Annotated in this window: 64 protein-coding genes (2 of these 64 cut by a window edge); 28 read left to right on the plus strand and 36 right to left on the minus strand. The window is 35.3% G+C overall.

The features are described from left to right. From ACZ47B_RS03490 to pta, 4 genes are all read right to left on the minus strand, one after another. Window positions 1-1870: the 5' portion of a transglutaminase TgpA family protein gene (locus ACZ47B_RS03490; protein WP_464895296.1), read on the minus strand. The gene continues 71 nt to the left of window position 1, outside the view; only the first 1870 of its 1941 coding nucleotides appear in the window; it begins with the start codon at window positions 1868-1870; the stop codon falls past the left edge of the window. A 3-nt stretch (window positions 1871-1873) separates the two neighbouring features. Next, on the minus strand, window positions 1874-2719 hold the full coding sequence (locus ACZ47B_RS03495; RefSeq protein ID WP_464895297.1) for a DUF58 domain-containing protein: 846 nt from the start codon (window positions 2717-2719) through the stop codon (window positions 1874-1876). A 10-nt stretch (window positions 2720-2729) separates the two neighbouring features. Further along, entirely contained in the window at window positions 2730-3632 is a 903-nt protein-coding gene (locus ACZ47B_RS03500) for an AAA family ATPase (protein WP_464895298.1), read from the minus strand. Window positions 3633-3747: 115 nt separating this feature from the next. Beyond that, the gene (pta, locus tag ACZ47B_RS03505; protein WP_464895299.1) at window positions 3748-5850 is read right to left on the minus strand and encodes a phosphate acetyltransferase; all 2103 of its coding nucleotides are present in this window, start codon (window positions 5848-5850) and stop codon (window positions 3748-3750) included. Window positions 5851-6345: 495 nt separating this feature from the next. Between pta and ACZ47B_RS03510 the strand changes: the two genes are divergently transcribed. From ACZ47B_RS03510 to ACZ47B_RS03570, 13 genes are read left to right on the plus strand one after another with little or no spacing between them, the layout of a single operon-like run. Continuing rightward, complete coding sequence (locus ACZ47B_RS03510; RefSeq protein ID WP_464895300.1) at window positions 6346-6594, plus strand: MrpF/PhaF family protein; 249 nt, start codon at window positions 6346-6348, stop codon at window positions 6592-6594. Then, on the plus strand, window positions 6594-6950 hold the full coding sequence (mnhG, locus tag ACZ47B_RS03515) for a monovalent cation/H(+) antiporter subunit G (RefSeq protein ID WP_464895301.1): 357 nt from the start codon (window positions 6594-6596) through the stop codon (window positions 6948-6950). The genes ACZ47B_RS03510 and mnhG overlap by 1 nt, the downstream gene beginning before the upstream one ends. Beyond that, window positions 6947-7195 carry a Na(+)/H(+) antiporter subunit B gene (locus ACZ47B_RS03520; protein WP_464895302.1) on the plus strand — a complete coding sequence of 83 codons (249 nt, stop codon included), beginning with the start codon at window positions 6947-6949 and terminating at the stop codon, window positions 7193-7195. Before mnhG ends, ACZ47B_RS03520 begins: the two co-directional genes overlap by 4 nt. After that, window positions 7192-7932: an MnhB domain-containing protein gene (locus ACZ47B_RS03525; protein ID WP_464895303.1), complete on the plus strand. Its 741-nt coding sequence runs from the start codon at window positions 7192-7194 to the stop codon at window positions 7930-7932. Before ACZ47B_RS03520 ends, ACZ47B_RS03525 begins: the two co-directional genes overlap by 4 nt. Beyond that, the gene (locus ACZ47B_RS03530; RefSeq protein WP_464895304.1) at window positions 7925-8302 is read left to right on the plus strand and encodes a sodium:proton antiporter; all 378 of its coding nucleotides are present in this window, start codon (window positions 7925-7927) and stop codon (window positions 8300-8302) included. The genes ACZ47B_RS03525 and ACZ47B_RS03530 overlap by 8 nt, the downstream gene beginning before the upstream one ends. A 1-nt stretch (window position 8303) precedes the next feature. Further along, window positions 8304-9770 carry a complex I subunit 5 family protein gene (locus ACZ47B_RS03535; protein ID WP_464895305.1) on the plus strand — a complete coding sequence of 489 codons (1467 nt, stop codon included), beginning with the start codon at window positions 8304-8306 and terminating at the stop codon, window positions 9768-9770. Further along, the gene (locus tag ACZ47B_RS03540; RefSeq protein WP_464895306.1) at window positions 9767-11539 is read left to right on the plus strand and encodes a proton-conducting transporter transmembrane domain-containing protein; all 1773 of its coding nucleotides are present in this window, start codon (window positions 9767-9769) and stop codon (window positions 11537-11539) included. The genes ACZ47B_RS03535 and ACZ47B_RS03540 overlap by 4 nt, the downstream gene beginning before the upstream one ends. Continuing rightward, window positions 11539-12429 (plus strand): respiratory chain complex I subunit 1 family protein, encoded by an 891-nt coding sequence (locus ACZ47B_RS03545; RefSeq protein ID WP_464895307.1) that lies wholly within the window; start codon window positions 11539-11541, stop codon window positions 12427-12429. The genes ACZ47B_RS03540 and ACZ47B_RS03545 overlap by 1 nt, the downstream gene beginning before the upstream one ends. 13 nt (window positions 12430-12442) lie before the next feature. After that, window positions 12443-13066 (plus strand): NADH-quinone oxidoreductase subunit B, encoded by a 624-nt coding sequence (locus tag ACZ47B_RS03550; RefSeq protein ID WP_464895308.1) that lies wholly within the window; start codon window positions 12443-12445, stop codon window positions 13064-13066. Beyond that, the gene (locus ACZ47B_RS03555; RefSeq protein WP_464895309.1) at window positions 13063-13683 is read left to right on the plus strand and encodes an NADH-quinone oxidoreductase subunit C; all 621 of its coding nucleotides are present in this window, start codon (window positions 13063-13065) and stop codon (window positions 13681-13683) included. Before ACZ47B_RS03550 ends, ACZ47B_RS03555 begins: the two co-directional genes overlap by 4 nt. Next, a complete protein-coding gene (locus ACZ47B_RS03560; RefSeq protein WP_464895310.1) occupies window positions 13676-14785 on the plus strand; it encodes an NADH-quinone oxidoreductase subunit D in 1110 nt (369 codons plus the stop codon). Before ACZ47B_RS03555 ends, ACZ47B_RS03560 begins: the two co-directional genes overlap by 8 nt. Before the next feature lie 9 nt (window positions 14786-14794). After that, on the plus strand, window positions 14795-15190 hold the full coding sequence (locus ACZ47B_RS03565; RefSeq protein WP_464895311.1) for a hypothetical protein: 396 nt from the start codon (window positions 14795-14797) through the stop codon (window positions 15188-15190). Then, window positions 15187-15657 carry a Na+/H+ antiporter subunit E gene (locus ACZ47B_RS03570; protein WP_464895312.1) on the plus strand — a complete coding sequence of 157 codons (471 nt, stop codon included), beginning with the start codon at window positions 15187-15189 and terminating at the stop codon, window positions 15655-15657. The genes ACZ47B_RS03565 and ACZ47B_RS03570 overlap by 4 nt, the downstream gene beginning before the upstream one ends. Here the strand turns inward: ACZ47B_RS03570 and ACZ47B_RS03575 are convergent. From ACZ47B_RS03575 to ACZ47B_RS03605, 7 genes are all read right to left on the minus strand, one after another. Beyond that, the gene (locus ACZ47B_RS03575) at window positions 15652-17172 is read right to left on the minus strand and encodes a B12-binding domain-containing radical SAM protein (protein ID WP_464895313.1); all 1521 of its coding nucleotides are present in this window, start codon (window positions 17170-17172) and stop codon (window positions 15652-15654) included. The two genes, ACZ47B_RS03570 and ACZ47B_RS03575, sit on opposite strands and share 6 nt — an antisense overlap. Window positions 17173-17175: 3 nt before the next feature. Then, the gene (locus ACZ47B_RS03580) at window positions 17176-18621 is read right to left on the minus strand and encodes a Mur ligase family protein (RefSeq protein WP_464895314.1); all 1446 of its coding nucleotides are present in this window, start codon (window positions 18619-18621) and stop codon (window positions 17176-17178) included. Further along, window positions 18622-19344: an alpha/beta fold hydrolase gene (locus tag ACZ47B_RS03585; RefSeq protein WP_464895315.1), complete on the minus strand. Its 723-nt coding sequence runs from the start codon at window positions 19342-19344 to the stop codon at window positions 18622-18624. 3 nt (window positions 19345-19347) lie between these two features. Then, complete coding sequence (locus ACZ47B_RS03590; protein WP_464895316.1) at window positions 19348-19566, minus strand: prevent-host-death protein; 219 nt, start codon at window positions 19564-19566, stop codon at window positions 19348-19350. Between the two features lie 71 nt (window positions 19567-19637). Then, window positions 19638-20672, minus strand: coding sequence for a D-alanine--D-alanine ligase (locus ACZ47B_RS03595; protein ID WP_464895317.1), 1035 nt, complete (start codon window positions 20670-20672; stop codon window positions 19638-19640). Between the two features lie 10 nt (window positions 20673-20682). Next, window positions 20683-21237 carry a Holliday junction branch migration protein RuvA gene (gene ruvA, locus ACZ47B_RS03600; RefSeq protein ID WP_464895318.1) on the minus strand — a complete coding sequence of 185 codons (555 nt, stop codon included), beginning with the start codon at window positions 21235-21237 and terminating at the stop codon, window positions 20683-20685. After that, a complete protein-coding gene (locus ACZ47B_RS03605) occupies window positions 21234-23168 on the minus strand; it encodes a flagellar assembly protein A (RefSeq protein WP_464895319.1) in 1935 nt (644 codons plus the stop codon). Before ACZ47B_RS03605 ends, ruvA begins: the two co-directional genes overlap by 4 nt. 95 nt (window positions 23169-23263) lie before the next feature. Here ACZ47B_RS03605 and murJ point away from each other — a divergent pair, with 95 nt between their 5' ends. From murJ to ACZ47B_RS03625, 4 genes are read left to right on the plus strand one after another with little or no spacing between them, the layout of a single operon-like run. Continuing rightward, window positions 23264-24667 carry a murein biosynthesis integral membrane protein MurJ gene (gene murJ / locus ACZ47B_RS03610; RefSeq protein ID WP_464895320.1) on the plus strand — a complete coding sequence of 468 codons (1404 nt, stop codon included), beginning with the start codon at window positions 23264-23266 and terminating at the stop codon, window positions 24665-24667. Beyond that, a complete protein-coding gene (gene cysS, locus ACZ47B_RS03615; RefSeq protein WP_464895321.1) occupies window positions 24654-26042 on the plus strand; it encodes a cysteine--tRNA ligase in 1389 nt (462 codons plus the stop codon). The genes murJ and cysS overlap by 14 nt, the downstream gene beginning before the upstream one ends. Next, window positions 26030-26368 carry a c-type cytochrome gene (locus tag ACZ47B_RS03620; protein WP_464895322.1) on the plus strand — a complete coding sequence of 113 codons (339 nt, stop codon included), beginning with the start codon at window positions 26030-26032 and terminating at the stop codon, window positions 26366-26368. Before cysS ends, ACZ47B_RS03620 begins: the two co-directional genes overlap by 13 nt. Continuing rightward, the gene (locus ACZ47B_RS03625; protein ID WP_464895323.1) at window positions 26334-27389 is read left to right on the plus strand and encodes a threonine aldolase family protein; all 1056 of its coding nucleotides are present in this window, start codon (window positions 26334-26336) and stop codon (window positions 27387-27389) included. The genes ACZ47B_RS03620 and ACZ47B_RS03625 overlap by 35 nt, the downstream gene beginning before the upstream one ends. Before the next feature lie 22 nt (window positions 27390-27411). On the opposite strand, the gene ACZ47B_RS03630 is transcribed toward ACZ47B_RS03625, so the two are convergent. Further along, window positions 27412-27693: a hypothetical protein gene (locus ACZ47B_RS03630; protein WP_464895324.1), complete on the minus strand. Its 282-nt coding sequence runs from the start codon at window positions 27691-27693 to the stop codon at window positions 27412-27414. Between the two features lie 94 nt (window positions 27694-27787). Here ACZ47B_RS03630 and ACZ47B_RS03635 point away from each other — a divergent pair, with 94 nt between their 5' ends. The 7 genes from ACZ47B_RS03635 to ACZ47B_RS03665 are packed head-to-tail and all read left to right on the plus strand — an operon-like array spanning window position 27788 to window position 34124. Next, window positions 27788-28861, plus strand: a complete 1074-nt coding sequence (locus ACZ47B_RS03635; RefSeq protein WP_464895325.1) for a quinone-dependent dihydroorotate dehydrogenase — start codon at window positions 27788-27790, stop codon at window positions 28859-28861. A gap of 44 nt (window positions 28862-28905) precedes the next feature. Beyond that, a complete protein-coding gene (locus ACZ47B_RS03640) occupies window positions 28906-30162 on the plus strand; it encodes a M16 family metallopeptidase (RefSeq protein WP_464895695.1) in 1257 nt (418 codons plus the stop codon). Further along, window positions 30159-31049 carry a 4-hydroxy-tetrahydrodipicolinate synthase gene (gene dapA, locus ACZ47B_RS03645; protein WP_464895326.1) on the plus strand — a complete coding sequence of 297 codons (891 nt, stop codon included), beginning with the start codon at window positions 30159-30161 and terminating at the stop codon, window positions 31047-31049. The genes ACZ47B_RS03640 and dapA overlap by 4 nt, the downstream gene beginning before the upstream one ends. A gap of 18 nt (window positions 31050-31067) precedes the next feature. Then, window positions 31068-31835 carry an enoyl-ACP reductase gene (locus ACZ47B_RS03650; RefSeq protein ID WP_464895696.1) on the plus strand — a complete coding sequence of 256 codons (768 nt, stop codon included), beginning with the start codon at window positions 31068-31070 and terminating at the stop codon, window positions 31833-31835. Beyond that, on the plus strand, window positions 31835-32371 hold the full coding sequence (pgsA, locus tag ACZ47B_RS03655; RefSeq protein WP_464895327.1) for a CDP-diacylglycerol--glycerol-3-phosphate 3-phosphatidyltransferase: 537 nt from the start codon (window positions 31835-31837) through the stop codon (window positions 32369-32371). Before ACZ47B_RS03650 ends, pgsA begins: the two co-directional genes overlap by 1 nt. After that, window positions 32371-33423 carry an RIP metalloprotease RseP gene (gene rseP, locus ACZ47B_RS03660; RefSeq protein ID WP_464895328.1) on the plus strand — a complete coding sequence of 351 codons (1053 nt, stop codon included), beginning with the start codon at window positions 32371-32373 and terminating at the stop codon, window positions 33421-33423. Before pgsA ends, rseP begins: the two co-directional genes overlap by 1 nt. A 32-nt stretch (window positions 33424-33455) precedes the next feature. Then, window positions 33456-34124: a YggS family pyridoxal phosphate-dependent enzyme gene (locus ACZ47B_RS03665; protein WP_464895329.1), complete on the plus strand. Its 669-nt coding sequence runs from the start codon at window positions 33456-33458 to the stop codon at window positions 34122-34124. Here ACZ47B_RS03665 and ACZ47B_RS03670 read toward each other — a convergent pair whose 3' ends face one another. The 15 genes from ACZ47B_RS03670 to ACZ47B_RS03740 form a co-directional block, all read right to left on the minus strand. Next, window positions 34125-35012, minus strand: coding sequence for an NAD(P)H-dependent glycerol-3-phosphate dehydrogenase (locus ACZ47B_RS03670; RefSeq protein ID WP_464895330.1), 888 nt, complete (start codon window positions 35010-35012; stop codon window positions 34125-34127). A 5-nt stretch (window positions 35013-35017) separates the two neighbouring features. After that, the gene (locus tag ACZ47B_RS03675) at window positions 35018-35734 is read right to left on the minus strand and encodes a potassium channel family protein (RefSeq protein ID WP_464895331.1); all 717 of its coding nucleotides are present in this window, start codon (window positions 35732-35734) and stop codon (window positions 35018-35020) included. Then, a complete protein-coding gene (locus tag ACZ47B_RS03680; protein WP_464895332.1) occupies window positions 35715-37295 on the minus strand; it encodes an ion transporter in 1581 nt (526 codons plus the stop codon). The genes ACZ47B_RS03675 and ACZ47B_RS03680 overlap by 20 nt, the downstream gene beginning before the upstream one ends. Further along, on the minus strand, window positions 37292-38716 hold the full coding sequence (gene gatB / locus ACZ47B_RS03685; protein ID WP_464895333.1) for an Asp-tRNA(Asn)/Glu-tRNA(Gln) amidotransferase subunit GatB: 1425 nt from the start codon (window positions 38714-38716) through the stop codon (window positions 37292-37294). Before gatB ends, ACZ47B_RS03680 begins: the two co-directional genes overlap by 4 nt. Before the next feature lie 110 nt (window positions 38717-38826). Further along, the gene (locus ACZ47B_RS03690) at window positions 38827-39003 is read right to left on the minus strand and encodes a hypothetical protein (protein ID WP_464895334.1); all 177 of its coding nucleotides are present in this window, start codon (window positions 39001-39003) and stop codon (window positions 38827-38829) included. A gap of 93 nt (window positions 39004-39096) precedes the next feature. Next, window positions 39097-39783, minus strand: coding sequence for a F0F1 ATP synthase subunit A (locus ACZ47B_RS03695; protein WP_464895335.1), 687 nt, complete (start codon window positions 39781-39783; stop codon window positions 39097-39099). Window positions 39784-39854: 71 nt separating this feature from the next. Beyond that, window positions 39855-40598, minus strand: a complete 744-nt coding sequence (locus ACZ47B_RS03700; protein ID WP_464895336.1) for a TIGR02757 family protein — start codon at window positions 40596-40598, stop codon at window positions 39855-39857. Beyond that, a complete protein-coding gene (locus tag ACZ47B_RS03705) occupies window positions 40591-41400 on the minus strand; it encodes an ABC transporter permease (protein WP_464895337.1) in 810 nt (269 codons plus the stop codon). Before ACZ47B_RS03705 ends, ACZ47B_RS03700 begins: the two co-directional genes overlap by 8 nt. A gap of 27 nt (window positions 41401-41427) precedes the next feature. Beyond that, window positions 41428-43263 carry a flagellar hook-associated protein FlgK gene (flgK, locus tag ACZ47B_RS03710; protein ID WP_464895338.1) on the minus strand — a complete coding sequence of 612 codons (1836 nt, stop codon included), beginning with the start codon at window positions 43261-43263 and terminating at the stop codon, window positions 41428-41430. Beyond that, window positions 43263-43691 carry a hypothetical protein gene (locus ACZ47B_RS03715; RefSeq protein ID WP_464895339.1) on the minus strand — a complete coding sequence of 143 codons (429 nt, stop codon included), beginning with the start codon at window positions 43689-43691 and terminating at the stop codon, window positions 43263-43265. The genes flgK and ACZ47B_RS03715 overlap by 1 nt, the downstream gene beginning before the upstream one ends. A gap of 29 nt (window positions 43692-43720) precedes the next feature. Further along, entirely contained in the window at window positions 43721-43924 is a 204-nt protein-coding gene (locus tag ACZ47B_RS03720; RefSeq protein WP_464895340.1) for a flagellar biosynthesis anti-sigma factor FlgM, read from the minus strand. 317 nt (window positions 43925-44241) lie between these two features. Beyond that, window positions 44242-44532, minus strand: coding sequence for a rod-binding protein (locus tag ACZ47B_RS03725; RefSeq protein WP_464895341.1), 291 nt, complete (start codon window positions 44530-44532; stop codon window positions 44242-44244). 73 nt (window positions 44533-44605) lie between these two features. Next, entirely contained in the window at window positions 44606-45655 is a 1050-nt protein-coding gene (locus ACZ47B_RS03730; RefSeq protein ID WP_464895342.1) for a flagellar basal body P-ring protein FlgI, read from the minus strand. Window positions 45656-45697: 42 nt separating this feature from the next. Continuing rightward, a complete protein-coding gene (gene rsmD, locus ACZ47B_RS03735) occupies window positions 45698-46276 on the minus strand; it encodes a 16S rRNA (guanine(966)-N(2))-methyltransferase RsmD (RefSeq protein ID WP_464895343.1) in 579 nt (192 codons plus the stop codon). Next, window positions 46266-46628: a hypothetical protein gene (locus ACZ47B_RS03740; protein ID WP_464895344.1), complete on the minus strand. Its 363-nt coding sequence runs from the start codon at window positions 46626-46628 to the stop codon at window positions 46266-46268. Before ACZ47B_RS03740 ends, rsmD begins: the two co-directional genes overlap by 11 nt. A gap of 105 nt (window positions 46629-46733) precedes the next feature. Between ACZ47B_RS03740 and ACZ47B_RS03745 the strand changes: the two genes are divergently transcribed. From ACZ47B_RS03745 to ACZ47B_RS03760, 4 genes are read left to right on the plus strand one after another with little or no spacing between them, the layout of a single operon-like run. Further along, window positions 46734-47114, plus strand: a complete 381-nt coding sequence (locus ACZ47B_RS03745; RefSeq protein WP_464895345.1) for a FlaG family protein — start codon at window positions 46734-46736, stop codon at window positions 47112-47114. A gap of 3 nt (window positions 47115-47117) precedes the next feature. After that, window positions 47118-48494, plus strand: coding sequence for a flagellar filament capping protein FliD (gene fliD, locus ACZ47B_RS03750; RefSeq protein ID WP_464895346.1), 1377 nt, complete (start codon window positions 47118-47120; stop codon window positions 48492-48494). 13 nt (window positions 48495-48507) lie between these two features. Next, window positions 48508-48888 carry a flagellar export chaperone FliS gene (gene fliS, locus ACZ47B_RS03755; protein WP_464895347.1) on the plus strand — a complete coding sequence of 127 codons (381 nt, stop codon included), beginning with the start codon at window positions 48508-48510 and terminating at the stop codon, window positions 48886-48888. Beyond that, the gene (locus ACZ47B_RS03760) at window positions 48866-49090 is read left to right on the plus strand and encodes a hypothetical protein (protein ID WP_464895348.1); all 225 of its coding nucleotides are present in this window, start codon (window positions 48866-48868) and stop codon (window positions 49088-49090) included. The genes fliS and ACZ47B_RS03760 overlap by 23 nt, the downstream gene beginning before the upstream one ends. Before the next feature lie 7 nt (window positions 49091-49097). Here ACZ47B_RS03760 and ACZ47B_RS03765 read toward each other — a convergent pair whose 3' ends face one another. The 9 genes in view from ACZ47B_RS03765 to ACZ47B_RS03805 are tightly spaced (at most 24 nt apart) and all read right to left on the minus strand, a layout consistent with a single transcriptional unit that may run on beyond the window. Continuing rightward, entirely contained in the window at window positions 49098-50912 is a 1815-nt protein-coding gene (locus ACZ47B_RS03765) for a menaquinone biosynthesis decarboxylase (RefSeq protein ID WP_464895349.1), read from the minus strand. A 24-nt stretch (window positions 50913-50936) separates the two neighbouring features. Next, on the minus strand, window positions 50937-51896 hold the full coding sequence (gene hemC / locus ACZ47B_RS03770) for a hydroxymethylbilane synthase (protein WP_464895350.1): 960 nt from the start codon (window positions 51894-51896) through the stop codon (window positions 50937-50939). Next, window positions 51893-52759, minus strand: a complete 867-nt coding sequence (locus ACZ47B_RS03775; protein ID WP_464895351.1) for a DsbA family protein — start codon at window positions 52757-52759, stop codon at window positions 51893-51895. The genes hemC and ACZ47B_RS03775 overlap by 4 nt, the downstream gene beginning before the upstream one ends. Further along, window positions 52719-53114, minus strand: a complete 396-nt coding sequence (locus tag ACZ47B_RS03780; RefSeq protein WP_464895352.1) for an FxsA family protein — start codon at window positions 53112-53114, stop codon at window positions 52719-52721. The genes ACZ47B_RS03775 and ACZ47B_RS03780 overlap by 41 nt, the downstream gene beginning before the upstream one ends. Beyond that, on the minus strand, window positions 53115-54818 hold the full coding sequence (locus ACZ47B_RS03785; protein ID WP_464895353.1) for a proline--tRNA ligase: 1704 nt from the start codon (window positions 54816-54818) through the stop codon (window positions 53115-53117). Further along, on the minus strand, window positions 54815-56152 hold the full coding sequence (gene hemA, locus ACZ47B_RS03790; protein ID WP_464895354.1) for a glutamyl-tRNA reductase: 1338 nt from the start codon (window positions 56150-56152) through the stop codon (window positions 54815-54817). The genes ACZ47B_RS03785 and hemA overlap by 4 nt, the downstream gene beginning before the upstream one ends. Window positions 56153-56163: 11 nt before the next feature. Then, complete coding sequence (locus ACZ47B_RS03795; protein ID WP_464895355.1) at window positions 56164-57063, minus strand: polyprenyl synthetase family protein; 900 nt, start codon at window positions 57061-57063, stop codon at window positions 56164-56166. Beyond that, on the minus strand, window positions 57053-57496 hold the full coding sequence (locus ACZ47B_RS03800; RefSeq protein ID WP_464895356.1) for a hypothetical protein: 444 nt from the start codon (window positions 57494-57496) through the stop codon (window positions 57053-57055). Before ACZ47B_RS03800 ends, ACZ47B_RS03795 begins: the two co-directional genes overlap by 11 nt. After that, window positions 57489-57671 carry the 3' portion of a DUF2018 family protein gene (locus tag ACZ47B_RS03805; RefSeq protein WP_464895357.1) on the minus strand. It continues 96 nt past the right edge of the window, so the window shows 183 of its 279 coding nt (coding positions 97-279); its start codon lies off the right edge, out of view; the stop codon is at window positions 57489-57491. The genes ACZ47B_RS03800 and ACZ47B_RS03805 overlap by 8 nt, the downstream gene beginning before the upstream one ends.

The following is a 57671-nucleotide window of genomic DNA, read 5'->3' on the forward strand; positions in this document are numbered from 1 at the left end:
TTAGCTTGATATAAATATCCGTGATATCTTTCAATTTGGCTGATCCAGGCATATCGCCTGCACTTTTTAAAAAAGTCAACGCTCCCTCATGATGCTCTTTTTTATAACCTTTTTTTTCCAGCTTTCTTAAAAGCTTTCTATACTCCTTTAGCACCCTATCCTCTTCTTTGGCAGAGAAAAAATACCTGTACGAAAGATAACTCATCATAGCCAATCCCACAAAAACAATAAGGAAATAAAATAGTACCGACCTGTTTCTTTCAATGGCATTTATAACCCTCAACTGTTTAAAATAATCGTAATTTAAAATCCAGTTATCTATAGTGTATTTTACATACATCATATATAGATATATTTTTTTACCTATGGTGAGATTTTGCTTTGTTCGTGTACTTGAAGTCGCTCTTATATGCTCGGCTTCATTTGCGGTATTCTTGACAAATGCATAAACTGTGGGATCGACCCTGACCCACCCTCTCTTTTTCAAGTAAACTTCATTCCATGTATGGGCATTTTTTTCTCTTATCAGTATATAGTTATTGACTCTCTCTTTGTAATCGGCCTTGTATCCGCTGACCAATCTTGTCGGAAGCCCGGCGTCTCTGGCAAGTATGGCAAAAGCTGTTGCAAAATGAACGCAGTAGCCCTCTTTTTCTTTAAAAAGTATCTCATCCACTTTATCTTTTGAAGTTAATTTTTTAGGTTTTAGAATATAGGTAAAATTCGATTTTTTGAAAAATTCTATGATATACTGTAGTATCTCTTCATCATTTTTTGATTTGGATAGTATACTTTTTGCCAAAGACCTTGTTTTGGGGTTTAGATATGCACTTGATACAAGAGAGTAACTTCTTGTTATCTTATCGAGTGTCAAGATCTTATATCTGGTCGCGGAGGTCATGACATAATGCTTTATCCCGTTTATCGGCTTATATGTTTTTAAAATGAAATCCTCATCTATATAGGCATCGTCCGGATATGAGTTTTTTGGTATACTTACAGGCATATCCATACTGAATAACACTTTTTCTTGTGTTGGATAAAGAGTAACGTCATAAGTGACAAAAGAGTTTTTATCAACCAATAGCCTAGGAGCGGGAACTGTTTTTCTTAAAATAGACCAATGCCTGTTTCCGTCATAATTATACAGTACGGCACCCCTGAAATAAAGCATATCCTCTTTTGGCAATTTGTCTATAAAGTTGACTTCCATAACCAGAGTATCGGAGTTTAAAAGCTCTTCTCCCTCTCCAAGATCTACGGTATCACCAAAACCGCTTACTTTTACGGTCTGCCCTTTGAAACCAAAATCCTGCTTTTGAAATGAAATTCTGGGAAATACCAAAAACAACACCACAACAAACGGTATGGAAGTCACAAAGATAAAAAATGTATATCTTACGGATTGCTTTATACTTAGTGATGTATTTGCCACCATGATGACATTAATCGCCGCAAACAAGACCAGTACGGTATAGATGAGATAGTATATATTGTTATAATAAAACAGCGAAGTTATCAACAATAAAACCGGACTTATTTTTATGAGCGTACTTTTGTAGTTACTTATAAGCTGCAAGGATATAACAAATATAAGCAAAGATGTAACAATATCTATAAAAATTTTCGCTCTAACGAGACTTGATACATTTATATATCTTATGTATTCAAAAAGTCCGAAAACGATACCTGTGGTTATAAAAAAAGTTAAAACGACGGTTCTACTCAAGTATGTAAAACGGTACAGATACACCACAAACAAGAAGATATACAGATTTAGCAAGAAAGGTAGATGAAACATATGGGGTATCAAAGTCAATGCCAAAAGTATATAGATGACTTTCTTTTCTTCAAGTATATTTACCAGCATATTTTATCCATAAAGTGCCAATGCGGTTAAAATCTGATTTAAAGAGTATTTTTTCGAGTCAAATACCAAACCGCCGGGTAGTTTTATTTCAAAATCATAACCTTTCTTTTTGGCTTCAACTGCCCAAAGCGTTAACTGGGAAAGTCTTTTTTCCATATCCCCATTTATCGCATTGTAGTCAAAAATGTAGCTTTTTTTCTTATGTGAGCGATAATACTCCTTGCTCATCAACGATCCTTTTGCCAAACTTTTCCAGTGTATTCTAGAAAACGAATCATTTTGAGAGTATGTTCTTACACCTTTAAAATCCTCTCTTTCACCAAAAATCCCCATACTCGAATCAAAAAAACTCTCAAGCCCAATACCTCTTTTTTCCGGAAATATGATGATCTCTTTGTCAAGGTCCAGATCACAGTAATATTGATCAAATATATACAAAGGAAAAGCGGAGGTTATGTGCAGTATGGGTATCTTGGCTTTGCCTCTTTTGTTGTATATTTTTTTCAAAATTATCTCTTTACTACTGTTTGCGGGAAGAGATATAACTATCTCATTGTTGATCTTTATATCATATTTATCAAAATTCTCCCTGTTTTGTACTCTTATATGGATGTTGGCACTCTCCTTGGCGTATCTGTTATCACTGCTTATATAAAAAAATTCCAAATTTTTTAGGTTTTTTTTAAGCAAAAAGTAATTGTTCGTAATGATACCCAATATGAAAAATACAAATATATAGACTATGTTATTATTGTGCATATATGCTTGAAGCAAAAAGACGGCAACAAAGATAAAAAATATAAAATTTTCTTTGAAAGGTATGCTGACTTTTAACTTTTCAACTCTCACACTTTCAAGCCTAATCTATACTTATGCTATGGATTATCTCTTTTGCCAGATCGTCTGGAGTCAGATTTTCATCTACTTTTTTCAATCTATGGGCTACAACATACGGCAGTACGGTTTGCACATCCTCAGGTAAAACATAATCCCTGCCTTCTATAAGTGCCCATGCTTTTGACATTTTTGCAAGAACTATGACTCCTCTTGTGGATATTCCCACATGAAATATTTTGCTTCTGGTAAAAGAAACTATATCTTGTACGTATGATACCACTGCATCTGAGAGCAGGACATCATCGACTTGTTCCTGCAAAGAAAGGATATCTTCCAACTCCAAAGATTTTATACTATGGATATCCTTTTTGTTTTCACCTCTTATGATCGCTTCTTCAGCGTTCTTATCGGGATATCCTATATTCATGGATATGAAAAATCTATCTTTTTGAGAAGAAGGAAGATCAAAAACCCCTATCTCTTCAAGAGGATTTTGTGTCGCTATAACAAAAAAAGGCTCCGGGAGACTTCTAGTAACTCCGTCGATGGAAACTTGATGCTCTTCCATGGCTTCTAGTAAAGCACTTTGGGTTTTAGGGGTTGAGCGGTTTATCTCGTCAGCCAAGATGAACTGTGAAAATATAGATCCCTTTTTAAAAGAAAAAGATAATGTTTTTTGGTCGAAAACATTTACCCCAAGTATATCGGAAGGAAGAAGATCACTGGTGAATTGTATCCTGCTGTATTCGAGATCTAGGACTTTTGCCAGTGTTTTAGCCAAAGTGGTTTTACCGACTCCGGGGATATCTTCTATGAGTATATGCCCTTTTGCCATAAAAGTCGCCAACGCGAGCTTGATCTGCAACTCTTTGCCAAATATGACTTTTCCAGTCTCTTTTAAAACTTCATCAACTGTTTTTTTCATTACTGCTTCACCTATAACGTTTTAAAAATACCCTCTATATACTATACAAAGTTTTTTCTTAACCTTGTATTTCTATTGTAACATAAGATAAGGTATTAAGAAACAGCAATGAGTTTTATTCTTCTTCACCCGCCTGTATGGCTGTTATAGCAACTGTATTTACTATATCCTCCACCAAACAGCCTCTGCTTAAGTCGTTAACCGGCTTTTTAAGACCCTGCAAAACAGGACCTACGGCTACTGCATTCGAACTTCTTTGCACCGCTTTGTATGTATTGTTACCGGTATTTAGATCCGGGAAGATAAAAACGGTAGCTCTGCCTGCGACTTTGGAGTTGGGTAATTTTTTCTTCGCTACTTTTTCATCTATGGCGGCATCGTACTGTATAGGACCCTCCACTAAAAGATCAGGTCTTAACTCTTTAACAAGTTGTGTCGCTTTTGCTACCTTTTCCACATCCTCGCCGCTACCTGAACTTCCTGTTGAGTATGAAAGCATTGCAACTATAGGCTCGATACCGAAAAGTTTGGCTGTATCTGCTGAAGATATAGCTATCTGGGCCAACTGTTCGGCGTTTGGATCACGATTGACCGCACAATCACCGTAAACCAGTACCTTAGTGTCCAAACACATGAAAAATACACTTGAAACTATGGAGATGCCAGGTTTTGTTTTTACAATCTGTAAGGCAGGTCTGATCGTATCTGCTGTGGTATTGTTGGCTCCACTTACCATACCGTCGGCATCACCCATATATATCATCATTGTAGCGAAGTAATTTTTGTTGTTCATTATATCGAGTGCACCCTCTTCCGTCATACCTTTATGTTTTCTAAGCTCATAAAATTTCTTGGCATATTTTGATTTGAGTTTGCTGGTCTTTGGATCTACTATCTTTATACTGTCATGCAGTTTTATACCCAAAGATGAACATCTTGAACTTATCTCCTCTTTATTGCCCAAAAGTATCACATCGACCGCTCTTCTTCTTTGGAGTATATCCGTAGCTCTTAGTATCCTCTCATCCTCGCTCTCGGGCAAAACTATGGTTTTTGGATTGGCTCTTGCTTTTTCAAACATCCTGTACTCGAACATAGCAGGGGTCATGATGTCGCTTGATGCAGCGGTATCTATCTTCTCTTCTATGTTTTTAAGGTTTATATATGTATTGAACAGTCCTTCTATGATAGCGATCTTGTTCAAGCTGTTTGGCATTATCTTCGCTCTTGTCTCACTCACTTTCATAGCGGTTTGAAAAGTATCATCCCCTGAGGTCAGTATAGGTATAGTAAACTCTCCTACACCTCCGATAAGTCTCATAAAGACTTCATCAGGCACATAACCTCCGGTAAGTACGATACCTGAAATGGAAGGAAAATCTTTTGAATAGTTTGCTGCGATTGATCCAAGTATCATATCGAGTCTGTCACCGGGAGTGATAACAAGGTCACCGTCTTCAAGGCGAATTAAAAAATGATCCAGGTTCATAGCGGCGATCTTGCTTTGCTTTACCAGCCTTTTCAAATCCTTTTCTTTTCCTATTATATATTTGGAATTTAAATTATCCCCTACTTCACCTATGGTAGGATATGAAAGTTCTCTGACTTCAGGCAAAAGATATACAGGAACATCATCTTTTTCCAAAAACCTTACTTTGTTGGTCAAGTCTATCAATGATTCTTTATCAAGTCTATTTATAAATGTAGCAAAATGTGTACAGCCCTCATCTTTTATAGTTTCTTCCTCTATCTTTGCTTCTTCCCATATCTCTTTTGAAGTTTTATCTTTTCCACTTAAAACTCCGACAATAGGACTTCCGATATTTTTAGCGATCTCAAGATTGATATCAAAATCAACCGTAGCGGTAAAAAGCGACTTGCTTATACCTTCACAAAGGATAAAATCATACTGTTTTTCCAAAGCTTCAAACTTTTCGATAACTTTTTCATACAGTTCATTTGTTTGATTATTGGCTATAAGAGATTCGGCTTCATGCATTGTAAAAGCATAAGTGTTTTCATAATCGATTTTCAAATGAAAATGTTCCATCATAAACTTTATATCGTCATCAAGTTTTGGAGACTCTTCTATGATTATAGGTCTGAAAAAAGCTACTTTTTGAATCTTTCTTTTCAAGATGCCCATCAATCCCATAGAGACAACCAGTCCTCCGGCATTTTCCTCTAACGATGCTACGAAAAGACTTTTTATCTTCATATCGATCTCCTATTGTAGTAGTATATAAACCCAAATTATACAACAATTTTTTCATAAAAAGCTTAAAAAAAGCTTTTTTTTAGCATAAATATACATAATTATTATGTATAAGCATATCATATATTTTAGATATATTATTTAAATATATAAGTGTAATATTTTATATAAATAATGTTTATCATAAGTATATTTTATATTATTTAATTTTTTGAATTTTATTAAAAATAATATTTAAATTTAAACTATCGGAACATATTTTTAAGTTGTATATGAATATATTTCATTTAAAACCCTATATTATTATGTATATATAAATAAAAATAAAATACATAAAACTTTTTTGTAATATTTTAATATAAGAAATATAAAATTTCTAATACTTATTTTTTTATTTTGTCTTAAATTTATAATTAATATAAATAGTTTAATTATAAAACAGTTAAATAGGAGTAATCTTTCATATTAGAAAAGATATTTTGCCAAATTGGAGTAAATATGCTTAGTTTTCTAATTCTACTTATAGCTTTATCGCTATTTTTAACTCTCATTCGTTTTGTGATCGGCCCTACACTTGCAGACAGAGTTGTTGCTTTTGATTCTATGAGTATCATCGCTACATCTCTACTTGTTGTTTTATCATTTTATTTTAGAAAAAGTCTGTACCTTGATGTTGCATTCATTTTTGGATTGATTGGATTTACAGGTACTGTAGTATTTGCCAAATTTCTGGACAAGGAGTTGTAATGCTCGATATGATAGGTTATATTTTTATATTTTTAGGCGTTATACTTTTTTTGTTGAGTGGAACCGGGCTTCTTAGAATGCCGGACACCTTAACAAGAATGCAAACAGCGACAAAAGCATCTACACTTGGTTCTGTATTGGTGCTTATAGGTATAGCATTTTTTGAACCCTCCTGGTCTTTTAAGCTAGCCGTACTGGGTATATTCATTTTGATAACCAATCCCATATCATCTTCAATCTTAGCTATGACAACTTACAAAAGATTTGCCAAATACATATATAACAGCAGTGGTGCAGATGCTTTCAAAACTCTTTTGGAAAAAGATGACAAATCCGAGGAGGAGACAGAACAATGATGGGTCTTATCGTTTTATTTACTTTTTTGGCGATGATAGTGGTTGCTTTGTATTCTATAAATTCCAAAGATATAACTCAAAGCGTTATACTGTTTATGGGTGTAGGTTTGGGAAGTGTAGTACTTTTTTTCATTTTTCAAGCCCCGGATGTTGCATTGACTGAAGCAGTTATAGGAAGTGGCCTTAGTACAGCAGTATTTTTACTGGGTATTAGACACACATCCAAAGAGGAGGCAAAAAAATGAATTTGAAAAAAGATATAGCGCTAAAAAGCATACTCTTTTCTATCCTGACCTCTGTTTTTATGCTCTCGGTACTCAATCTTCTACTTAGTGTGAAAGAAGATAGTTTTAAAACCGTAGGAGATATTTTTTTGTCACTCAACTTAAGTACCGCTACGGCAAATGCCGTGACATCTGTAGTGACATTCTTCAGAGGTATCGACACAGTAGGTGAAGTTACAGTACTGTTTTTGGCCACTACAGGTGTTGCCATGATTCTCTCCTCTTCTCAAAGATTGGGCGAAAAGTTAATCCATCAAAGAAGTTTTATCCTGGAAACCGGCAGCAAGCTACTTTTTAGCGTCATAGTGCTTTTTGGTGTTTATATCATCATTCACGGTCATTTGAGCCCAGGTGGAGGTTTTCAAGGAGGTGTCGTTATAGCAACAGCTTTTTTACTGTTATTTCTTGCAAATCCAAACATAAGCCTTAACCATTCTATTTTAACATTGGGTGAATCATTAAGCGGAGTCGCCTATGTTCTTATAGTCATTATCGGTCTTTTTAAAACAGGAACGTTGCTCAGTAACTTTTTGCCCCACAACATTACACAGATGGGCAATTTGATAAGTGGTGGTATCATTCCTGTTATATACATTATAGTAGGCATAAAGGTCGGCAGTGAAATGAGCGTTATAGTAGAGTACTTTATCAAAGAGGAAGCTGAAGAGGAAGCTGAAGAAGAGGTGAAATATGCTTGATTATTTAAATTCTGTGGAAGCCATACATTTCATAGTTATCTTCGGAAGTCTTATACTGTTTTGCATAGGACTTTTTGGAGTTTTTACCAGAAAACATCTTTTAAGGGTTCTTATATCATTTTCCATAATGGAATCCGCCCTTTTTACATTCTTTATAGGATTACACTATAAAGTCGGCTTGGTCGCTCCTATAGTTGATAGTGTAAAAAAAGATTTTACAGGCATGGTCGACCCGGTGCCACAAGCTATGATATTGACAACTATTGTTATCGGTCTTGCCGTTTTGGCTCTTGGTATCTCTTTTGGTATAGAATACTTCAAGCTAACCGGTAAAAACGATATATCTCTAATGAATGAAGCGAGGGATTGAAATGGAATCTTATATTAGCCTGGGGTACTACTTTTTACTACCCGTAATATTTTCATTTTTAACACCTTATTTTAAGAAACTGGGCACATTTTACCTTAGAGGCAGTTCAATCCTATTGTATTTTATTCTTTTTGTACAAAGCTGCATATATACAACGATGAAACTCCCTCAAATATCTGAATTTTCCATAGCACCACCTCTTGGAATCGCATTTGTTTTGGATAATTTCTCTTTAGTGTTTTTACTGCTTTTTACTTTTTTGGGATTTATAGTGTCTTTGTACCTGCCTTGGTACTTCAGTGTCAATGACAGTAAAAATGAAAGCAGATTTTATATATTTTTCAATATGCTTATAGCCGGTACTCTAGGACTCATATTGAGCTGTGATATTTTCAATGTTTATATATTTTTTGAAATTGTCGGGATTTGCTCATATGTGCTAACGGCATACAAAAAAGACAAGCTTGCCCTAGAGGGCGGTATCAAATACCTTATTGTAGGTTCCATAGCTTCTTTATTGATCGTATTTGCCATAATGATCATATATCTTCAAATCGGAACGGTAAATCTTGGTCTGATTGCACAAAGATTTGACCAAATGAATCCAAATGTCGCATTTTTCGTCATACTTATGCTTTTTATAGGTTTTGGAACAAAAGCAGAATTGTTTCCTATGAATTTCTGGGTTCCTGATGTATATCAAGGCTCCACGACTATGGTAGCAGGTCTTTTTAGTTCGGTAGTCTCCAAAGCATATATGTTTGTCTTTTTTCATCTATTTTATCTGTTCAATTTACAAAAAAGCTATACGATATTTCTCATGAGTGTAGCGGCAGTGACTTTCTTGGTCGCTGAACTTACAGCACTCAATCAAAAAAACATCATGAGACTTTTTGCATATTCGACCATAGGACAGTTAGGACTTCTCTTTTTCGCACTCTCCTCCGGGAGCCTTGGAGTTATCCAGGGAGGTTTGTTTTATCTAGTAAGTCACTCTTTGGGAAAAATAACAATATTTTTAGCTTTAGGTATAATCATTTACAATTTAAAAGATTACAAAACCGATATATTTGAACGATTTCAATCAAAATTTTTAGCTATCATTTTCGGTATATCCTTTTTATCAATTTTAGGTATTCCGCCATTTAGCGGTTTTGTAGGTAAGATATTGATCCTTGAAGGTTTTGCGAAAGTTCATAACTATTTTGCCATAGCATTCATGCTGGCGGTTTCCATCATAGAAGCTGTTTATTTTTTCAGACTTATTTCAATGATGACAAAAACAAATACTCAAAAAATGGTTATAAAAATAGGAATACTCAACAAGATCATTCTTTCTTTGTTAGCATTTTTGATCTTGTTGTTTGGTATCTACCCTGCTCTTTTGACACATTTTACAAATATTGCCGGAAGTGCTCTTTTAAATCCTGAACATTATATTCAGTTTGCATTGGGAGTTTTAAAATGAATTTTTTATTTTTTTTGATCAATCTCATACCGATACTATTTTTATATAGTCTTGATGGAAATTTCCATGCCAGCATACAAGTTTCAAATAATTTTACTCTTTCATTGCACCAGAGTGTTCTGGGTACTTTTTTCGCTTATTTGTCACTTGTATCATTTTTGCTGGTCATTATCGCACAAAATAGAAAAAAATTGTCTTTTAGCTACTATTTATTGGAATTATTGCTATCTTTGGCAATGTTTTGTATCGTTTTTGCGGGAGACTTCATAACATTTTTCATTGGTTGGGAGATAATGACATGGAGCAGCTATTTCCTTATAGCCAAATCCTCTCATGTAAATACTAAAACACTGCAAAAATATATACTTTTTTCTCTGACCTCAGCTTTCTTTTTGATTGCTGCTGTGGTCATATCGGCTTCATTTGCAAATTCATTTGATTTTGAAGCTATAAAAAATGTATTTTACAAGATCCCTTTTGCACTTCAGGTTACTATAATCATCCTGTTTTCTCTCAGTTTCTTTGTTAAAGTCGGTGTTATAGGGGTTCATTACTGGGTTGTTGATACTTATGAAAAAGCTCCTGACCTTTTTAGCGCTATCTTGTCGGCAGTAATGTCAAAAATGGGCATATATGGACTTTTTTTAATATATGGTGTTATAGTTGGGTATTCAAACTTACAGATAATTTTTGGAACATTCCTGGATGGAACTGGTTTTGGTTATATCTTGGCATGGATTGGAGTTATAACATCCATTATCGCAACATTCAAAGCCATCACCCAAGATGAGGTCAAAAGACTTCTTGCTTACTCCTCCATAGCACAGCTTGGCTATATTATAAGCGCTATCGGACTTGGAGTGGCTTACGGTATAGGAGGAGCCTTGTATCATACTCTTATACATACTATTATAAAACTGTTGTTGTTTATAAATGTTGCAGCGATCATAGCTCAAACAGGAAAAACCCGTTTTAGTGAGCTTGGCGGTCTGATATATAAAACACCGGTATCATTTGTAATGCTTCTTATAGGTATAATCGCATTGGCAGGTATGCCTCCTCTTGGCGGATTTGCCTCCAAATTCATGATATATTCATCTTTGATCGAGACAAAATTTGCAATTGTCCTGGTGGCTATGCTTTTTTCCGGAGCTGCGTCTTTTTTGTATTGCTATAAACTTGTTTATGGTATTTATCTTGGGCATCCAAGCTCAAGTGAAGTCAAAAACCAGCATGAAGTTCACATATCATATCTGATACCTCAGATATTCTTGGCACTGCTTTTGATAGCAACAGGAACATTTCCGGGAATATTTGTAAAAGTGATAAATCCTATATTGAAACAATTTTCACTTACTCCTATCCCCTATAAGGGAGTAGGTACAATGCATACTTTTATAGGCGATTTCAATGGTTTTTTCATCATGAGTGCTTTTGCTTCGATTTTCATAGTCATCCTTATTATTGTAACTTTGCTTCGTTCAAAAACTATCAAAAACCAAGATAGATTTGATCTGAGCTATTGTGGTGAAGTACCAAATGAAAAAACACCTTTGCACTATGGCTACTCCATAGGTCAAGAACTTCACAGGATCACTTTTGTAAATATGATACTAAAAAGAAGTGTAGCCAATTTTTATGAAGCATTGGCTACCCAAGTAAAAAAAAGCTCTGAACTCTTAAGCAGGATGTATTGTGGCAACATACACAATACTGCCATTACCATTTTGTTATTTTTCACTGTTTTATATTTTATAGGAGTAAGATAATGTTACTGCAGATTTTACTTTTGATACTCTTGGCATACTGTGTAGGTTTTTTATATTTTGGTCTATACAGAAATATAACCGCTAGAATACAAGGAAGATACGGACCTACGGTACTACAGTCTTTTTATGACAGTATAAAGCTTTTTTCAAAAAAAGAGACAATGTGTTTTGGATGGATGTTCTATCTAGGGCCTGTCATCATGGCAACGGGTTCGGTTTTAACACTTCTAAGCATACCCATACTTACAAACAGTGACTTTTTAAGAGATTTTACTTCACAGATAAATTTGTTCGTAATTCTTTATCTTATGGTTTTGGGACCTCTTGGAAATGCTTTAGCGGTAGGAACAGGAGGAAATCCTTTTGGAGTCATGGGTGTCGTAAGGGGACTGACAAGACTTTTGGGTCTTGAACTACCGTTTTATATAGCGATTATAGGTATCATTTTGGCAACAAACAGCAGTGATATCTACACTATCATGCAATACCAACAAATACACGGTTACAATATACTCTCCCATCCTTTTTTATTTGTAGCGGCTATGATATCTATGGTAGGTTTTTTCGGTCAGTCTCCTTTTGATATCCCCGGAGCTCCTCAGGAAGTTTACTCAGGTCCAAGAACGGAATTCAGCGGTAAATTTTTAGCTCTTTTGATGAGCCAGGGATCTCTTTTTGCATTTGCCAAGCTTACTTTGGTTGTTGATCTGTTTTTAGGGGGAGCTGACTCTTTGTTGGATTTGGTTATAAAAACATTTGCCATATTTGTAACACTTATCTTTATAGGAGTGGTTTATGGTAGATACAAAGTTTCACAAGCTGTTGATTTTTTGATGGGCATACCTACTCTTATAGCTCTTATAGGGCTTGTTAGAGTTATCTATAGTTAAAAAGGGGTAAAAAATGATAGAGGGTTTTAATGGTAACTCTTTGAAATGTAAACTCGAAGAGAGTGGTTTGGCAAATACTCATGCCATTATGCAAAAAGCTGTAAGCTGGTTTGAAAGCAGAAGTATATTTGTAGTGGCATACGGTACAGGATGTGGAGCTATAGAAATGCCTCCGACTTTTACCAGTAGATATGACGCTGAAAGAATGGGTGTCGTAGGTGTTGCTACCCCAAGGCAAGCGGATCTTATCATACTGTCCGGTTATTTGGCATACAAAACTCTAAGAAGAGTCATAAGAACTTACGAACAGATGCAAAAGCCAAAATACATCATAACTCTTGGAAGTTGCCCTATCAACGGAGGGATGTATTGGGATTCTTACAATACCATCAAAAAGCTTGATGATTATCTGCCGGTGGATGTATATGTTACGGGCTGTATGCCAAGACCCGAATCAGTCATAGAAGGTTTTGTAAAACTCCAAAAACGTATAAAAGAAGGGCAAAAATGCGGTTGGGAACTATACGAAGAAAATTATGACTTTTATAAAGAAAATCAAAAAAGAGTTTTAGGAGATCATATATTACCTTCATATGAAACCGATTGGTATAACATCAACGGCGGGGGTCTTGGATGATGCAAAACAATATAATTGAACGATTAAACTCTTTTGAAGTAGAGCAAAAAGAGCCTTATCTTTACAAGATAATTACAGAAGAAAGAGACTTGGAGACGGTTTTGTTGAAGCTATACAATGAGTATGGCTACATTACCCTTGACTCTATAAATTGCAGAGACGATATAGAAGATGGTAAATTTTGCATAACATACTGTTTGCAAACCGCCTCAAGAGACCATATACTTATGGTGCAAACTTTCATAGAAAGAGAAAGCGCATCATTGGTAACGATGTATAGGATATGGCCTCAGGCTGAAATCATAGAGAGAGAGATGCATGAAATGTTCGGTGTTGATTTTCCTTCACATCCTTCTTTGATCGATTTTGCTCTTGAATACTGGAATGACATCCCTCCTCTTAGGAGAGATTTCGATACTTTGGAGTATGTAAACAAAATGGATCCTTTTAGAAAAGGTCAAAGAGATGACAATCTTGATGTAAAAGAAGAGATGAAAAAACGAAGAGAGGCAAAAAAAGCCGCCAAGCTTAAAGCCGAAGCCGAAGCGAAAGCAAAAGAAGAAGCATTGGAAAAAAAAGATGAAGCAATAAAAGTCGAGGAGTTGAGTGATGAATGAGCAAAAAATTATCAAAATATTTCATGGACCTCAACATCCCGGAATCACCGGCAACATGAGTGTAGAGCTTGATCTTATAGGTGAAACCATACAAAAAGCCAGAACTCATGTGGGCTACCTTCACAGAGGTTTTGAAAAACTTGTAGAAAGACGAACCGTTATACAAGGTTTTACCATAGTCTGCAGGATCTGCGTTCCCGAGCCGGATCCAAATGAAGAAAACTATGCAAGAGCCGTTGAGAATTTGGCAGGTATAGAGATAAGTGAAAAAGCAAAATATATAAGAACCATGGTTTTGGAAATGGCAAGAATCGCCAATCTTTTTTTATGGATGGGCGGTCAAGCCGGCTCTATAGGACTTGGGCTTATCCCTCAATGGTCAGTTTGTGATAGGGATTACATGCTTGATCTCTTTGAAGAGTTGACAGGAGGAAGAGTTTATCACATGTATGCGTTCCCGGGGGGCGTAAGAAGGGATTTGCCTGATGGATTTTTGGATAAATTAGGCCAACTTTTGGATTATTATGAAAAAAGAATAGACGTATACAACAATACTTTCTTTGACAATACGACTTTCAAGTCAAGAGCCATAGGGACGGCCAAAGTAAACAAAGATGAAGTCTTAGGAAACGGATATGTGGGCCAAGTCGCAAGAGGATGCGGCATCAAAAGAGATGTTAGAGTCGATATGCCATATCTTGTATATGACAAATTGGAATTTGATATACCGACATACAGTGACGGTGATGTTTATGCAAGAGCGCTAGTAAGAAGAGATGAGATACTTCAATCCATAAGGATATTGAGACAAATCATCAAACAAATGCCAAAAGACGGTGACATAATGCAAAAGATACCAAAACACAGGCGTTTTAAACTTCCACAAAACGATACATACGTACAGACTGAGAGTGCAAGAGGTGCAATGTCATACTATATGGCCGGTGACGGCAGTGAAAAGATAAGAAGGATGCAAGTAAGAGGTCCTTCTTTGATACATGCATACACTCTTCTAGAGAACCTTCTTGTAGGAAGTGAACTTGCCGATGTTGCCATGACTATGAACTCTTTGGGTATATGCCCGCCTGAAATAGAAAGATAGGAGGAGAAGATGGGAATAGATATAAAAGGTGTTTTTTCACCGCTAAGTGCGGTAGGTACTATTTTAAAACACCCTAAAACCATAACATATCCTGAGGTAAAGAAAGATATACCAAAGGGGTATAGAGGATTTCACGTAAATAACCTTTATACTTGCGTAGGATGTGCAAGTTGCCAGGATGTCTGTATGAATGAAGCCATAGACATGGTCCATGCCGACAAAGAATACAATCCGAAAAACACCAGCGGATGTATACCAAGAATCGATTATGGAAGATGCTGTTGGTGTGCACTTTGCTGTGACGTATGCCCTCCAAGTTCCTTAAAACTTGACAATATATGTATACATGCAGATTATGACGGAGACAGTTTTTTATATATGCCTATAAATAAGGATTTAAAATGAGAGTGGTTTTTTGGTCTGTTTTTCTTTTTGTGATATGGGTTGCTTTGACAATGAGTCTAAACATACAAGAACTTACCACAGGTATGCTTGTTTCGGTTATAATTGCCATACTATATACAAAAAATTATGAGGGTGACAAAACTTTTCGTATACGACCGATACCATATATAAAATATCTAATAGTATTCATCAGGGAATTAATTTTGGCAAATATAGATGTTGCAAAAAGGGTTATAGATCCAAAACTACCGATCAATCCTGGTATCGTAGCTATAAAAACAGACTTGAAACAAGACTACAAAAAACTTATCCTGGCAAACAGCATAACCTTAACTCCAGGCACCATTACGATGGATGTAAGGGGTGACACTCTTTTCATACACTGGATCGATGTTACGACAACCGACACAAAAGAGGCTTTGGAAGAGATAGCAGGTGACTTCGAGAGAACTTTAAAAGATTTATGATCTTTCGCGTAGCATTTGTCTTTTTTTGGCTTTATCCAAAGCCAGCCGTTTTAGATTTGGGATATGATCGATATATTCATGCAAAAATCCGGGAACTTTTCTACCTTCAACTCTTATGATGTCATTTAAGATAGAGTTTGCTATCATTTTTTTATCAAGCTTTTTATACTCTGTCAGGTAGTTAAATATCAACTCACTAAGCCTCATAAGAGATATCTGGTAAGTTGCCTGGGTTTGAGAGTATATCCATCTGCTAAGCTTCAAAAAACCGTCATATACGCTACTGTCTTGCCATATATACTCTTTGGTTTTATGAAAGTTTCCACTGTTGTATATAAGATCCCAAAACCTTACAAATCTTTTCATCTCCTGCATTGTAAAAAAATCTATCAGACTGTTTTGCAGGATTTCGTAGGGAGGATCATCGGAGTATCTCATCTCATACTTTTCATCCCACCTTGATATGGGAGTTCCTGAGAGTTTTTTAAGGATTCCAAGCTGAATTTCACTTGTTGTTATAGAAGTGAGTTCGTTTAAATTGTTTCTAAAACTCTCAAGACTTTCACCTGGAAGCCCGATGATAAGATCTAGATGAAGATGCGCTTTTGTCTCATTTTTAAGAAATTTTATATTTGCTTTTGTCTTTTTGATATCCATTTTTCTATTGATATTTTCAAGGATTTCTTCATTTAAACTTTGAAGTCCTATCTCAAGCTGCAATGAATGAGGTGGAAACTCTTTTAGTTTTTCTTTGAGTCTGTTTGGAAAATTGTCCGGCACCACTTCAAAATGCAAAGAGTACTCTTCCTTTTTCGATAAAAAATAATCCATCAACTTCAAAGCGAATTTGATATTGAGATTGAAAGTTCTGTCTATGAACTTAAAGCTCCTAACTCCCCTGCTCCAAAGCTTGTCAAACTCATATATGATCTTTTCAAAATCAAAATATCTTACCTTTTTATCCAAAGAGCTCAAACAAAATTCACAGTGAAAAGGACACCCTCTACTGCTTTCGACATAAATGTATCTATTTTTTATATCACTGTCACTGTACTCATTATAAGGAAGTTTTATCTTTTTTACATCCGGTGTAACCGCTTGAATGGTTCTTGTTTTTGGCAAAACTCCACTAAGTATCATTTTGGAGTATTCATAAAAAGTTATCTCACCCTCACCTTTTATGATAAAATCAGCCTCGCTAAAATCAACCCTCATAGGAGAGTAGCTAACTTCAGGACCGCCAAGTACCACTATGGTTTGGGGAGAGACTTTTTTTATGGTCGATACTACTTTTTTAACATTTATGGCATTCCATATATATGTACCTATTCCCACTATTTTTGGATGATATGATAAAACCTCTTCAACTATGGAATATATATCTTCATTGATGGTTCTTTCTAAGATAAGTGAATTATCTCTTAACTCTTTTAAGTTGGCTCGTATATACCTAAGTCCCAAAGCAGTATGGGAGTATCTCGAGTTTATGCCAAGCAGTACGATATCTTTTTGCATATTTTACACAAATGTCGGAGCATCGTTGGAAAAGAGTATAAGATCACCTGCTTTTGTCTCTTTAGCCAACAGTTCCTGAAGTTTATCTTTGTTTGATAGTAAAAGTTTTTTAGGAATTTTTATATGTTCCATCAAAGTAACGGCATTTACTTTGCCGGTGATGATAACAAGATCGAAAACTTTGTCTATTTTTTTTGCCAACTCTACATTTGCCTCTTTGGTGCTTTCTATGATACCGGGAGTTACCAAAACCTTTCTACCTTCATAAGATATGACAAGATCGTATGATGAGATCATACCTTCCAAATTACCGTTGTAACTATCATCTATGATGATCTTGCCTCCTGCTTCTATCTTTTGAAGTCTATGCTCCACTTGAGTTAGTTTCGAGACTTGTTTTTTTATGGTTTGCAAGTCCAGACCAAGTTCCAGTGCCATAAGCACGGCTGCAGTTATATTGATAGCATTGAAATCACCTAGTATATTTTTGGCTTCGAACTCTTCTGTTTTTCCGTTCAATTCAAGCTTGAAACTCAATCCATCAAGTGATGAATTTACTTCTTTGATCTCATCACCAAATAGTTTTACTTTGTCGTTGGGTTTGATATTTGCACTTTTATGGACATAAGCACGTATGAGTCTTTTGCTATCTATGATCTCCATTTTTGTGTTTCTTATATTTTCAAGAGTTTTAAAGTACTCTATATGAGCGGGGCCTATCTTGCCTACTATGGCATACTGGTTTTGCAGGATATTGACTATCTTTTTTATATCTCCTTGTTCCCTTGCACCGGCTTCAGCTATATAGATATTTGTATCGTTTGGTAAAGAGGTATTGATATCTTTTACTATGCCGGCTTCGGTATTGACACTTTTTGGGGTTTTGTAAACTTTGAAATTGTTTTGTAAAATTTGATATAAAAAGTTTTTGATACTTGTTTTACCGTAGCTAGCAGTTACCGCTATGATCTTAAGATCATCCATACCCTGAAGCTTTCTTTTAGCCTCTTTTTTAAACCCTGCAAATAAAATCCTCTCAAAAATCTCTCCTGTGAGAGTTGCAACTACCAAAGGGAGTATAACACCGTAAACTTGACACCGCCCTGTTGCCAAACACAACATATCCTCAAATATGGTTGCAAGAAGCAAAAACAGAAAAAATCTTTTAATCCTTGCGGTATAAACAAGTTTTTTATCCAATTTCCTTTGCCAGACATAATATGAAGGCAAAAGCGCAAAATAAAAATATATCCAAAAGTATATGCCGGTAAGATAGTAGGCAAATATAGGAATGATAAAATAAACAAGATGCCAAAGTTGCCTTTTGTGCCTGAAAACGACCCTATCGAGCTTATAATTGTACCATTGAAGGTTGGTTATAAGATACCAACCAAGACTTAGTGTAAAGATAATATGGGATACAAGTACGAATATCGTTTTAAAATCCATCTATTCTCCGATAAATTCTTTTATTTTTTGTGCTACTTTGGCGGGTTCTTTTAAAAAAAAGTAATGATCCCCGTCAAATTCGTAAAATCTACTCTTTTTTATAAGATATGCTATCTTTTTTCCGCTAGCTAAAGGAGTCGCTTTGTCATTTCTCCCCCAAAGTATCAATGTATCATTGCAAAAGCTCTTAAAATCACCACTGAAGTCTTCATCTACCACGTTTTTGAAAGTTTCATACATATCTTGACTCATTCCCTCTACATCTTTTGAAGCGAAAATTTTATACATTTTCCCAAGACCTAACGACTTCAAACTTTTAAAAAGTAGGATTTTAAGCTTTATGTCCAGCGGTTTTTCCACCGGTATTCCGGCACTGCTTAGAAGTATGAGTTTTTTGGGATTTAAAAGAAGTGCAACCTTTCCGCCAAATGAATGACCAAGTATGGCGTAGCCATCTGATGATATGCTCTCTAAAAACTTTTCAACTATATTTTTATAATCATGTGTATCCAAAACCATCTCATTCGAACTTGCCCCAAAACCCGGCATATCTATATAAATATGCCTAAAATCCTCGATATATCTTCCAAATGCTTGCTTCATCAACTCTTTATTACTTCCCCATCCATGTAAAAAAATTATATCTTTGTTTTTGTCAAGGTTTAAAATTTCATAAGATATTTTAAAAGTGTTATTTTTGTAAGTCACCTCTTTAAGAGCCAATTTTCAAGCCTTTTTTGTTTTTTTATACAATTTTTGAAGCAATTCAAAAGCATCATTTAGTTTTTCATATTCATCCATATTGAGCATAACTGCTTCAAGTTTATTGTTTTTCACCACAAAAACTCTTTTTTTCTCTTTTGAAGTTATACTTTTTAAAATCGAGCTAAAATTCCTGACCATTTCGGTAGCCGTGTATATCTCGTCACTGTTAAAAGTTGCCATATTTCAGCCTTTTGACTAATTTACATAAAATTTTATGTAAAATTTTATGTATTATAGCATATTTTATAGTATTATTTACCTTTTGCTGCATTTATGGAGTTTATATAGCGGTATTCTATAGGTATATTTCTGCTTTTTGGGATATAAATATCTGATAAAATCGCATTAAAATCATCAAAAAGATAGTTTGCAAGGCTTCCGGGGACCGGATTTATCTCGTTTATATAGAGTTTCGCATCTTTTACAAAAAAATCACATCTTACTATCGCACCCTCAAAAAGCCCATCATATAGTTTTTTGAAAGCTTCTTTTATCTTTTCTTGCATATCACTTGATATATAAGCTTTTTTTACTCCCCCGCTTCTTGAAAAATCAAGATACTTTTTGTCAAAATCCAAAATGGACTCTTTTTGGGGCTCTTCTATAAAAGAGAAAGTATAACCCTCTTTTGTCTTTGTCCCGGCTAAATTATACTCTTTTATACCATCATAAAAAGGCTCTATAATGACGCTGTCATCGAACTCGAAAGCTACATCCAAAGCATAATCGAACTCTTTTTCATCTTTGGCTACACTAAGACCTATGGAGCTTCCAAGCCTTAGCGGCTTTATGATAACTGGATATTCAAACGAGCATTTTCTCTCATCATTTTTACTCAAGACTTGATAATCCAAAACATCCACACTTTTTGATGAGGCATATAGTTTTGTAAATTCTTTGTTGTAACTTATAACACTTCCTTCTATCCTTGGACCTATATATCCAATACCGAAGAAATCAAGAAGTGAAGAGATAGTACCGTCCTCTCCCTCTTTACCGTGTATGAGGTTGATAAGAGTTTTAAACTCTAACTTTTTTTCTTTAAAGAGTGCTTTTTGATAAAAGCCTTCCTGCTTTAAGGTCAGTTTCTCACATTTTTTATATTCGCCTCTACTAAAATAAGAGGCTTTCATATATTTTTCTTCTATAAGATAAAATTCTCTTTTCGCATCACAAAATATAAATATCTTCTCTTTTTCAATAACATCTTTTAGCGTGATAGCGCTTACGATGCTTATCTCATGTTCGTAACTTACTCCACCGAACAGTATGGCAAAATGACTCAATTTGATATCCTTAGCTTAGTTTTTTTAATGCCTCTTTGATAAGAGTTGCCGTATCGCTGCTTTTGCATTGAAGCAAGATTTTTTTGGTTTTTTCTTTGTTAAATCCAAGACTCTCAAGTGCCTGTAAAGCCTCATTGAAGCTCTTATTTTCAGACGTGCTAACGCCATCCAAAGCAAAATCACTTAATTCTATGAGTATCCTCTTTGCGCTTTTTGGACCGATACCTGGAACCATCTTGATACTGCCTATATCATTTGAAGCTATGGCTTTTGCAAAAACCGAAGGAGTGAAAGTAGAGCATATCGCCATTGCCGTGCTTGGTCCCACTCCATTTATCTTTATAACCCTATCGAACATGAACTTTTCGTCAAGGTCTAAAAAACCGTAAAGATTGTCACTGTCCTCTTTTATGATCTGAGTAGTATGCAAAGATATGCTCTTTTGTGTATCTATCTTTGAACTGCAGTTGAGCGAGATGCGTACCGCTCTTGTAATCCCATAAGTTTTTACATATAAAAGCGTAGGCTCTTTTTTGACCACTTCTCCTTCGATCGCCACTATCATACGTCAAACTCACTTTTTCTATTTATCTGGTATTCGCCCTCTTCAACTTTGGAAAGTGTTATACTTTTCGATATCTCTCCCTCTTTCGTTACATGTGTTATCTCTATTTTTGGAGAAAGCAGTACAAATTTTATCTCATTGTATTCGTGCCAAAGAGAGTGATTTATAATCTTAGCTTTAAGTATGGTTGATTGGATATCTTCTATATCTTTTTTTATACTCTCTCTTTCAACTTTTTCTTTTTTGTATTTTTCAAGCAATGCATTGTATGTCGCTATCAACTGCTGAAAATCCTTGATCTTTTTTACAAGTGTTTTTGCCGGCTCTTGACCTGAACGTTTAAGCTCGATGATTTTTTGTTTGACAAGTTCGGCCGGTTCTCTGTTTTTTTCTATAAGAAGTTTTTTATCTCTTATAACTTTTTTGGTTGTATTTATGGTAGCTTCTATCTTTTTAAGCTTTTTTTCCAATTCATCTATCTTCTCTTGAAAACCAAGCACTCTTGAAGGATCTATTACAAACTTGTTGTTCGTTCCTTTCTCTTCATTGATCTCTATGATTTCGGATGCTACTAATGTTACATTTGAAACCAACTGCTTTACAAAAATCTTTTCCGCGATCACTTCTCCGCCAATGGCTTGATCTATTTTGACCGTTTTGGCATTGACTCTGCCGCCCTCCAATCTTTTGATAGTCACATCTTTGCCTTCGGCGTATCCTCTGTGGACACTGATGTCCAGCTCGTCTGCATATATGGAGGCTTTTTGGTGTGTTTGGCCACCTATCTTGGCTTTTTTTGCCTTGACCACCGCTCCGCTACCGATATTTCCCTCTACCGTTATCTCGGTTGTTTCGACACTCATGCCGGGACCTATGGCATCCTTTAGAACATCACTCTCTTTTATGTTGATCTTGACGTTTGATTCAAGATTGGCTTCTATGGAGCCCGTTGTTTTAAATGAAACTTCATCAACTTCCATATTGTCGTTTATATCGTATTTGTCGCCCTCTTTGTTCACATATCCGTCTTTTTTGGCAACAAAGATTATCCTGTTTTCATCCTCTTTTTTCTCTATGTTTTCACTTACGGTGAAATCTATGGAGTATTTTTGCACAGGCTCTTTAACTTTTAAGAGTTCGCCTTTGCAGTTTCTTCCGTTTTTTCCCTCTTTGGCTTTTATATACTCTATGATGATATCACCCTTTTGGACTGCTTGGATATACCCTCTTTTAGAGTAATCTATCCTCCCGTGTTCATCTTTTTTGTTGATATTTTTTTTGTAGTGAAATATAAGGTTGTCATTGATGGGAGCTATGGGCTCTACGCAGTTACACACTATAAATGTATGGTCTTCATCTAAAAAATTGTTGATCCTGATCTTTGATACTATTTTTTCTACCTCTTTTTCCATTTCGCTTTGAAAGATAGATATGAGCATAGACTGTTTTACAAGTCTTTTGTTGATCTCACCTATGATATACTCTTTTAATTTACTGCTGTATTTTATATCAAAATTCTTTTTTATCGTAGCTATGATCTTTGTTAGAAATTTATTGCCGCCTAGAACGATATCGAGTATGGGTTTGCTGTTTTTTTCTTTTAGGAAAATCTCCACTTTATACTGTTGTTTTATCTGCAACTCTTCGTTCAGGAGAAAATCCTCGTCTTTGAACTGCTCTATATTTGACTTGTTTATCTCCATCCATTCGTCATCTTTGTGGGTTTTAAAAACACTTTTAAATGACACTATGGTAAAGTCCAATTGATTTAACGGTATATTTTGCGAGGAAGAGATATTTTTTAATTCCTGATTTATATTTTCAGTATCGATTATAATGTTTTGAAAATTTACCTCATCAGTTTGAGTTTCATTTTCATCTTTACTTTTGCCAAAAAGAGCCAAAACAGTACCTTTTCTATATTTTTGCATTTTACAAGGGCTTTATTATAGTCTAAAATTATTGAAAGTTGAGTTAAACATAAGTATATCTGTGTTAAAATAGATGTAAAAACAGGATATATTTTTTGTTCAAATCAATTTTTACAAATAGCTTCGGTATATTGATATCCAGGATTTTTGGCTTCGTTAGAGATCTTCTTACAGCCTCGATCCTGGGCGCTAACATATACAGCGATATGTTTTTTGTAGCTTTTAAACTACCCAATCTTTTTAGAAGGATTTTTGCCGAAGGTGCTTTTACACAAAGTTTTTTACCCTCTTTTACATCTTCAAAACATAAGTCATATTTTGCTCTCTCCATATTTTTAAGGTTCTTTACCGTTTTATTGATCTTGTCTGTTTTTGTGACGATATTTGATACCTTTTTTACCAAGCTCATAGCATACGGATTTGATGAAAAACTGATAAAAGAAGCCGCTCCTTTGGTTGCTATAAACTTTTACTATCTTTTACTGATATTTTGTGTTACATTTTTATCTACTTTGCTTCAATACAAAAACCATTTTGCAACCACAGCCTTTTCGACCGCACTTTTAAACATATCTCTTATATTTGCCCTGCTTTACTCAAAAGGAATGCCGGCAAAGATCATAGTTTACTATATGAGTTATGCGGTTGTAGCAGGTGGAATTTTACAACTTTTTACCCATATCATAGCTATAAAAAAACTTGGGCTTTTAAAGATATTTGTCTATGGTTTTGAAGCCATAAAAAGAAAAAAGAGAGACAAACAGGAGATAAATCACTTCTACAAACTCTTTTTTCATGGCGTCCTCGGCAATTCAACCGCACAAATCTCAGCATTTTTAGATACTTTTCTTGCTACTTTTTTATATAGTGGAGCAGTTAGCTATCTTTACTATGCAAACAGGATATTTCAACTCCCTTTAGCTCTCTTTGCCATAGCCGTTTCAGTAGCGATTTTTCCAAAAGTAGCAAGATATTTAAAAAACAATGATACAAACAATGCACATCAAATGATAAAAAAAAGCTTTTGGATATTGGCTTATCTTCTTAGTTTTTCCGCTATCGGCGGTATAATGCTATCAAAAGAAATAATATGGCTTCTTTTTCAAAGAGGAGCCTTCAGTGCTGATGATACAGCTAAAAGCGCAATGGTACTAAGTATGTACATGATAGGGCTTTTGCCTTTTGGACTCTCTAAAATATTCTCTTTATGGCTTTACTCGATGCACAAGCAAAAAACGGCAGCCAAGATAGCTTCCATCTCTCTTGGAGCGAATATACTGCTTTCACTAGCCTTGATAATCCCTCTAAAAGCTGCAGGACTGGCACTTGCCGGATCACTCTCGGGATTTATTCTATTTTTTTTAACTATAAAAGAGTTTGGAGTAGAAAGATTTTTAGATATAATTCGGGATAAAAAAATGACATATCTCTTAGTAGCAGTTCTCTTTGAGATAATTATCTTGATATTTTTTAAGGATTTTATAGATGTTTATATATGATTCGCACTTGAAAAAGAAAGTTCCGCTTGAAACGATAGAAAAAGATAAAGTTTCTATGTATGTCTGTGGTCCTACTGTATATGATGACGCGCATTTGGGACATGCCAGAAGTTCCATAGTGTTTGATCTTTTAAGAAGAGTTTTGATAACACTTGGTTATGAAGTGACATTTGTAAAAAATTTCACAGACATAGATGACAAGATCATCAAAAAAATGCAAGAAAGCGGATCTTCTTTAAAAGAGATAACAACTCACTATATAAAAAGATACAAAGAGGATATGCATGCATTGAATGTACTTGATGCCGACATGGAACCAAAAGCGACCGAGAATCTTGAAGAAATCGTATCCATGGTGGATTCTCTTTTAAAAAACGGTTGTGCCTACAGACTTGAAGACGGTATATACTTTGATACGACCAAAGATATAAAGTATCTCTCATTAAGTGGTAGATTTGATGATAAAAACCTGCAAAACAGAGTCGAATGTCATCTTGGCAAAAAAGATCAGAAAGATTTTGCTTTATGGAAATTTTCCAAAGTGGGAGAGCCGACTTTTGATGCACCTTTTGGGGATGGTCGCCCGGGATGGCACATAGAGTGTTCGGCTATGATAAAAAAACATCTTGCAAAGCAAGGAGAGTACCAGATAGATATACACGGAGGCGGAGCGGATCTTCTTTTTCCTCACCATGAAAATGAAGCCGCTCAAACAAGGTGCTCCACTCATCAAAACTTGTCCAAATACTGGATGCATAACAGCTTTGTCAATATAAACGGCGAAAAGATGAGCAAATCTTTGGGAAACAGTTTTTTCATAAAAGATGCTTTGAGGGTTTATGACGGGGAAGTTTTAAGGTTTTATCTGCTTTCAACCCACTACAGGCAAAATTTTAACTTCAACGAAGAAGATCTTCTTATGTCAAAAAAGAGACTCGATAAGATATATAGACTTAAAAAAAGGATATATCCTTCATCAAGTTCCAAAGCAAACGAAAAGTTTGAAAACGCCCTGCTTGAAGCGTTAAAAGACGATCTTAATATTTCCAAAGCTTTAAGCGTCATAGATGATATGACAAGCAAGGCAAATGAAAAACTTGATATTAACCCAAAAGATAAAGCCCTTAAAAAAGAGCTGGTTGCAAATCTGGAATTGATTTCAAAAGTTTTAGGCATCGCAGGCAAAGACAGTTTTGAGTATTTTCAGTTGGGGGTTTCCAATGAAAAAAAAGAGTTGATCGAGAGTCTTATCGAAGAGAGAAACAAGGCAAAAAAAGAAAAAGATTACAAAAAAGCTGATGAAATCAGAGAAAAACTTTTAAGTATGGATATAAAGATCATGGATACAAGTGAAGGAACAAAGTGGGAAAAGTAGTCATCATCTCCATATTGGCTTTTAATATCGCATTTGGAACAGATATATATGAGACTATATTTGAAGGGAACTGCGGCTCTTGTCATACTCTAAAAGACAGGTCATCAGCTCCTTTGGTAACTGAAGTAATAAAAAGATACAAAAACAAATACCCAAAAGAAAAAGATTTTGTAAATGCTCTTTCAAACTGGGTATTTTCCCCAAACAAAAAAAATTCTCTCTTTCCAAAAGCTATAAAATATTATGGCCTTATGCCTGAACTTGGCATCGACAAAGAGACTTTAAGGGGAATTGCAAGATATCTTTATAAATGGCGCTATGAGTAAACGAATCATATACAGTTTCAAGGATGATTACAGCGAAGGTGTACATCCATCCATACTTGAAAGCCTCTTGAAAACAAATCCCATACAATTGCCCGGATATGGAGAAGATGATATCTCTTCAAGAGCCAAAAAACGGATAAAAGAGTTGCTTGACACAGAGTGTGATATCCACTTTTTATCAGGCGGAACTCAAACCAATCTCATAGCCCTTCAGGCGATGTTAAAACCTTATGAATCTGTCATAGCAGCCAAAACCTCCCATATAGCCACACATGAAACAGGAGCTATAGAACATACCGGACATAAAATACACGAGATAATGCATAATGAAGGAAAGATAGATACAAGTGGTATAAAAAAGGTTTTAGATGAGCATTTCAGCGAGCATATGGTAAAACCAAAAGTCGTTTTTCTCTCCCAATCAACCGAATACGGAACAATATACTCAAAAAAAGAACTCAAAAAGATATCATCTTTTTGCAAAGAAAACGATCTATATCTTTATATCGACGGCGCAAGGATAGCATCTGCGCTTACTTGCAAAGAGAGTGACGTGACACTTAAAGATATAGCTGATCTTTGTGATATGTTTTATATAGGCGGTACAAAAAACGGGGCAATGTTCGGTGAAGCTTTAGTCATAACAAATGAAAATTTTAGAGAAAATTTTAGATACATCCTCAAACAAAACGGTGCGCTACTGGCAAAAGGAAGGTATTTTGGTATCCAATTTGACGAGCTTTTTAAAGAGGACTTATACTTCAAGCTGGCAAAACATACCAATGATATGGCAAACCTCTTAAGTAAAGGCATCAGCCAAAGAGGCTATACTTTTTTTACAAAACCGCAAACCAACCAACTCTTCCCCATCCTGCCAAACACTCTTATAAAAAATCTCCAAACAAAATACGACTTTTACATTTGGCAAAAGTATGACGACAATAACTCAGTCATAAGACTCATAACATCCTGGGCAACAAAAGAAAAAAATGTAAAGGATTTTATAAGAAATCTTGCATAATATATTAACTAAACTTTATATATTAACTAAACTTTTGGGTTATTATCAATATAAGTACCATGACGATCATCAAGAGTGATAATTTTTTTATGATTCTATCAATGGAAAGCACTTTTTCCACTTCTAAGTGTTTTTCTTTTAACTCTTCTAAACAATTTACCTTTTTTCTGTATCCGACAAAAAACATTTTAAAGCCACTTTTTGGCTCTTTACACAGTTTTTTATAGAGCTTTGAAACCAAATACTCCAAGTATATAACCAATATCCAGTATATCGCAAACAAAACTATCAAAACTTGTATCATATGCTACCCCGCCAAAACTTTTAAAGATTATATTATACCGCTGCTTAAGGGAATATTTTGTATAATGTCTGTTATTATATTTACAAGGTTTTTGATGATTGAGTATCAAAATATAAAAAAGATAATGTTCAAGTTTCAGCCTGAAACTGCTCATAATATCGCTGAATTTGTTTTTAGATATGCGCCTGTCATTTGTCCTTTTGCGCTATCTTCTTATGCTAAAAAGCATTTTGTAACGGATGAAAGCATCAGGCAAAATATATTGGATATGGATTTTTTAAATCCTGTGGGTTTGGCTGCGGGGTTTGATAAAAATGCTACTATGATAAAAACTTTAAACGCTCTTGGATTTGCTTTTGTAGAGTATGGCACTCTTACACCAAAACCGCAAAGCGGCAATCCAAAACCAAGACTTTTTAGATATCCTGAATTTAACTCTTTGCAAAATGCTATGGGTTTTAACAATGATGGGATGGAAGCGATATCCAAAAGAGTGACAAAATTGTACCCGTACACCGTACCGCTTGGGGCAAATATAGGAAAAAACAAAGTAACACCTCTAAAAGACGCTATAAACGACTACAGTGTACTTATCGACAGATTTAAAGATTTGTCAGATTATCTTGTCATCAACATCTCATCTCCAAATACAAAAGGCTTGAGAGATTTGCAAAACGAGGATTTTATAAAAACCGTTTTCGATATGGCTTCACACAAAACGGACAAACCTGTTTTTCTTAAAATTGCTCCCGATATGAGCATAGAACAAGCTATAAATATATCGACCGTTGCACAAAAAAGCGGTGCAAAAGGCATCATAGCTACAAATACAACCGTTGACTACTCTCTTTTGCCAAATGCGAAAGATTTCGGCGGCATCAGTGGAGAAGTTTTAAAAGAGAAAAGTTACAACTTTTTTAAAAGCCTCTCGCAAGAACTATTTGGTAAAATTACGCTTATCAGTGTAGGCGGCATAGATAGTGCAGAAGAAGCCTACAAAAGGATAAAAGCCGGAGCATCACTGGTTCAGATATACAGTTCATTTATATTTCAAGGACCCAAAGTCATAGAAAATATAAACAAAAGTTTAATCGCCAAATTAAAAGAGGACGGTTACAGTCATATTAGCGAAGCTATCGGAGCGGACCTAAAGGAGCAAAAGAATTGAATTTAAAAATTATCTTTCTAACCATATCAACTATAGGAGTTTTAATGGGAAGCACTCTTCCAAAATATTACACAAAGACATTCAAAAATTCTCTTGAGGTGGTTGCCATACCGCTCAACAAAGGCTCAAATGTCATAACGACCGATGTATACTATAAAGTCGGAAGCGGTGATGAAGTGATGGGCAAAAGCGGCATAGCACATATGCTTGAACATATGAATTTCAAATCCACAAAACATTTAAAAGCAGGCGAATTCGATAAAATCGTCAAAGGATACGGCGGGGTAAACAACGCCTCTACAGGATTTGATTTTACACATTATTTTATAAAAAGCAGCTCAAAGAATCTTGGTAAATCTTTAAAACTTTTTGCCGAACTTATGGCAAATCTAAGCTTAAAAGACAAAGAGTTTCAAACCGAAAGGAAAGTCGTACTTGAAGAGAGATACTGGAGGACTGACAACTCCCCTATGGGCTATCTCTACTTTAGGCTTTTTAACAATGCTTATCTTTACAACTCTTATCATTGGACACCTATCGGTTTTATAGATGATATAAAAAACTGGAGCATAGATGACATAAGAGCATTTCACAAGATGTACTATCAGCCCAAAAACGCCATCATCGTAGTTGCCGGCGATATAGAGCCTGAGCAAGTATTTAAAGAGGCTGAAAAATACTTTAAAGATATAAAAAATGATGGTAAGATAAGAAGATCTCATCAGGTTGAACCTGTGCAAGACGGACAAAAAAATATCATAGTTCATAAAAAAACCGGAGTTGAAATGGTAGGTATAGCATATCATATACCTGATTTTAAAGATAAAAACCAAGTTGCACTCTCAGCCATAGGCGAACTTTTAAGCAGAGGCAAAAGTAGCAGACTCGTAAAAAATCTTGTAGATAAAAAGAGACTTGCCAATCAAATCTTTGCTTACAATATGGAAGAGCGATATCCTGGACTTTTTATCATCATGGCAGTTTGCAACCCCGGCATCAAAGGCGAAGTAGTACAAAAAGAGATATTAAAAGAGATACAAAAGATAAAAGATGGTAAAGTCACAAAAAAAGAGTTACAAAAGATAAAGACCAATACAAAAGCTGATTTTATCTATTCGTTAGAGAGCTCTTCAAGCGTGGCAAATCTTTATGGAAGCTATCTTGCAAGAGGAGATATAAAGCCGCTGCTTGAGTATGAAAAAAATATTAACGCTTTGACGCTTCAAAAGATAAAAGAGGTGGCAAACAAATACTTTGACAAAAAAAATTCTACAATGATAATCTTAAAGGATGAAAAATGAAATATTTTCAAGGTGCCATGACTGCACTTATAACACCATTTAAAGATGGTAAACTCGATGAAGTTACGTATGAAAAACTTATAAGAAGACAGATAAAAAACGGTATAGATGTAGTTGTTCCGGTTGGCACGACAGGTGAAAGTGCCACACTTTCGCATAATGAGCATAAAAGATGTATCGAGATCGCCGCCGCAACTTGTAAAGATACAAATGTAAAAGTTTTAGCGGGAGCAGGCAGCAATGCAACTCATGAAGCGGTTGATTTGGCTAAATTTGCCGAACTTCAAGGAGCCGACGGTCTACTCTCAGTTACTCCATACTACAATAAACCAACTCAAGAAGGGCTTTACCAGCATTATAAAACTATAGCGAATGCTGTAGAGATTCCTCTTGTTTTATATAATGTACCAAGTAGAACAGGAGTTGATCTTCTCCCTGAAACAGTTTTTAGACTTTATGATGATGTGCCTGGGATTTTCGCTATAAAAGAAGCTACAGGTTCGGTTGACAGAGCTATAGAACTACTTAGTCAAAGACCGGCTCTTAGCCTATTTTGCGGTGATGATGCGATAGACTACCCGATGCTTGCAAATGGCGCAAATGGTATCATCTCAGTAACTGCAAACCTTTTACCAAAACTAAAAAGTGAATTGGTTCATAGCGCACTTGATGGGAACTTTGAAAGAGCAAAAGAGATCAATGACAAATTGTACAATCTAAATAAAGTACTTTTTATAGAAAGTAATCCCATACCTATCAAAGCGGCAATGTATATAGCGGGTCTTATCGATACGCTTGAGTACAGACTCCCACTCACAATGCCAAGCAATAAAAATTTGGTTAAGATAGAAAAAGCAATGACAGATTTTGATATAGAAGGATTTTAATTGAGTGTACAAAGCAGTATAGAAGGAAAAACGCTTGTAATAAGCGGTGGAACAAGAGGTATAGGAAAAGCTATAGTATATGAGTTTGCCAATGCAGGGGCAAATGTAGCTTTTACATACCACTCAAACGAAGAAGAGGCCAAAAAGATAGCTGATGATTTGGAGAAAAATTATAATGTAAAAGCCAGATACTATCAGTTAAATATCCTGGAACCTGAAACTTACAAAGATGTTTTCAAGCAGATAGATGAAGATTTTGACGAGATAAATTTCTTTATCTCAAACGCTATCATTTCCGGACGTGCGGTTGTAGGCGGATATGGCAAGTTTATGAGACTAAAACCAAGAGGCCTTAACAATATCTACACAGCAACCGTGGTAGCTTTTGTCATAGGAGCCCAAGAAGCAGCTAAAAGGATACAAAAAGCAGGAGGTGGTAGTATACTCTCTATAAGCAGTACCGGAAACCTTGTATATATAGAAAACTATGCCGGGCATGGAACAAACAAAGCGGCAGTTGAAACGATGGTAAGATATGCAGCAGCAGAGCTTGGAGAGATGGGTATCAGAGTAAATGCAGTCAGCGGAGGCCCCATAGATACGGATGCTTTAAAAGCTTTTACCAATTATGAAGAGGTAAAACAAAAAGTTGTCGAACTCTCCCCTCTTGGCAGAATGGGTAAGCCTGAAGATTTGGCTGGAGCATGTCTTTTTTTATGCAGTGAAAAAGCTGACTGGATAACCGGTCAAACGCTCATCATCGACGGAGGAACAACTTTCAAATAATGATAAATCTTCCAAACATACTGGCTTTTATCAGGGTTTTAATGGCTCCGATGATGTTCTTTTTTCTCGTAGATAGGAACAGTTCATTTCTCCAAGGTATTCACTCAAGTTGGCTTGATTATTTTGCCGCTTTGCTTTTTGTGCTTGCAAGTGTCACGGACTTTTTTGACGGTTTTATAGCAAGAAGTTGGAATCAGATGACAAAACTTGGTGCTATCTTGGATCCTCTTGCAGATAAAATGCTGGTACTTGCGGCTTTTTTGGGTCTTATGTATATAGATAGAGCCAGTCCATGGGCGATTTTTCTGATACTGACTAGAGAATTTTTTATAACAGGACTTAGAGTGCTAATGGCAAGCGAAGGAAGAAGCGTAAAAGCCTCTTTTGTCGGAAAAACCAAAACGGTAGCACAAATGTTCGCCATAGGATTTTTGATGATGAACTGGAGTGGCGGTACACTTCTTTTGTGGTTTGCGGTTTTTATCACCCTGTATTCTGGATATGAATACATATATACTTACATAAAGGAGAGTTGATGGTAATTATCATAGCAATTTTCATACTCTCATTTTTAATATTTTTTCATGAATTCGGACATTTTATCATAGCAAAACTGCTTGGAGTAAAAGTTGAAGTTTTTAGTATTGGTTTTTGGAAAAAACTTATTTGTAAATCTTACAATGGAACAAACTACTGTCTTAGTGCCATACCTCTTGGAGGATATGTTCAAATGAAAGGACAAGATGATCTGGATCCTTCCAAAGTAAGCTACGACAAAGACAGCTACAACGCAAAAACACCTTTACAACGTATAGCCATACTTTTTGCGGGACCTTTTGCGAACTTTTTACTTGCATTTTTTCTTTATATGGCTATCGGTATCATCGGTGTTCATAAATTGGCACCCCAAATCGGAAAGATCTATCCAAACTCAGCAGCTTTTCAAGCAAAACTTAAAAAGGGTGATACCATTCTTGCAATAAACGGTATAAGAGTTAAAAGCTGGGGTGATTTGAAAAATATCATAGAAAACTCCGATGACAAACTCATACTTAAGGTAAAAAGAGATAACAAAATTATAAAAAAACTACTTTATCCAAAAGTAGAAAAAACCAAAAATATTTTCGGTGAAGAGGTGCAAAGAAAGATCATAGGCATACTGCCTCTTGGAAACACTTTTGTAAAAAAATACTCATTTTTTGAATCTATCTCCTTTGCCTACAATGAAACCATAAGAGCTTCGAAGTTTATCATAACAGGCATAGAAAAAATGATAGAAGGTGTAGTACCTACAAAAGATATAGGCGGTGTCATAGCCATAGTCAATGTAACTTCACAAGCAGCGGCAACCGGTATAGTTGCACTATTGGGATTGACTGCACTTATATCAGTCAATCTGGGTATTTTAAACCTTTTTCCCATACCTGCACTTGATGGTGGGCACATAATGTTCAATCTTTATGAACTTATCACGAAAAAAGCTCCCAGCACAAAAGTTTATGAAAGACTTACTTACGCTGGATGGGCATTGCTTTTGACCCTTATGATATTTTCAACCTACAATGATTTGGCAAGGTTGTTGGGATAGGTATAATAGGATACAAATTTTAGGAGAATTTTATGAATAGATTTGAAAAGAATTTTGATGAAGTTTTACAAAGGATAGAAAAGGCCAGGATTGAAACAAGCGAATACAATATCATAAGGATCGTAGCTGTAAGTAAATATAGCAGCAGTGAAGATGTAAAAAAACTATACAGCATAGGTCAAAGAGCCTTTGGGGAAAACAGAGTACAGGATTTGAAAGAGAAAATGAGTGAGCTTGACGACCTACCTTTGGAGTGGCATTTCATAGGAAGATTGCAAAAAAATAAGATAAACCATCTGCTTGAACTTTCTCCCTCTTTGATACAATCTTGCGATAGTTTAGAGCTTGCAAAGCAAATAGATAAAAGAGTTAAAGACAACAGAAAGATACCTGTTTTGTTGCAAGTAAACAGTGCAAAAGAGGAAAGCAAAGCCGGAGTCATGCCTGAAGTTGCGGTAGAAACATATCATCAAATCAAAGAGGAGTGTCCAAATCTAACCCTAAAGGGAGTCATGAGCATAGGAGCTCACAGCGAAGATATAAAAGGGATACAAAAAAGTTTTGAAATGACTTACAAAATTTACGAAATTCTAAAACCAAAAGGAGCAACTATATGCTCAATGGGTATGAGCGGGGATTTTGAACTCGCTATAAAATGCGGCTCAAATATGGTAAGACTGGGTTCTATACTATTTAAATAGTTAGGATTTCAACAAATCTTTCAAGCTTTCAAGTGGCGGTTTTCCCTCCAATATTTCATATACTTCATTTGCTATAGGGGTATATACACTCTTCTTTATGGAGATGCGTTTAACTGCATATGTAGTAGCTACACCTTCAGCCACTTCTCCAAGTTCTATAAGTATATCTTCAAGCGTATTGCCAAGAGCCAGATACTTCCCTACTCTGTAATTTCTTGAAAGTTCACTGCTGGCAGTCAAGAAAAGATCTCCCGAACCGCTCAATCCCAAAAAAGTTTCCTCTTTTGCACCAAAATAAACCCCAAATCTGCTCATCTCCACCAAACCTCTTGATATGAGACTGGCTCTTGCGTTATTGCCAAGTTTCAAACCGTCACACACACCACTGGCGATCGCCAATATATTTTTGTATGCCCCGGCGATTTCAGCACCGATAACATCATTATCGTGGTAAGTTTTGATAAAATTAGGAAAAAATTGCTCAAACTCTTTTGCCGTCTTTAAAGAATCAGAACTTATGACCAAAGCAGTCGGTAATTTTTTCATAACTTCAGAGGCAAATGAAGGACCGGATAAAAAAGCCAGATTTTCTTTCGGGATAAATTCCATAAATATTTCATTTAAAAATCTTCCGCTATCAGCTTCTATGCCTTTTGATGCAACCAAAACTTTTTGTCCATTGTATATAAAATTGTTTCTCATCCACTCTTTTGCATACTGGGCTGAAAGTGCAAATACTATATATCTTTGGTTTAGTACATGACTGACATCAGTAAAATTTTTTATATCACGTTTTGTTCTTGAGGTTATAAAAGAGTTATGGTTTTCCAAAAAAGAAAAATGTAGTGCCTGCCCCCATTTTCCTGCACCTATAACGCCTATATCCATCTATCTTACTCCTTCACGGTACTTTGGACCAATATATCTTTGAAGGCTTTAAGATCCTCTTTAAGCCCGATAAGCAAAAGTATGTCTCCTTCATCTATCTTGTGGTTTACCCCTTTGGTGGCAAATATGAATTTATCTGCAAATTCTATATCGATTAAGCCCAAAAGTATGATATTGTACTCTTTTTTAAAATCTATCTCATTTATGAACTTCCCATCTAAAAAAGAATCTTTCGGAACTTCAAATTCTACAAAATCTATCTCCGAATTAAAATATAGTATATCCTCTATAGCTTCTATCATTATAGGATTTTTAAGCATATGATATATGTTTTGGGCAGTTGCGTCAAGGGTGTTTAGTATGCCTCTCACTCCTGCAAGTTCAAGTTTTTGCTCGCTGTCTTTTGACTGACATATGGAAACTATATCTATGTTATTATCGATAGATTTCATGGTAATTGCAAGGTATATATTTTCTTCATCATTATCCATAGCACAAAAAACATGATTGAAAGTATATGAAACCAGGATTTGTACAATATCTTCATCATTTTCTATATCTATGAGATAAGCTTTATGTCCGTTTTTTTCCGCTTTTTTCACATTCTCCTTGTCTCTATCGGCTATAACAACCAAATAGGCACTGTTTTCAAGTGCATTGGCTATCTTTTCACCATACTTTTTGTATCCGAAAAGTAAAATACTATCTTTTTGTTCTTGCATGTTTTACACTTCTTTTCTTCATGATATTTTTAAAGTTGGCTATACTTATGCTGTATCCCAAAACAACAAGTATGTCTCCCGCTTTTAACTCAAAATCATCTTTTGGATTAAATATGAACTCTCTTTTGCTTTCAATTGGTCTTGATATGCCAAGAAGTATCAGCCTGTAAGAGTTGATATCTATATCTTCTATGGTTTTTCCTACTATCGGAGAATCGCTATATATCTCTATCTGCTCACATCTTGCATTTCTTTTACCTGAAAGTATACTGTTGATAGCTTCGGTTGCCAATGGTTTGTTTACTAATGTTCCTACAAGCATGGAAGCCATATTTGCAGCCGATATAATCTTGTCGACTCCGGCTAGTTTTAGTTTTTTGTATGAATACTTATGTCTCATCCTTGAAATCAGCATAACATCTTTAGACAAGCTTCTAACACTCAAAGATATAAAAATATTTTGTATATCATCATGAGCCAATGTGATAACGGCCAAAGCTTTTTTACTCATTTGCAGATCTATCAACACTTGTTTACTGCTTGCATCGGCTTTATATGCAAGATAACCATCACTTATCGCCTGGTCTATTTTCTCGGGGTCATTATCTATGATGATAAAATTATCTTCTGATTTTTTAAGCCTAGCCGCTAAAAGTTCGGCCAAATGACTGTACCCACATATAAGATAATAGTTTGAAAATTTTTCTATAGTACTTTTTATCTTTTCACCTCGAAGCTCTTCATCTTTTTCATTGAAAGCTGAGACGATGATCGAGGTTGACAATGCAACCAACCCAATCCCTATGAACACTATAACAGCCGCAACGCTTCTGCCTTCTGAGCTGATAGGTACGATGTCTCCGTACCCAACTGATGTGATAGTTATCAAAGACCAGTAAAATGCGTCATATATGGTTTTTATATTGGGGTTTATATGTTCTTCAAAAACATATATACTAACTCCTGAAATAAATATAACAAATATAAAAAGAAAGATTATCATGAAAAGTTCTGATTTTTTTGAAACCAGGATCTTCATAAAATGTGTTATATGATTGGAGTATCTAAGAAGTTTGAAAGCTCTGAAAAGTACAAAAATCCTAAGAATCCTAAGCTCTCTGAAACTTGGCAGAATTGCTAGCATGTCAATGATGGCAAGAGGAGAGATGATATACTCTATCTTTTTGGATATGATCTTTTTTAAGACTCCGAATGTATCAAATTTTTTATCCAGGAAAAGGCTGTCTTGGAACTCTTCGATGATAACTTTATGTATGTCACTGTACACCCATAGTCGTAAAATATACTCTATGATAAAAAAACCCGTAACTATATAAATATCATAAAAAATCAGCCAATGATCTATAGGATGTTTTACTTCGTCGATTATGATGATAACACTTGAGATAATCAAAAAGATCATAAAGTAGTTAAAATACTTACCGTATTTGTAACTGTGATCTTCAAGTATCCTTTTTATCAGTGCTTTTGTTTTGTTATACCTTACGGACTCATCTAAAAAAAATGAAAATTCAACTAAAATCTTAGTCAGCTTATTCAAGCAAGTCTCTCTTTTAACAGTTGATTTATCTTGGCGGGATTTGCTTTGCCTTGACTAGCTTTCATGCACTGTCCGACAAAAAAGCCTAAAAGCTTCTCTTTGCCGGCTTTGTATTCGCTTACTTTATCTTCATTTTGTGAAAGTATCTCATCTATGATAGATAGCAGTGCTCCGTCATCACTAACTTGTTTGAGACCCAGTTTTTCTATGACACTATCAACTTCTTCATCATTTTCCATCAAATAATCAAGTACATCCTTGGCAGCTTTTCCACTTATGGTATTGTCTTCTATCCTTTTTACAATGGAGGCTAGCTTCTTGGCATCAACAGGTGATGTTTCAAGACTCAACCCATCTTTTAATCTCCCTTGAAGTTCAACACTAAGCCAGGTTACGGCATTTTTAGTACCTGCACCCTCTTTTATCATCTCTTCGAAAAATTTTGCCATCGGTAGCGATGCAGTGAGAACCGAAGCATCATACTCTTTTATTTTGTACTCTTTTATATATCTGTTTTTTTTCTCATCAGGAAGTTCGGGTATATTTTTACCCTCTTCAATCATCTCCTGGGTTAAAATCACCGGCAATAAATCAGGCTCTGGAAAATATCTATACTCGGCACTATCCTCTTTTCCTCTCATGCTAACCGTGATACCTTTGGAGGTATCAAAAAGTCTGGTTTCTTGAAAGACTTCTTTTTCATAAACTCCGTCTTCCCAAGCCTCTATCTGTCTTTGTATTTCATACTCCAACGCTTTTTGTATAAATCTAAAGGAGTTCATATTTTTTATCTCGACTCTAGTGTAAAGTTTCTCATCCCCTTTTGGTCTTATAGAGACATTAACATCACACCTAAAAGAGCCTTCTTGCATATTTGCATCACTAATATCAAGGTATCTTACTATAGAGTGTAATTTTTTAAGATATTTAACTGTTTCATCAATACTTCTTATATCTGGTTCGCTGACTATCTCCAAAAGAGGCGTTCCGGCTCTATTTAGATCTACTTTACTATATCCGTCTTCATGTACATTTTTACCGGCATCTTCTTCCAAATGGGCTCTGGTTATGCCTATACGCTTACTGTTACCGTTTTCAAAATCTATATAAAGTTCTCCGTTTTCTACTATAGGTATCTCAAACTGACTTATCTGATACCCTTTTGGAAGGTCTGGATAAAAATAATTTTTTCTATTGAAGATTGATTTTTTGTGTACTGTTGCATTGATAGCATATCCAAAACTGATGGCTTTTTTCACTGCTTCCTTGTTCAATACCGGTAAAGCTCCCGGGAGTCCTAAGCATACAGGGCATACATTTGTATTGGCTTTTTCACCGAAAGATGTTGCACAAGAGCAGAATATCTTGGTTTTTGTATTTAATTGGATATGTACTTCCAAGCCGATAACAACTTCAAACATTAGAAACCTTTATGATAATATATGAGAAGATTTTATCATTTTTTTCTTTTAAATGCGATTAAATGGTGAAGAGTGAGTAGTGAAGGGTTAGTAGCAATAAGCTTTTAGCTTTATGCTTTCAGCTTTTTGATTATCTCTTCTAAAAGTTTTGTTTGTTTTTGATTTTCTAAAAGGTTTTTATATGCTATATTGATAAGTTCAAAGAAGCTGACAAAGAACAAGCCGACAAAAGAGCCGAACAGTGCTGAAAAAAGTGCGACAAAAAATCCATAAGGCAACATGTGCATAAAGAGATATACTGAGATAATTATTACAAGTGCCCATGAGGCACCTTGTAATAAATTTATAATGATTGCTATAATGCCTTTATTCATTTATGATTAGATGGTTTCGTGCTCTCCACTTATGGTAACCGCACCGGCAAGATACACATAAGTAAGAATCATAAATATAAAAGTTTGAAGTATCGCAGAAAAGCTCATCAATGCAAATCCCGGAAGCGGAGCAACCCAAGGAGCCAACATCAAAAGAACCGCGACAAAAAGATCATCACCTTTTATATTTCCAAAAAGTCTAAATGATAGTGATATGATTCTTGATAAATGAGATACTATCTCTATAGGGAACATCAAGGGTGCTAGTATAGGAACTGGTCCCATAAAGTGGGCAAAATAGTGAATGACTCCGTTCTTCTTGATACCCTCGAAATTATAGTATAAAAATACAATAACAGCCAAAGTCAAAGTCATATTGATATTGCCTGAAGGCGGTTCGAAACCCGGTATTATTTCCATCAGGTTCGATACAAAGATAAAAAGACCCAAAGTTGCCACCAAAGGAAGGTATTTTTTAGCTTGTTTCTTGCCTATAACGTCAGTTCCCATGGCAATAACACCTTGGAGATATGCTTCCATCACATTTTGCATACCTTTTGGAACTATCTGCAAAGAAGATGTTGCACTTTTAGCCAAAACCAAGACTATAAGAGCTGAAAGTATAACGTGTGAAGCAAAAAGATATGTATGTCCATCACCGAACAATCCCAGAAAAGTAAAAACTTCATTCATTCCTTGTATCCTTATAACTGATGTTAAAAATAAATTAGACGAATTTTACCAAAAAATCATTTAATACTACTTTAAATTATCCTCTCTTGTCCTATTCTATAAAGTGCAAAGTCATATTTTACGGGATCTTTTTCATCAAATTCTTTTAGCTTTTCAGTCAATAGAAGTACCGATTTAAAATCATAGGTTTTTCTATCTAGCAATCCTAACTTTTTAGATACATTAAAAGTATGGGTATCCAATGGCATAAGAAGAGTACTTTTGTCAACCTTTTTCCATAAGCCAATGTCATGACCTTTATCTCTTACCATCCATCTAAGATACATATTCCATCTTTTATACGGGGATTTAACCGGGTATATAGGGATCTTGCCTATAAGGAACTCATATCCTTTCGACCTGTAGGGATTTACATCATATACAAGAGTGATCACCTCTTTCAATCCGTCAAGAATGTTCTTTTCTTTTTTATATCCTTGAAAAAAAATATCCTCCAAAGAATCTTTTTTTCTTATCCTGCTTAGGGTAATGAAAAGTTCCAAAACATCTTTTTTTGTTTGAAACCTGTAGTAGTGATTCCCAAAACTCTTTCTTATGATATTTTCATCTTTGTCGAGCAGGGAAAAATCAAGACTTGATAGAAATTTTACGATTTGATGAGCATTTCCGTAAGCAAACAGAGCACATATCAAAGAGATATATTCATCATTATATCTTTTTGCCACCATTAGTGGATCGGGTCTGTCAAAAGAGAGTTCATCGATTCTATCTCTTTTTAAAAGTTCTCCATCAAGCACACTTTTGATATCAAGCACCAAAGCTCTCTTTTTGGTTTGTTTTATGTTGAAGGTAATCAGATATGTTAACCAATGCAAAAATGACCAAAAATATACAAAGCCCCGGGAAAAAACTTACCCACCATGCTATATCGATGACCTCTTTGCCTTCATTTAGTATCGTACCCCAACTCATTTGTGGAGGAGTTATGCCAATACCTAAAAAACTCAGCCCACTCTCAGCAAGTATGGCTCCCCCTACCCCGAAAGTAAAACTTATGAAAAATATAGGAGCAAGAAGCGGTACGAAGTATTTGAATATGATTTTTACTTTGCTTACTTTGGCTAGTTTGAGTATCTTTATATATGGTTTTGAAGCGATTTCAAAACTCTCACTTCGTATCATCCTTGCCATCCCCATCCATCCTGTAACGGATATGACAAATATAAGCACCCAAGTGGAAGCTTTTATATAACTTACAAGTGCCAAAAGAAGAAAAAAGGTGGGAAAAGTTAAAAAAAGATCTATCAAGACCACGATGACTTTGTCTGTAGTTTTTTGAAAGAAGCCTGCACTTATGCCCACGGCAAGTCCTATAAAACTTGTCACTACCGAGCTTGCGATACCTATATCAAGTGATATCTTGCCACCCTCTATGATCCTTGCAAGGATATCTCTACCCAATCTGTCAGTTCCAAGAGGGTGAGCGAAATTTGGAGGCAGAAGTATACTGTTTTTATGTATGAGATATGGCGATACATCATAGAAATAACCGCCAAGATATACGATGCTAATCAATAAAAAAAGAGTTATTATACTACCATAGGGAATTTTAACCATAGGGTATTATATAATTTTTTCTCTTTTTTACTGTTTAATCGACAACAATGCGTCAAGCATCCTGTCTATCGTGCTGATGATCTTTGCATTGGCGCTGTACGCCGTTTGATACTTGAGCAGATTTGCCAATTCTTCATCTATATTTACACCGCTGATTGATTGTTGTTCTTGATTTACAGCATTGAAAATAGCTTGTGAAGCTTCCTGGTTTCTTCCACTGTTTTGTGCATCAGTTGCTATTTTACCTGTGATATTCCTATAAAAACCATCAGGGGTATCACTTACGCTCAGACCATTACCATAGTTGAACTCAACATCGTGGTATTGGATCTGAAGTATTTGGTTGGCTATCTGATTATCACCGTCAATCGGATTTTTATAGGCGTTTATCTTTGTCGGATCATCTATAAAGTCTCTTTTTAAAGATATATTTGAGGCACTATCCCCGGTAAAAAAAGCGTTTATACCTGTTGTACCCGCAAAGTTGGTACCATTATCTTCTATAGCTATCTTATAATTGTGAGTACCCTTTGGTTCAATGGAGAGTATGTGACCGTTAGTAGAGTAATAAGCTGAAAAATAATCATCGAAATCATTTGTCGAATTATTATCTTGATTATCATCGGTTGATTTGTTCAATTGACCTATTATACTGCTGTCGGTTCCGTCATCCATAGTTGTATTTTCATCTATAGTAATACTTTTTCTTCCTATTTCATTGCCGTCACCATCATACATGACAACATCGAAACTGCCTTTTTTAAAGTTATAATCACTTTTTACAAGTGAAGCATTGTTATCAAGATTAAGCAATGGCGAATCCATCTTTTCAACTGCACTTCCCGCATATACGGAATTGGTTTTTTCTACAAAGCCTTTGGCAAAAGCATCAAGAGAATCGATATAACTTTGAACTGTCCCATCTTTTGGATAAGATGTAGTTCCATCTATCTCCCTTCCTCTTAGATCCAAAATCGCACCTATCTTACCGCCTGTTATCTTTTTGCCAACATCCACTCTACTGCCGTCTTGACTTTCATGATAAACGGAGTAGTATGCACTTTTGTTGCCCTTGTTATCCAAAACAAGTGGATGAAATGTAGAGCCGTCAACAAATGACTCCCCGGATATGTTCAAATAATACTCTTTTCCTCCATCAGTCAAATCCCTGTCTATACTGATGTCACTTTGCATATCACCTTTGAAAACGGAAAAATCAAGCAGTTTTGAAAGAGCAAGTTCAAGCTTGTCTCTTTCGTCTCTTAAGTCATTTGCATGATTGTTCTTTATAGACTCTACATTGCCTATCTTTGCATTTAGATCAGCTATTTTCTCACCTATGGAATTTACTTCATCTATACTGATTTTAAGTTGAGCATTTAGTGCATCCTGGGTCGATCTGACTCTTTTTTTCGTATCTTTTAAATTATCCAAAAAAGTTATGGTATTTTGGGCAAGATCTGTTTTTGATGCCGAACTTGTAGGATTGGAAGCTAAGGAATTCCATGCGTCAAAATAGTTCTTCATATCATTTTGCAAACCTACACCGTCAGTATCAGGAAAAACTTTTGCAACCTCTTCGAGAGTCTGTTTGGAAAAGTCGTTGTATTCTAGCTTACCTGAGCTATCCCTTAGTCTTGAAAAAACAAATTCATTATGTATTCTTGTTACAGAGACAAATTTTGCACCTCTTCCGATATCACCTGGAGTTGTATGTAGGGGCTCCTGTGCCCTTGTTACAACACGTTGTCTTGTATATCCTTCAGTATTTGCGTTGGCTATGTTCTGACTTACCGTTCCCATTTGAAGTTGAGATGCGTTAAGACCTGTATAGCCTGTATCTAATGTACTAAAAAGACTCATTATGCACTCACTTTCAGCAAAGAAAAACTTTTTGGATTGGTTTTTTTATAATTCTCCATCTCTGTCGGAAAGATTTTATCGAATAGAGAGGTATAAAATTCATTTACAGCCACTACCAGCCTGGCATAGTCTTTGTTGAGTCTATGTAACTCTTTAAGTCTTGTTTTTAATATATCGAGACTTTTTAACTCTTCCTCACTTAAAAGTTCATCCAGCGCTGTGCCTTCATTTTTTTTCATAAGTTTTACCAACTCACTGTCGAGCAATGATTTTTGGCTCTCAAATATATCTATAATTTCATCTTTTATCTTGGTTCTTTTATATATGGCATCATTGTTTGCCTGTTTGATATCTTCTATATCACTTTTGGTCAAAGATATCAAATCTTCGATATTTTTAATAGAACTTTCAAGGTAATGATTTATCATATTTGTGCTCCTATAGAGCAAAGGAGGAGTTAAAGTAGAGTATCAGCTATCTTGTCTGCAGTTTTATCAAGATCAATCTTGTATGATCCGTTTTCAATGCTTTTTTTTATGGACTCTAACTTACTCTCTTCCTTGCTTTTTAAATTTTTATTTTGAACTTCCTGGTTTTTTTGATCATTGGAAATCTTGTAATTGTTCGCCAAAACATTTCCAACGTTTACTTTTGAAATCATCTTTTATCCTTTGCAGTTTTTATCTACTTGCATATCGGATAATTTCATTTTTTTTTAACCCTTTTGTTGTAAATAACTGATGTTACGCACCATATATAATTTTAGACAAGACAAGAAGGCGTTATATGCAAGGCAGATTTTTGAAAGCCTAACCGTAGTTAAGGTGAGAAAATCTAACACAGCAGATAATGCCTTATTGTCTTGCCCTTTGGGTGCTTTTTGCAACACTCCCTTACTTCGTTAGAAAGTCTCAAGTTACAGGAAGTAGCTTTTCAACTTTCTGCCTTGTAATGAAATGTTGCAAAAAACATCTAAAACTACATATGGTGCGTAACATCAGTTAAATAATTAAACAATAATTCACTAAAACCGAATCTTCCGCTTAACTTATCGCTCAAAGCGTCGTTATACATCGATCTGTATATCTCATCCCCTGCGCCTTTGGGAAAAAGTGCATTGTCTGTTTTGATGGAAATATCCAAAACTTTTTTAATAAAAAAAGCTTCAAATTTATCTGTTTGCTCTTTTAGTTTTGTATCATTATCGGTTTTTACTATTTTTGGCAAACTGTTTGCCTGAGCCAAAGCCGCATAATTATCTATCTTCATTATATCTCCCTTCGGTCAATTGCTAAAAGCATAAAGCCAAAAGCTTTTCCTCTTCACCATTCACCCTTCACCATCATATTATCTCCACATCAGCCCGTATGGCACCGGCTTTTTTTATGCTCTCTATGATAGATATGATATCTTTTGGTTTTGCTCCTAGTTTTTGCAATGCTCTTGTTAAGTTAGATATAGTGACACTGTTTTTTTCCATATGAAGAGCAAAATCTTTTGTATTGATCGCTACTTTGTTTCCTATCTTTATACTGTTTTTGTCATTGTTTAACTCTTTAACGGGTTCAATCTTAATGGTTATATCCTTGTGCGTTATAACTACAGGGTCTATCTTTATACCCACACCCGCTACTATGGTGCCTGTTCTTTCATCTATGACTATCTTTTCATCGGGTTTATAGGCTATGTCGGCATCGAGTATCTTTGCCATAAACGATATAACACTCATATCGTCAGGTTTTTTCAGATTGATGGTTTTTGGATCTATCGCAACAGCCACTTTTTCGTCAAATATGGAATTTAGTGATTTTTCTATCTGCATAGCGGTTTGAAAACTGGATTGTTTTAGTGAAAGTTTGAGATATTTTTTATCATATATATCATATGCCACATTTCGCTCCACTAAAGCACCATCTAGTATGGTTCCGGCAGTCGGGTGATTTAACTCTCCTCTTCCCCTGCCGTTCTTTCCGCCTATACTTACCGAACCTTGGGCTAAAGCGTATATTTTGCCATCAACACCTTTTAAAGGAGTTATCAAAAGGGTTCCGCCTTCTATGGATTTTGCATCTCCTATGGATGATATAGTTACATCAAGCTTGTCTCCCTGTCTTGCAAATGGCGGAAGTTTTGCCGTTACTATTACTGCCGCTATATTTTTTGATTTGATATCTTTCGGATCTATTTTTACATTTACCGTCTGAAGAAGATTTGAAAGCGATCTGACTGTAAAAGCCGAAGTCGTACCGTCACCGGTACCGTTAAGTCCCACGACCAAACCGTATCCTATGACCTGGTTGTTTCGCACACCTACGACGCTTGCTATATTTTTTACCTTTTCAGCATTTACAAAAGATAAAACAAATATGCACAAAAATAGTACTTTTTTCACTCCAAATCCCTTAAAAATAAGTTATCTGAGTAAAAGCAAATACTATTCCAAATATGTTATCGTGGTTTTACCAAACTTTTTACTTTTTTTTACCTTATACTCACCTATACTCTCAGGCAATGGGATACCGCTCATATGTTCTATGGCTACAAGTTCACATTTTTGAGCGGGAATGTGCGCAATGAGTTCATAGCACTTTTCATATATATCTTCCATACCGCTTCTTATCTCAAAAGGTGGGTCAAAATAAAAATAGCTTTTTTCTTTTATATCGTTTTCCAATATATCATAAAACTTGATAAAGCTGTCTGCATTTATGGCTATGGATTCCTCTTGGACATTTAAATTTTTTATATTTTGCAAAAGCGTATCGTAAGCATTTTTATCTTTTTCTATAAAAAAAGCTTTTTTTGCGCCTCTGCTTAATGCTTCAAGACCCATTGACCCGCTTCCGGCAAACACTTCTACGAAATTTTTTCCGATTATTTCAAACTGTACGGTATTGAAAAATGACTCTTTTATGATGGATTTCGTACTTCTTGTCGTAGACAAAGAGGGTAGTAAAAGTTTCTTACCTTTGTATTTGCCGCTGTTGATGGTGGTAAAAAGTCTATTCTTCATAAAAATCTCTGATGGTTTTTATAAGATTTTCTCTAAACTGAAGAGTTAGCTTGTCTATCTTTCTCTCAAGCTTCCAAAGCTTGTCTTTTTTGATATTTGTACTTTTGTTTACCTTATCCGGATAGTTTTTTTTATAAAACTTTTGCAACTCCATCAGCAGAGTTGATTTTGAAAAGGGTATGTTTATATCGGCATTATCTGATGAATTAATGACAATTACAGGTTTTTGCAATTCTCTTTCTTTATCGCTTAGTACCAGTTCACACTGTTTATATGACGAGAGGTAATCTCTTAGAAAAATCTCCAGACTGTTTTGCAAAAGCAGCGAATCGCACATTATAGATATCTTCAAATCACAAACCTCAAAAATTTCTTTTTATTGTACCAAAAAAATATAAAGTTTATCATATAACTGACGATTTAGAGATAAGCGATCAAAAGCAAAAGGAGTTATGCAATGGATATATTTAATGCCGTAAGCAAACAAATCGACTCGACATCGAGCTACAGTACCGATTATGCTAAAACGTCCAACGTGCAAAAAAAACAGGAAGTTCAGCAAAATACGACCACCACAAGTAGTGAAGTAAAAAATAAGCAGGATAAAAAAGAGATACAACAGCACTTGAACAATACCGTCAAAAGATTGAATGACCAAATGGATTCACTCAATATCAACATAAAATTTGGTTTCAATGACAAAATTGACTCTATGTTTGTTGACGTTACCGAAAGAAGTACCGGCAAACTCATCAGAAAGATACCATCTGAAGAGACAATGAAGCTTGCTGAGAAAATGAAAGAGATCATAGGTATGATTTTCGATAAAAAAGGATGATAGATGGCTGAATTTGGAGCGTTAAGTAGTTTAGGTCTTGGTAGTCAGGGAGCTTTAAACTATGACATTATAGACAAGTTAAAAAAAGCTGACCAAGATACTATCATAAAACCTATAGAGAGTAAAATATCCGAAGATAAATCAAAAGAGAAAAACCTTACTACACTAACTACCTTACTCTCAACTTTAAAAGGAAGTGCCAGTACTTTATCATATGATAATATATACTCTAAAACTACAGCTGATATAAGCGGTACATCTGCAACAGCAACCGTACAAGACGGCACAAGCTCACAGACTATCACCATCGATGTATCAAATATTGCTACAAATGATGTACAAGAGTCAAATGCTTTCAATAAAGAAACAAGTACTTTTTTAACTGATTCTAGTGGCTCTGATACATTAACTTTCCAATTAGCAGGCGGTGATAGCTTTAGTGTTAATGTTGATAGCACAACAACTATATCGCAGCTCCAACAACTTATCAATGATAATTCAAACGGTAAAATTACAGCTTCTTTGCTAAATGTGGGTGGAACAGATCCATATAAACTTGTTATAAAATCAACTGATACAGGTGCAGACAATGCTATAACCGTATCATCAGGCGGAACCGCTGCAAGTGATCTTGGTTTTAGTGTTGTTGGAAGCGGTGCCCAGGATGCAAACTTCACTTACAACGGAGTAAGCATCACAAGAAGTACAAATGATATAAGTGATTTGATAAACGGAGTGGATCTCAAGCTTACAGATACAGGAAAAACAACTATCACTATATCTCAAGATACCGCTAGTTTAAAAGATGCGGTAAAATCATTTGTATCTGCCTACAATGATGTGGTAGATAACTTAGATGCCGCTACGCAGTATGATTCTGCAACCAATACAAAAGGTATCTTTCAAGGCGTAAGCCAGATAAGAAACTTAAAGTATGATATAAACGATATAGTTTTTAGTTATGACAATTCAGGTAGTTCACTATCTGATTTTGGTATCACTCAAAACAGTACAGGTCATTTGGAATTTGACGAATCAACTTTTGATAGTAAAATGTCAAGCGATCCTCAAGCTATAGTTGATTTTTTCAAAGGCGGAACAAGTACCCACAGTAGCGATGGTCTGTTTGTAAAACTAAACAATGAACTCGAATCAAAATTTATGGGTAACAGTAGCGATCTTGGTCTGTATAAAACATATCTTGATAATAACATTAAGTCTTTAACCGATCAAAAAGAGTCTCAAACAAAAATGATAGATGATAAATACAATATACTCGCAAAAAAATTTGCCGCATATGATAAAATAATATCGACTTTCAATGCCCAATCACAATCTTTGCAAATGCAAATACAAAGTTTTTTAACTACAAAACAGTAAAAAGGATATAAACATGAGAACAAATCTGGCATACAATGAATATACACAAAACAATATATCCATAGAATCCAAAGAAAAATTGATAGAAATGCTGTATGAAGGAATACTGAGATTTAACTTTCAAGCAAAAAAGGCGATAGAGCAAAAAGATTTTGAAAGAAAGTCATACTGGATAAACAGATCTGTGGATATCTTCGTAGAACTAATAAATTCACTCAATTTCAACGGTGGTGAAGTTGCACAGTATTTAAACGGATTGTACACTTATCAGATCCAGCTGCTTTCAACCGCAAATGCTAAAAACTCCCTAGAAGATTTGGATACTGTCAACAAAGTGGTTAAAGGGCTTTTGGAAGCCTGGAGAGAGATAAATGCGAAAAAAGAGCTGGATTAGTGCTCTAAAACTGGCTGTCATCAACAAGGATTTCGACAAAATCGAAGAGTTAAGCAAAGATGTACCACAGTTTGAAACACTTAATGAGAGTCAAGAAGCGTTGGCACTTATAGAGCAGGTGAATGTTCTTTTGAAAAATGAGAAAGAAAAAATACTCTCTCAAATGCAAAAACTCAAAAAAACAAAAGAATATCTGAACTAAAACACTATTAGATATAAAACTTTTTCAAAAACTTTTCATCTATATCTATAAGTTTTCTCTTTTGAAGTGATTTGATGGTCTCTTTATCACAGTCCGTATCTCCAGGCCACTCTCTTTCATATCCGTCAAGAGTGTTTTTGTCAGTTGCATTTATACCGATGAATTCTTCTTCGAGATATATGTCTCTTTTTGCGTCTATATTGTTTGTTACTCTCCATATAAGCATATAAGGATTGTTCAAATCATTCTTTTTCTTATCTACAAAGATAAGCAGTTTTGTATATTTTTTTATACCTTTTAGTTTTTCATACAGGTTAAAAACTGGCTCTGTTTTTTTTATCTTCAAGATAGTTATAGGGGTTTTTGTATAAGTTTTATACTGTTTTATTTCAATTACATCTTTTGTAATATTCTTAATCTTTTCTAACAGTTCTTCATCACTTAGTATCTCTTTTTTAGGAAAGTTTACATTATCACTTGTGCAGTCAATCCCAAGTTTTCCACCATATGCATAACTTGGACTGGAGTGATCCAAAGCATCGCACACACCTTCGCTTATGATGATATTTTCAACACTCACTCTATCGAGTATATAATCACTAAGTTCATCATAACTGGTAAGTTCAGGTGCATCATTTCCCACGAATATGGCATGTTTTACAAAACTCATCTGTCCTACTCCCCAAAATGCATGCATAAACTGTTTGGCATGACCCGGGTACATTACATTCATCTTAGCTAGTATCAGATTGTGAAAGACACCGTTTTCAGGCATTCTATAATCTATGAGATCGGGTGCGGTAGTCTTTAACAGTGGTAAAAATATCCTCTCAGTCGCCCACCCCATATACTTGTCTTCAAGTGGTGGCTTTCCAACGACCGTTGCCTGATAGATAGGCTCTTTTTTGTGAGTGATACAAGTTACATCCATCACCGGATAAGGCTCTTTTAGAGTATAATATCCGGTATGATCCCCGAAAGGTCCCTCTATCTCAAATTTTGCAGGATCCACCCACCCTTCTACCACGATATCTACATCATTTGGTATATAGATAGGATTGGTTAGAGATTTTACAAGACTAGGGTTTTCCTCTTTTATTAAGCCAAATAAAAGCAGTTCAAACATCCCATTTGGCATAGGAGCTTGTCCACACCAGATGTATAGCGGATCTCCACCAATGGCTACAGAAACAGGCATCTTCTTGCCGGCTTTTTTATATTCATGAAAAAAGTGAGCCCCGTCTTTATGTATCTGCCAATGCATTCCAAGTCTGTTTTTATCATATACTTGAAGTCTGTACATTCCTAGATTTTGTTTAGTACCATCCAAACTTTGTGTATAAACCTGCCCCATAGTTATAAAAGCTCCACCATCTTCAGGCCAAGTTTTTAGGATAGGTATATCAAACAGGTTAACTTCATCACCTTTGTATGCTATCTCTTGACATTCGCCTTTTTTCGTACTTCTTTTTGGAAAAACTTTTCTAAGTTCAAAAAGTTTTGCAAACATTTCAATCTTTTTAGCAAACCCTTGAGGTGGCTTTAAATGTAAAAGTTCTTCGATGGTATCGGCAACTTCCTGCGGTTTTTTACCAAAGATAAGCTCAGTTGCCTTATAAGAGCAAAAAGTATTCATTAGTACCGGCATATCGAACTTTTTACCCAATCTTTTTGATACAACATTAGTAAACAAAAGAGCTTTTGAATCATCCTTCTTTACTTCTATATAGGCTATATGAGCGATTTCGAGGTCAATATCCACTTCTTCTTCTATAACTTTTAAAAGTCCCTCTTTTTCAAATAATTCAATAACTCTTTTCATAATTACTTCTCTCCCGTGCCTAACCTAAATTCTCTCTGCCCTGTCCTCTTTAAAGGCTAACTCTTCAGCGCTTTTTAGTATCTCAAGGGCACCGTTTTTTATCATATTGTATGCAAGCATTTTTCCAAGTTTGTCTGCTCTTTCTTTGCTTGCTTTTAGCTCATCTTGTAGGATGTGAGTACCGTCAGGGTATCCTATCATAGCTTTTATGGTTACTTTATCATTTTCTATAGTAGCATTGACTGCAACAGGAGCAGAACAACCTGCACCTATGGCTCTAACAAAGTCTCTTTCTTGTTTTGTGCAAAGTGCGGTATCGGGATCGTTTAGAAATGATGCTATCTCATATAATTTTTCATTGCCGCTTACTATCTCTATACCAAGTGCCGCTTGTCCCATGGGTGGTAGCATCATGGAAGTCGGTAACTTTTGAACATAAGGTATATCTTTTAAAAGATCAAGCCTGTGAAGACCTATATAGGCCAAGATAATAGCATCATACTGTCCCTCTTTTAGTTTTCTCAAGCGCGTGTTTACATTGCCTCTTAAGTCTCTCATTTGAAGATCCGCTCTTTTGGCTTTTAACTGCATTCTTCTTCTTAGACTTGTAGTTCCCACTATGGCATTTTTCGGTAACTCTTCAAAACTTTTATACTTATGGGATAAAAAAACATCGCTTTGATCTTCTCTTTTTGTGATAGCTATAAGCTCCAAACCCTCTGGTATAAATGTAGGTACATCTTTTAGCGAATGTACTGCCATATCTGCATTGCCGGCTAACATCTCATCTTCTAATTCTTTTGTAAAGTGCCCTTTTCCACCTATGAGTGCCAAAGGCTTGTCAAGTATCTTATCACCTCTACTTGTTATCTTATTTAATTCCACTTCTATATCAGGAAACTCTTTTTCAATCCTATCTTTTATGTGATATGCCTGCCAAAGAGCCAAGTCACTGGCTCTTGTGGCTATAACTAACTTTTTCATTTCAAACTGTACTCATCCATAAGTTTTTGCAACTTTTCTCTTCCTGCATCATACTTTCCATTGACATATACCGTAGGGGTTCCGCCAACAAGTATCTTATTGGCCTTGTATAAGTCATTGCTAAATCTTTTCTCGACATCTTTGTTTTTTATATCATCGATGGTTATATTGGTATTTAACTTTTTATTGAAAACTGCAAGTACTTTCTTTGGATCTTTCGTATCGACTTCCATATCCTTTTTGTAAACTTTATAGAATATATCTTTATACCCTTTTTTTCGTGCGGCAATTTCAGCTTTTACTATAGTGTCACTTCCCGGGTGTATCGATAAAGGCATATGGTAGTAATACAAGGCAAACTCTTTTGGGTGTTTTTTTACAAATTCCATCACGTCAGGAACAAAATCCATACAAAATGGACATTGAGGATCGCTAAAAACCAAAACTTTATACTTTGCATCTTTGCTTCCATAAAGCAAATGCTCATCATCATAGTAACTCATCGGGGCATCGGGGGAAAAACTCTTTAAAATCTTATCTTTTAGTTTTTTCTTTGTATCTATATCGACAAAAGCTCTGCTTAAGTATTTACCGTTTGAAAAGATAACGTCTTTTATGGTGATGACTCTATTGTTTTGTTTTAAAAGTTCTATATCTATGGTAAGTACATAAGCTTTCCATCCGGGGATATCTTTAAGATCCACAACTTTGGCTATATGAAACCCAAGAACTTTTATATTTTTGTTCGGCTTTATGGAAGTAGTCAGAAACTTTTGAACCTTCTGCTTAGTAGTCAAACTACCTGCAAAAACAAACAAAACACTACTTATCCATATCGTCAATAACTTCGACATCAATGACATCGTCACTCCTTTTTTCTTTATTTTTAAATCTGTAAAATCTTTTTGTTATTTTAAGCCCTATATATGGAAATTGAAACAAAATACCCACTATATCACTTAAAAAACCGGGTATGATCAGTAAAATCGCACCTATAAGCATAAAAAGATGGAGTTGCAAAAACTCTTCTTCGCTTATCCTTCTTTCAACCAAAGCTCTAAAACCTTCATTAAAACTGCTGCCAAGGTTTGCTATGATGATAAAACCTACCACAGCAGAGGCTATCACTTCGATAAATGTAGCAAAACTGCCTATCTTTGCCGCGATATTCAGTGTTACTGTTATCTCAAGAAAAAGATATATCAGAAAGTAAACCATTTATATCAACTCTTTTAACTTTTGCAAAACTTCATCCTGTTTTATAACTGTTTTTTCAAGTGTCTTTCTATCAACCAATTCAACAACTCCGTCTTTTAGCGACTTACCAACTATCAAAGCATAAGGAAACCCGATAAGCTCAAAATCTTTCATTTTAAAACCAAATCTCTCTTTTCGATCATCGATTATAACCTCTTTGCCATAACTTTTCAATTCATTGTAAAGTTCATCTGCAAATTTAAGCTCATCTTCATTTTTAGGGTTTGATACTATAATCTCAAGCATAAAAGGGGCACTCTCTTTTGTCCAAATGCATCCCTTCTCATCATGATGCTGCTCTATAATGACAGCTTCAAGTCTACTGACACCTATGCCGTATGTTCCCATGATAAAAGGTTTTGACTTACCGTTTTGATCAAGAAAATTTGCTTGCAAAGGAGCAGAGTATCTCTCGCCAAGTTTAAATATATGCCCTACTTCTATACCTTTTGTTTTGCTTAACTTCCCACCGCATTCAGGGCAAAAATCACTCTCTTTAACTTCTGCTATATCATGATACTTATCTTCAAACTTATCTTTCAAAGAGTAGCCCACATAGTGATAGTCCACCTTGTTTGCGCCACATATCAAAGTATCATCATCTTTCAAGTCAATATCGATGACTATCTCGACATTTTTAACCTCAGGTCCAATAAATCCGGGGGTTACACCGTTTTCTTCAAGTTCCTCTTCGCTAACATCCACAAGTTCCAAAGCATTTATGGCATTTAATGCTTTTGTCTCTTCAAGTGTATCATCTCCTCTTAAGAAGTAAACGACTATCTTTTGACTTCCATCTTCAAAAAGGGCTTTTTTTGCTACCGCTTTGATAAGATAGTAAGGCTCTATCATAAAAAATTCTGCCAAAGCCTCTATCGTTTTAACTTCAGGAGTATAAAAATCACCCGGAGTCATTTGGGGCTTTTCTTCATAAGGAGGCACTCTTTTTTGCCTGGCGGCTACTTCTATATTGGCTGCGTATGAGCAGTTTTCACAAATGATGATATCATCTTCACCGTTATCAGCCAACACCATAAACTCTTTGCTTCCTGTTCCTCCTATCGCTCCACTGTCGGCATCGACCACTCTAAAATCAAGCCCAAGCCTTTCAAAAATCTTTGAGTAAGTCTTTTCCATAAGATCAAACTCTCTATCAAGATCTTCATAGCTTGAGTGAAAGCTGTATCCATCTTCCATCAAAAACTCTCTACCTCTTAAAAGTCCAAACCTGGGCCTTGCTTCATCGCGGAATTTTGTATTGATTTGATACAGGTGCAAAGGAAGTTGTTTGTAACTTTTTATCCTGTTTCTTACCAAATCCACCATCATCTCTTCAGCAGTAGGGCTTAATACGAACTCATTATCTTTTCTATCTTTAAACCTTAAAAGCTCTTTTCCGTATTTTAGGTATCTGCCGCTCTCTTGCCAAAGCTCCGCAGGCGTTACAAAACCAAGTTGTACTTCCTGGCATCCTGCACTATCAAGCTCTTCTTTTACGATTTTTCTGATCTTTTCCAAAACTATCTTTCCAAGAGGTAAAAAGTTATATATACCGCTTCCTACTTGAGAAATGAAACCGGCTTGCACCAAAAGTTTATGGCTAGGAAGTACCGCATCACTTGGTGCTTCTTTGGTGGTTGGTATAAAACATTTTGAAAATCTCACTTTTGCTCCTTGTGGGGATGGTTTGTGGGTCCTTTTTCCATATGATATTCACATTTATACATATTCATTTGCTTTTTTTGTTGTTCGTTGATGCCAAAAAGATACTGGAATGATTGAACTATCGTATCAAACTCAGGATCTTCGGCAACTTTTTTTAAGTTACAAGTAGGCTTATGCAAGAAAGTATTGAAAGCTTGGTGAAGTATCTTTTCCACTTCATCTTTTTGCTCTTTTGGAAGGTATCCTTTTTGTATAGCTCTATCAAGTTCTTTTTGAGCACTTCTTTTTGCCATTTCTCTCATTCTTTTTATGATAGGCTCAACTTGAAGAGTTTGAAGCCACTTATAAAACTCCATAGTAAATTTTCCTATGATGGAAAAAGCGATACCGGCTTGTTTTTCTCTAAAAGCTCTATTTTGCGAAACAACGCTTTTTAAGTCATCTACACTGAAAAGGTTGATATTTTTCTCTTTGCAGCTATCTTCTATATCTCTAGGTACCGCTATGTCGAACCAGTGCCTTTCAAATTCGACCTCTTTTACCATTTCTTCTGTTATGATATGATCATCTGAACTTGTAGCACTAAATAAAAATCTATACTTGTTTATAAAATTCTCCAATTTATCAAAGCCTTCAGCTATAGTAGTTTCACCGAGCTCTCTGGCTAACTCCTCAGCTTTTTCTATATTTCTATTTATGATGATAACATTACATCCGTTTTTTATCAAATGTTCAGCACAAATCCTGCCCATTTCTCCAGCTCCTATGACAAGAGCGGAAAAGCCCGCCAAGGAGCCACCGGCTAAATCTTTTGCTTTGTTTACGGCTACACTTGATATGGATACCGGAGATGAACTTATCTCGGTAGAACTTCTCACCGCTGCGGCACACCTGAAAGTGTGATGCATAACCCTTGCAATTTTTTGTGAACAAAATCCATGATCAAAACAAAACTTGAAAGCATCCTTTATCTGCCCTACTATCTGCGTTTCGCCTATAACGACACTGTCAAGTGATGATGCCACTGCAAATATATGATGAATCGCGCCATTGTCTTCATAGATATCAGCTCTTCCTTCTAGTTCACTTGCCGGTATAGATGTAAATTCTTCCAATTCACAAAATATATGTTCCAATGCTTTGTTACAATCTTTAACACTCAAAAGAAGTTCCACTCTGTTGCAAGTTGAAAGTATCAATACTTCATTTATGCTTTCACATTCTAAGAGTTTGTTGGAGAAATTTATCTTTTTTTCATCGCTATTGAAAGCTATCTTTTCTCTTGTTGCAATGTCTGTATTTTTGTGCGAATAACTAACTATCAAATAATTCATATCTTTCCTTGTTAATACTCTCTTTGAATCATATCTTTTATGATCTTTTCAAGCTCTTCATTTTTATACTCTTTTATGGCATTCAATGCTTCAAAAGCCAAATCATTGACAATATCAAGAGTTTTACTCAAAGCCCCGCTCTCTTTCATTTTCTGTTTTATCCAGTTTTGCTCACCTTTATCTATGTCTCTTTTAAAAAGGGTTAAAAGTTTCTTTTTTTCCATATCATTTAATTTTTCGTACAAAAATATATACGGAAGCGTAGTTTTACCCTCTTTAAAGTCATTCATTGCAGGTTTGCCTAGAGTTTTTTCATCGCTTGTTATATCGAGTACATCATCTATGATTTGAAAGGCAAGTCCAAGATTTTTACCGTAGAGTGCAAATTTATCACCGTCGTATCCTTCAAGCATTGCAGCACTTGAGGAAGCTGCTTCTATAAGTGAAGCTGTTTTTTTATATATCATATCGAAGTACTTATCTTTGTTTGCATTGAAACTTTTTGATAACTCGACATCCAAAAGTTCACCGACTGATAGGAGAGTTACGGCATTTGAGATAGTTTTAGCGACATCCTTTGAAAAATCACAAAGCTCAAAAAAAGCTTTAGAATATAAAATATCCCCAAGCATTATGGCTGTTTTATCTCCAAAAAGTGCATTGATGGACACCTCCCCTCGTCTTGTATCGGCTTCATCTATCACATCATCATGCAAAAGGCTTGCCGCATGTATCATTTCGACTATGGAAGCAAGTTTTATGGCTTCTTCATTTTTAGAAGAAGCGATTTTAAGTATCAGCTTCGCTCGAAGTTTTTTCCCCGAAGAGATCTTGGCATACAGTCTAAAAACTATATCCTCATTTAAATCTTTTATAAATTTTTCTATATTTTTATCAACTTTACTTAACATTTACTCCCTTACTGTTCGGATCTATAAAATCAGCCAAAATCTTTACCTGATCATCTTTTATGAACATATCAACGGTCGCTTTTTGACTCTTTTTGTCAAATGATTCAAATACGACCAGAAGATATATCCTGTTTGATATATTGCTTCCTACGGGCACAAGATCGATTTCAAAACTATTTAGTCTGTAACCTTCATACAAAACGTGCTGGAATTTGATTTTTTGATATGAACTATGTGTTATCAAAGCACCGTTTTTATAAAGCGTCCATCTAAAATCAAACTCACCGTCTCTTAGAAAAACTTTTTTATCTCTATAAGAGATTTTAACTTTTGCTATCTGATCCTTTTTCAAATCAAATCGGTACTGATATTTCCATTTTGCGGCATACAAATGTACGATACAAAAAAGAAAAACAGTAACAAGTCTACTCATTTTGGCTTAAGATATTTCCCATCATTTGAATATACAAATCATTCATCCTGCTGTTTACTTTGTCTGTATTGTTTGCATGATAATTTGCAAGTATCGCTTCTATATCTTTTTCCTCACCTAGCATCTCTTCAAGCAAAAGCTCCATTGCCGCACTTTTCGATACTGCATCTGCAAG

It is taken from the genome of Thiofractor thiocamini (genome assembly GCF_055384375.1).

What these genes read in the sequence shown, in the direction of transcription:
- ruvA (WP_464895318.1), bottom strand. Translation starts at nt 21,237, where the DNA reads ATGATAGTGGCGATCGAAGGAGAAGTGGTCAAAAAAGAGCCTACGCTT.
- flgK (WP_464895338.1), bottom strand. Translation starts at nt 43,263, where the DNA reads ATGAGTCTTTTTAGTACATTAGATACAGGCTATACAGGTCTTAACGCA.
- ACZ47B_RS03765 (WP_464895349.1), bottom strand. Translation starts at nt 50,912, where the DNA reads ATGAAAAGAGTTATTGAATTATTTGAAAAAGAGGGACTTTTAAAAGTT.
- ACZ47B_RS03795 (WP_464895355.1), bottom strand. Translation starts at nt 57,063, where the DNA reads ATGTTAAGTAAAGTTGATAAAAATATAGAAAAATTTATAAAAGATTTA.
- ACZ47B_RS03590 (WP_464895316.1), bottom strand. Translation starts at nt 19,566, where the DNA reads ATGGCAACTTTTAACAGTGACGAGATATACACGGCTACCGAAATGGTC.
- ACZ47B_RS03780 (WP_464895352.1), bottom strand. Translation starts at nt 53,114, where the DNA reads ATGGTTTACTTTCTGATATATCTTTTTCTTGAGATAACAGTAACACTG.
- ACZ47B_RS03575 (WP_464895313.1), bottom strand. Translation starts at nt 17,172, where the DNA reads ATGCAAAAAGATATCGTACTGCTTGGCATAAACTCGAGATACTCCCAT.
- rsmD (WP_464895343.1), bottom strand. Translation starts at nt 46,276, where the DNA reads ATGAAGAATAGACTTTTTACCACCATCAACAGCGGCAAATACAAAGGT.
- rseP (WP_464895328.1), top strand. Translation starts at nt 32,371, where the DNA reads ATGGTAATTATCATAGCAATTTTCATACTCTCATTTTTAATATTTTTT.
- ACZ47B_RS03565 (WP_464895311.1), top strand. Translation starts at nt 14,795, where the DNA reads ATGGGAATAGATATAAAAGGTGTTTTTTCACCGCTAAGTGCGGTAGGT.
- fliD (WP_464895346.1), top strand. Translation starts at nt 47,118, where the DNA reads ATGGCTGAATTTGGAGCGTTAAGTAGTTTAGGTCTTGGTAGTCAGGGA.
- ACZ47B_RS03520 (WP_464895302.1), top strand. Translation starts at nt 6,947, where the DNA reads ATGATGGGTCTTATCGTTTTATTTACTTTTTTGGCGATGATAGTGGTT.
- ACZ47B_RS03545 (WP_464895307.1), top strand. Translation starts at nt 11,539, where the DNA reads ATGTTACTGCAGATTTTACTTTTGATACTCTTGGCATACTGTGTAGGT.
- ACZ47B_RS03510 (WP_464895300.1), top strand. Translation starts at nt 6,346, where the DNA reads ATGCTTAGTTTTCTAATTCTACTTATAGCTTTATCGCTATTTTTAACT.
- ACZ47B_RS03500 (WP_464895298.1), bottom strand. Translation starts at nt 3,632, where the DNA reads ATGAAAAAAACAGTTGATGAAGTTTTAAAAGAGACTGGAAAAGTCATA.
- mnhG (WP_464895301.1), top strand. Translation starts at nt 6,594, where the DNA reads ATGCTCGATATGATAGGTTATATTTTTATATTTTTAGGCGTTATACTT.
- ACZ47B_RS03695 (WP_464895335.1), bottom strand. Translation starts at nt 39,783, where the DNA reads ATGAATGAAGTTTTTACTTTTCTGGGATTGTTCGGTGATGGACATACA.
- ACZ47B_RS03535 (WP_464895305.1), top strand. Translation starts at nt 8,304, where the DNA reads ATGGAATCTTATATTAGCCTGGGGTACTACTTTTTACTACCCGTAATA.
- ACZ47B_RS03720 (WP_464895340.1), bottom strand. Translation starts at nt 43,924, where the DNA reads ATGATTTCAAAAGTAAACGTTGGAAATGTTTTGGCGAACAATTACAAG.
- ACZ47B_RS03725 (WP_464895341.1), bottom strand. Translation starts at nt 44,532, where the DNA reads ATGAAGATAGATAATTATGCGGCTTTGGCTCAGGCAAACAGTTTGCCA.
- ACZ47B_RS03630 (WP_464895324.1), bottom strand. Translation starts at nt 27,693, where the DNA reads ATGATACAAGTTTTGATAGTTTTGTTTGCGATATACTGGATATTGGTT.
- pgsA (WP_464895327.1), top strand. Translation starts at nt 31,835, where the DNA reads ATGATAAATCTTCCAAACATACTGGCTTTTATCAGGGTTTTAATGGCT.
- pta (WP_464895299.1), bottom strand. Translation starts at nt 5,850, where the DNA reads ATGAAGATAAAAAGTCTTTTCGTAGCATCGTTAGAGGAAAATGCCGGA.
- gatB (WP_464895333.1), bottom strand. Translation starts at nt 38,716, where the DNA reads ATGTTTGAAGTTGTTATCGGCTTGGAAGTACATATCCAATTAAATACA.
- ACZ47B_RS03775 (WP_464895351.1), bottom strand. Translation starts at nt 52,759, where the DNA reads ATGTCATTGATGTCGAAGTTATTGACGATATGGATAAGTAGTGTTTTG.
- ACZ47B_RS03530 (WP_464895304.1), top strand. Translation starts at nt 7,925, where the DNA reads ATGCTTGATTATTTAAATTCTGTGGAAGCCATACATTTCATAGTTATC.
- ACZ47B_RS03640 (WP_464895695.1), top strand. Translation starts at nt 28,906, where the DNA reads ATGGGAAGCACTCTTCCAAAATATTACACAAAGACATTCAAAAATTCT.
- ACZ47B_RS03555 (WP_464895309.1), top strand. Translation starts at nt 13,063, where the DNA reads ATGATGCAAAACAATATAATTGAACGATTAAACTCTTTTGAAGTAGAG.
- ACZ47B_RS03550 (WP_464895308.1), top strand. Translation starts at nt 12,443, where the DNA reads ATGATAGAGGGTTTTAATGGTAACTCTTTGAAATGTAAACTCGAAGAG.
- ACZ47B_RS03635 (WP_464895325.1), top strand. Translation starts at nt 27,788, where the DNA reads ATGATTGAGTATCAAAATATAAAAAAGATAATGTTCAAGTTTCAGCCT.
- cysS (WP_464895321.1), top strand. Translation starts at nt 24,654, where the DNA reads ATGTTTATATATGATTCGCACTTGAAAAAGAAAGTTCCGCTTGAAACG.
- ACZ47B_RS03570 (WP_464895312.1), top strand. Translation starts at nt 15,187, where the DNA reads ATGAGAGTGGTTTTTTGGTCTGTTTTTCTTTTTGTGATATGGGTTGCT.
- ACZ47B_RS03800 (WP_464895356.1), bottom strand. Translation starts at nt 57,496, where the DNA reads ATGAGTAGACTTGTTACTGTTTTTCTTTTTTGTATCGTACATTTGTAT.
- ACZ47B_RS03705 (WP_464895337.1), bottom strand. Translation starts at nt 41,400, where the DNA reads ATGGTTAAAATTCCCTATGGTAGTATAATAACTCTTTTTTTATTGATT.
- ACZ47B_RS03605 (WP_464895319.1), bottom strand. Translation starts at nt 23,168, where the DNA reads ATGCAAAAATATAGAAAAGGTACTGTTTTGGCTCTTTTTGGCAAAAGT.
- ACZ47B_RS03580 (WP_464895314.1), bottom strand. Translation starts at nt 18,621, where the DNA reads ATGGATTTTAAAACGATATTCGTACTTGTATCCCATATTATCTTTACA.
- ACZ47B_RS03670 (WP_464895330.1), bottom strand. Translation starts at nt 35,012, where the DNA reads ATGGATATAGGCGTTATAGGTGCAGGAAAATGGGGGCAGGCACTACAT.
- ACZ47B_RS03525 (WP_464895303.1), top strand. Translation starts at nt 7,192, where the DNA reads ATGAATTTGAAAAAAGATATAGCGCTAAAAAGCATACTCTTTTCTATC.
- dapA (WP_464895326.1), top strand. Translation starts at nt 30,159, where the DNA reads ATGAAATATTTTCAAGGTGCCATGACTGCACTTATAACACCATTTAAA.
- ACZ47B_RS03690 (WP_464895334.1), bottom strand. Translation starts at nt 39,003, where the DNA reads ATGCACATGTTGCCTTATGGATTTTTTGTCGCACTTTTTTCAGCACTG.
- hemC (WP_464895350.1), bottom strand. Translation starts at nt 51,896, where the DNA reads ATGAAAAAGTTAGTTATAGCCACAAGAGCCAGTGACTTGGCTCTTTGG.
- ACZ47B_RS03665 (WP_464895329.1), top strand. Translation starts at nt 33,456, where the DNA reads ATGAATAGATTTGAAAAGAATTTTGATGAAGTTTTACAAAGGATAGAA.
- ACZ47B_RS03760 (WP_464895348.1), top strand. Translation starts at nt 48,866, where the DNA reads ATGCGAAAAAAGAGCTGGATTAGTGCTCTAAAACTGGCTGTCATCAAC.
- ACZ47B_RS03745 (WP_464895345.1), top strand. Translation starts at nt 46,734, where the DNA reads ATGGATATATTTAATGCCGTAAGCAAACAAATCGACTCGACATCGAGC.
- ACZ47B_RS03560 (WP_464895310.1), top strand. Translation starts at nt 13,676, where the DNA reads ATGAATGAGCAAAAAATTATCAAAATATTTCATGGACCTCAACATCCC.
- ACZ47B_RS03540 (WP_464895306.1), top strand. Translation starts at nt 9,767, where the DNA reads ATGAATTTTTTATTTTTTTTGATCAATCTCATACCGATACTATTTTTA.
- fliS (WP_464895347.1), top strand. Translation starts at nt 48,508, where the DNA reads ATGAGAACAAATCTGGCATACAATGAATATACACAAAACAATATATCC.
- ACZ47B_RS03715 (WP_464895339.1), bottom strand. Translation starts at nt 43,691, where the DNA reads ATGATAAATCATTACCTTGAAAGTTCTATTAAAAATATCGAAGATTTG.
- ACZ47B_RS03675 (WP_464895331.1), bottom strand. Translation starts at nt 35,734, where the DNA reads ATGCAAGAACAAAAAGATAGTATTTTACTTTTCGGATACAAAAAGTAT.
- hemA (WP_464895354.1), bottom strand. Translation starts at nt 56,152, where the DNA reads ATGAATTATTTGATAGTTAGTTATTCGCACAAAAATACAGACATTGCA.